At 60.1% G+C, this 56105-nt stretch carries 54 protein-coding genes and 1 pseudogene; 26 read left to right on the forward strand and 29 right to left on the reverse strand.

Features of this window, described 5'->3' with window-relative positions; all coding sequences use genetic code 11:
- A pseudogene (locus tag C934_RS35845) lies at positions 1–156 on the forward strand (IS110 family transposase); the annotation flags it as partial.
- A gap of 23 nt (positions 157–179) precedes the next feature.
- On the opposite strand, the gene C934_RS0124185 reads toward C934_RS35845, so the two are convergent.
- From C934_RS0124185 to C934_RS0124200, 4 genes are all read right to left on the reverse strand, one after another.
- Positions 180–1106: a Gfo/Idh/MocA family protein gene (locus tag C934_RS0124185; protein WP_018859159.1), complete on the reverse strand. Its 927-nt coding sequence runs from the start codon at positions 1104–1106 to the stop codon at positions 180–182.
- 95 nt (positions 1107–1201) lie between these two features.
- A complete protein-coding gene (locus C934_RS0124190) occupies positions 1202–2032 on the reverse strand; it encodes a polysaccharide deacetylase family protein (protein ID WP_018859160.1) in 831 nt (276 codons plus the stop codon).
- A 128-nt stretch (positions 2033–2160) separates the two neighbouring features.
- On the reverse strand, positions 2161–4044 hold the full coding sequence (locus C934_RS0124195) for an ABC-F family ATP-binding cassette domain-containing protein (RefSeq protein WP_018859161.1): 1884 nt from the start codon (positions 4042–4044) through the stop codon (positions 2161–2163).
- Between the two features lie 47 nt (positions 4045–4091).
- Entirely contained in the window at positions 4092–5144 is a 1053-nt protein-coding gene (locus tag C934_RS0124200; protein ID WP_026372043.1) for a GGDEF domain-containing protein, read from the reverse strand.
- 348 nt (positions 5145–5492) lie between these two features.
- On the opposite strand from C934_RS0124200, the gene ndk reads away from it, so the two are divergent.
- Positions 5493–5915, forward strand: coding sequence for a nucleoside-diphosphate kinase (gene ndk, locus C934_RS0124205; RefSeq protein WP_018116857.1), 423 nt, complete (start codon positions 5493–5495; stop codon positions 5913–5915).
- 68 nt (positions 5916–5983) lie between these two features.
- Here ndk and C934_RS0124210 read toward each other — a convergent pair whose 3' ends face one another.
- Positions 5984–6487, reverse strand: coding sequence for a hypothetical protein (locus tag C934_RS0124210; RefSeq protein ID WP_018859163.1), 504 nt, complete (start codon positions 6485–6487; stop codon positions 5984–5986).
- The gene (locus C934_RS0124215) at positions 6484–7035 is read right to left on the reverse strand and encodes a CGNR zinc finger domain-containing protein (protein ID WP_026372044.1); all 552 of its coding nucleotides are present in this window, start codon (positions 7033–7035) and stop codon (positions 6484–6486) included. The genes C934_RS0124210 and C934_RS0124215 overlap by 4 nt, the downstream gene beginning before the upstream one ends.
- 63 nt (positions 7036–7098) lie before the next feature.
- Here C934_RS0124215 and C934_RS0124220 point away from each other — a divergent pair, with 63 nt between their 5' ends.
- On the forward strand, positions 7099–7995 hold the full coding sequence (locus C934_RS0124220; RefSeq protein WP_018859165.1) for a branched-chain amino acid ABC transporter permease: 897 nt from the start codon (positions 7099–7101) through the stop codon (positions 7993–7995).
- Here the strand turns inward: C934_RS0124220 and C934_RS0124225 are convergent, their stop codons facing one another.
- From C934_RS0124225 to C934_RS0124245, 5 genes are all read right to left on the reverse strand, one after another.
- The gene (locus C934_RS0124225; RefSeq protein WP_018859166.1) at positions 7996–8463 is read right to left on the reverse strand and encodes a molybdenum cofactor biosynthesis protein MoaE; all 468 of its coding nucleotides are present in this window, start codon (positions 8461–8463) and stop codon (positions 7996–7998) included.
- Position 8464: 1 nt separating this feature from the next.
- Positions 8465–8719 carry a molybdopterin converting factor subunit 1 gene (moaD, locus tag C934_RS0124230; RefSeq protein ID WP_018116862.1) on the reverse strand — a complete coding sequence of 85 codons (255 nt, stop codon included), beginning with the start codon at positions 8717–8719 and terminating at the stop codon, positions 8465–8467.
- Complete coding sequence (gene pgsA, locus C934_RS0124235; protein ID WP_018116863.1) at positions 8716–9306, reverse strand: CDP-diacylglycerol--glycerol-3-phosphate 3-phosphatidyltransferase; 591 nt, start codon at positions 9304–9306, stop codon at positions 8716–8718. Before pgsA ends, moaD begins: the two co-directional genes overlap by 4 nt.
- A 110-nt stretch (positions 9307–9416) precedes the next feature.
- Entirely contained in the window at positions 9417–11456 is a 2040-nt protein-coding gene (uvrC, locus tag C934_RS0124240) for an excinuclease ABC subunit UvrC (RefSeq protein WP_018859167.1), read from the reverse strand.
- Positions 11453–12220 (reverse strand): SDR family oxidoreductase, encoded by a 768-nt coding sequence (locus C934_RS0124245; protein ID WP_026372045.1) that lies wholly within the window; start codon positions 12218–12220, stop codon positions 11453–11455. The genes uvrC and C934_RS0124245 overlap by 4 nt, the downstream gene beginning before the upstream one ends.
- A 362-nt stretch (positions 12221–12582) precedes the next feature.
- Between C934_RS0124245 and C934_RS0124250 the strand changes: the two genes are divergently transcribed.
- On the forward strand, positions 12583–13215 hold the full coding sequence (locus tag C934_RS0124250; protein ID WP_018116866.1) for an outer membrane protein: 633 nt from the start codon (positions 12583–12585) through the stop codon (positions 13213–13215).
- 72 nt (positions 13216–13287) lie between these two features.
- On the opposite strand, the gene C934_RS0124255 is transcribed toward C934_RS0124250, so the two are convergent.
- Positions 13288–14121, reverse strand: coding sequence for an oxidoreductase (locus tag C934_RS0124255; RefSeq protein ID WP_018859169.1), 834 nt, complete (start codon positions 14119–14121; stop codon positions 13288–13290).
- A 113-nt stretch (positions 14122–14234) separates the two neighbouring features.
- On the opposite strand from C934_RS0124255, the gene C934_RS0124260 reads away from it, so the two are divergent.
- A complete protein-coding gene (locus C934_RS0124260) occupies positions 14235–15158 on the forward strand; it encodes a LysR family transcriptional regulator (protein WP_018859170.1) in 924 nt (307 codons plus the stop codon).
- Here C934_RS0124260 and C934_RS0124265 read toward each other — a convergent pair.
- The gene (locus C934_RS0124265; RefSeq protein WP_018859171.1) at positions 15131–15727 is read right to left on the reverse strand and encodes a glutathione S-transferase; all 597 of its coding nucleotides are present in this window, start codon (positions 15725–15727) and stop codon (positions 15131–15133) included. The two genes, C934_RS0124260 and C934_RS0124265, sit on opposite strands and share 28 nt — an antisense overlap.
- 58 nt (positions 15728–15785) lie before the next feature.
- Positions 15786–16655, reverse strand: coding sequence for a 23S rRNA (adenine(2030)-N(6))-methyltransferase RlmJ (locus C934_RS0124270; RefSeq protein WP_018859172.1), 870 nt, complete (start codon positions 16653–16655; stop codon positions 15786–15788).
- A gap of 83 nt (positions 16656–16738) precedes the next feature.
- Here C934_RS0124270 and C934_RS0124275 point away from each other — a divergent pair, with 83 nt between their 5' ends.
- The 3 genes from C934_RS0124275 to C934_RS0124285 all read left to right on the forward strand — a co-directional run bounded on the left by C934_RS0124275 (position 16739) and on the right by C934_RS0124285 (position 20730).
- The gene (locus C934_RS0124275; protein WP_026372046.1) at positions 16739–18877 is read left to right on the forward strand and encodes a molybdopterin-containing oxidoreductase family protein; all 2139 of its coding nucleotides are present in this window, start codon (positions 16739–16741) and stop codon (positions 18875–18877) included.
- Entirely contained in the window at positions 18874–19467 is a 594-nt protein-coding gene (locus C934_RS0124280; protein WP_018859174.1) for an NUDIX domain-containing protein, read from the forward strand. The genes C934_RS0124275 and C934_RS0124280 overlap by 4 nt, the downstream gene beginning before the upstream one ends.
- 99 nt (positions 19468–19566) lie before the next feature.
- A complete protein-coding gene (locus C934_RS0124285; protein WP_018859175.1) occupies positions 19567–20730 on the forward strand; it encodes an alpha-D-ribose 1-methylphosphonate 5-triphosphate diphosphatase in 1164 nt (387 codons plus the stop codon).
- 106 nt (positions 20731–20836) lie between these two features.
- Here C934_RS0124285 and purN read toward each other — a convergent pair whose 3' ends face one another.
- Entirely contained in the window at positions 20837–21511 is a 675-nt protein-coding gene (gene purN, locus C934_RS0124290) for a phosphoribosylglycinamide formyltransferase (RefSeq protein WP_018859176.1), read from the reverse strand.
- Positions 21508–22581 carry a phosphoribosylformylglycinamidine cyclo-ligase gene (gene purM, locus C934_RS0124295; protein WP_018116875.1) on the reverse strand — a complete coding sequence of 358 codons (1074 nt, stop codon included), beginning with the start codon at positions 22579–22581 and terminating at the stop codon, positions 21508–21510. Before purM ends, purN begins: the two co-directional genes overlap by 4 nt.
- Before the next feature lie 246 nt (positions 22582–22827).
- Here purM and C934_RS0124300 point away from each other — a divergent pair, with 246 nt between their 5' ends.
- The 5 genes from C934_RS0124300 to C934_RS0124320 all read left to right on the forward strand — a co-directional run bounded on the left by C934_RS0124300 (position 22828) and on the right by C934_RS0124320 (position 29316).
- Positions 22828–23952 carry an AI-2E family transporter gene (locus tag C934_RS0124300; RefSeq protein WP_018859177.1) on the forward strand — a complete coding sequence of 375 codons (1125 nt, stop codon included), beginning with the start codon at positions 22828–22830 and terminating at the stop codon, positions 23950–23952.
- The gene (gene hdaA, locus C934_RS0124305; protein WP_018859178.1) at positions 23945–24658 is read left to right on the forward strand and encodes a DnaA regulatory inactivator HdaA; all 714 of its coding nucleotides are present in this window, start codon (positions 23945–23947) and stop codon (positions 24656–24658) included. The genes C934_RS0124300 and hdaA overlap by 8 nt, the downstream gene beginning before the upstream one ends.
- A 65-nt stretch (positions 24659–24723) precedes the next feature.
- Positions 24724–26928: an RNA degradosome polyphosphate kinase gene (locus C934_RS0124310; protein ID WP_026372047.1), complete on the forward strand. Its 2205-nt coding sequence runs from the start codon at positions 24724–24726 to the stop codon at positions 26926–26928.
- Between the two features lie 12 nt (positions 26929–26940).
- Positions 26941–28464: an exopolyphosphatase gene (ppx, locus tag C934_RS0124315; protein WP_018116879.1), complete on the forward strand. Its 1524-nt coding sequence runs from the start codon at positions 26941–26943 to the stop codon at positions 28462–28464.
- Between the two features lie 231 nt (positions 28465–28695).
- Entirely contained in the window at positions 28696–29316 is a 621-nt protein-coding gene (locus C934_RS0124320; RefSeq protein ID WP_018859180.1) for a YdeI/OmpD-associated family protein, read from the forward strand.
- Positions 29317–29403: 87 nt separating this feature from the next.
- On the opposite strand, the gene C934_RS0124325 is transcribed toward C934_RS0124320, so the two are convergent.
- From C934_RS0124325 to C934_RS0124340, 4 genes are all read right to left on the reverse strand, one after another.
- Positions 29404–30762: an esterase-like activity of phytase family protein gene (locus C934_RS0124325; protein ID WP_018859181.1), complete on the reverse strand. Its 1359-nt coding sequence runs from the start codon at positions 30760–30762 to the stop codon at positions 29404–29406.
- A 45-nt stretch (positions 30763–30807) separates the two neighbouring features.
- The gene (locus C934_RS0124330) at positions 30808–31875 is read right to left on the reverse strand and encodes an adenylate/guanylate cyclase domain-containing protein (protein ID WP_026372048.1); all 1068 of its coding nucleotides are present in this window, start codon (positions 31873–31875) and stop codon (positions 30808–30810) included.
- Positions 31876–32020: 145 nt separating this feature from the next.
- The gene (gene rnd, locus C934_RS0124335) at positions 32021–33166 is read right to left on the reverse strand and encodes a ribonuclease D (RefSeq protein WP_018859183.1); all 1146 of its coding nucleotides are present in this window, start codon (positions 33164–33166) and stop codon (positions 32021–32023) included.
- An 83-nt stretch (positions 33167–33249) separates the two neighbouring features.
- Entirely contained in the window at positions 33250–34641 is a 1392-nt protein-coding gene (locus C934_RS0124340) for a multicopper oxidase family protein (protein ID WP_018859184.1), read from the reverse strand.
- A gap of 268 nt (positions 34642–34909) precedes the next feature.
- On the opposite strand from C934_RS0124340, the gene aspS reads away from it, so the two are divergent.
- Positions 34910–36700 carry an aspartate--tRNA ligase gene (gene aspS, locus C934_RS0124345; RefSeq protein WP_018859185.1) on the forward strand — a complete coding sequence of 597 codons (1791 nt, stop codon included), beginning with the start codon at positions 34910–34912 and terminating at the stop codon, positions 36698–36700.
- Positions 36701–36759: 59 nt separating this feature from the next.
- Here the strand turns inward: aspS and C934_RS0124350 are convergent, their stop codons facing one another.
- Entirely contained in the window at positions 36760–37926 is a 1167-nt protein-coding gene (locus C934_RS0124350) for a serine hydrolase domain-containing protein (protein ID WP_018859186.1), read from the reverse strand.
- A gap of 66 nt (positions 37927–37992) precedes the next feature.
- Between C934_RS0124350 and C934_RS0124355 the strand changes: the two genes are divergently transcribed.
- Positions 37993–38637: a TetR/AcrR family transcriptional regulator gene (locus C934_RS0124355; RefSeq protein WP_018859187.1), complete on the forward strand. Its 645-nt coding sequence runs from the start codon at positions 37993–37995 to the stop codon at positions 38635–38637.
- A gap of 76 nt (positions 38638–38713) precedes the next feature.
- Here C934_RS0124355 and C934_RS0124360 read toward each other — a convergent pair whose 3' ends face one another.
- A complete protein-coding gene (locus tag C934_RS0124360; RefSeq protein WP_026372049.1) occupies positions 38714–39901 on the reverse strand; it encodes a membrane protein in 1188 nt (395 codons plus the stop codon).
- A gap of 236 nt (positions 39902–40137) precedes the next feature.
- Here C934_RS0124360 and parC point away from each other — a divergent pair, with 236 nt between their 5' ends.
- Together parC and C934_RS0124370 are read left to right on the forward strand one after the other, a co-directional pair.
- Entirely contained in the window at positions 40138–42393 is a 2256-nt protein-coding gene (parC, locus tag C934_RS0124365) for a DNA topoisomerase IV subunit A (protein ID WP_018859189.1), read from the forward strand.
- Between the two features lie 132 nt (positions 42394–42525).
- Positions 42526–43059, forward strand: coding sequence for an SRPBCC family protein (locus tag C934_RS0124370; protein ID WP_018859190.1), 534 nt, complete (start codon positions 42526–42528; stop codon positions 43057–43059).
- Here the strand turns inward: C934_RS0124370 and C934_RS0124375 are convergent.
- From C934_RS0124375 to hemB, 4 genes are all read right to left on the reverse strand, one after another.
- A complete protein-coding gene (locus tag C934_RS0124375) occupies positions 42998–43885 on the reverse strand; it encodes a DMT family transporter (protein WP_018859191.1) in 888 nt (295 codons plus the stop codon). The genes C934_RS0124370 and C934_RS0124375 overlap by 62 nt on opposite strands.
- Positions 43886–44662 (reverse strand): arginyltransferase, encoded by a 777-nt coding sequence (locus tag C934_RS0124380; RefSeq protein WP_018116892.1) that lies wholly within the window; start codon positions 44660–44662, stop codon positions 43886–43888.
- Between the two features lie 179 nt (positions 44663–44841).
- The gene (locus C934_RS0124385) at positions 44842–45300 is read right to left on the reverse strand and encodes an RDD family protein (protein ID WP_018116893.1); all 459 of its coding nucleotides are present in this window, start codon (positions 45298–45300) and stop codon (positions 44842–44844) included.
- Between the two features lie 75 nt (positions 45301–45375).
- Positions 45376–46389 carry a porphobilinogen synthase gene (gene hemB / locus C934_RS0124390; protein ID WP_018116894.1) on the reverse strand — a complete coding sequence of 338 codons (1014 nt, stop codon included), beginning with the start codon at positions 46387–46389 and terminating at the stop codon, positions 45376–45378.
- A 135-nt stretch (positions 46390–46524) separates the two neighbouring features.
- Here hemB and C934_RS0124395 point away from each other — a divergent pair, with 135 nt between their 5' ends.
- The 7 genes from C934_RS0124395 to C934_RS0124425 all read left to right on the forward strand — a co-directional run bounded on the left by C934_RS0124395 (position 46525) and on the right by C934_RS0124425 (position 53232).
- Positions 46525–46962, forward strand: coding sequence for a DUF6163 family protein (locus C934_RS0124395; protein ID WP_018116895.1), 438 nt, complete (start codon positions 46525–46527; stop codon positions 46960–46962).
- Positions 46963–47092: 130 nt separating this feature from the next.
- Positions 47093–47608 (forward strand): transcriptional regulator LdtR, encoded by a 516-nt coding sequence (gene ldtR, locus C934_RS0124400; protein ID WP_018116896.1) that lies wholly within the window; start codon positions 47093–47095, stop codon positions 47606–47608.
- 624 nt (positions 47609–48232) lie between these two features.
- A complete protein-coding gene (locus tag C934_RS0124405; RefSeq protein ID WP_018859192.1) occupies positions 48233–49537 on the forward strand; it encodes a L,D-transpeptidase family protein in 1305 nt (434 codons plus the stop codon).
- A gap of 177 nt (positions 49538–49714) precedes the next feature.
- A complete protein-coding gene (glyA, locus tag C934_RS0124410; RefSeq protein WP_018859193.1) occupies positions 49715–51013 on the forward strand; it encodes a serine hydroxymethyltransferase in 1299 nt (432 codons plus the stop codon).
- 9 nt (positions 51014–51022) lie between these two features.
- Positions 51023–51499, forward strand: coding sequence for a transcriptional regulator NrdR (nrdR, locus tag C934_RS0124415; protein WP_007531462.1), 477 nt, complete (start codon positions 51023–51025; stop codon positions 51497–51499).
- A gap of 3 nt (positions 51500–51502) precedes the next feature.
- Positions 51503–52612, forward strand: coding sequence for a bifunctional diaminohydroxyphosphoribosylaminopyrimidine deaminase/5-amino-6-(5-phosphoribosylamino)uracil reductase RibD (ribD, locus tag C934_RS0124420; protein ID WP_018859194.1), 1110 nt, complete (start codon positions 51503–51505; stop codon positions 52610–52612).
- The gene (locus tag C934_RS0124425; RefSeq protein ID WP_018859195.1) at positions 52612–53232 is read left to right on the forward strand and encodes a riboflavin synthase; all 621 of its coding nucleotides are present in this window, start codon (positions 52612–52614) and stop codon (positions 53230–53232) included. Before ribD ends, C934_RS0124425 begins: the two co-directional genes overlap by 1 nt.
- On the opposite strand, the gene C934_RS0124430 is transcribed toward C934_RS0124425, so the two are convergent.
- The 3 genes from C934_RS0124430 to C934_RS0124440 all read right to left on the reverse strand — a co-directional run bounded on the left by C934_RS0124430 (position 53195) and on the right by C934_RS0124440 (position 54710).
- Positions 53195–53731 (reverse strand): GNAT family N-acetyltransferase, encoded by a 537-nt coding sequence (locus tag C934_RS0124430; protein ID WP_026372050.1) that lies wholly within the window; start codon positions 53729–53731, stop codon positions 53195–53197. The two genes, C934_RS0124425 and C934_RS0124430, sit on opposite strands and share 38 nt — an antisense overlap.
- 25 nt (positions 53732–53756) lie before the next feature.
- The gene (locus C934_RS0124435) at positions 53757–54260 is read right to left on the reverse strand and encodes a cupin domain-containing protein (protein WP_018859197.1); all 504 of its coding nucleotides are present in this window, start codon (positions 54258–54260) and stop codon (positions 53757–53759) included.
- Positions 54261–54359: 99 nt separating this feature from the next.
- A complete protein-coding gene (locus C934_RS0124440) occupies positions 54360–54710 on the reverse strand; it encodes a hypothetical protein (RefSeq protein ID WP_018859198.1) in 351 nt (116 codons plus the stop codon).
- A gap of 332 nt (positions 54711–55042) precedes the next feature.
- Between C934_RS0124440 and C934_RS0124450 the strand changes: the two genes are divergently transcribed.
- Positions 55043–55498 carry a 6,7-dimethyl-8-ribityllumazine synthase gene (locus C934_RS0124450; RefSeq protein ID WP_016553506.1) on the forward strand — a complete coding sequence of 152 codons (456 nt, stop codon included), beginning with the start codon at positions 55043–55045 and terminating at the stop codon, positions 55496–55498.
- A 3-nt stretch (positions 55499–55501) separates the two neighbouring features.
- Positions 55502–55984 (forward strand): transcription antitermination factor NusB, encoded by a 483-nt coding sequence (gene nusB / locus C934_RS0124455; protein ID WP_018116902.1) that lies wholly within the window; start codon positions 55502–55504, stop codon positions 55982–55984.
- Positions 55985–56105: the final 121 nt, after the last annotated feature.

The following is a 56105-nucleotide window of genomic DNA, read 5'->3' on the forward strand; positions in this document are numbered from 1 at the left end:
GCCATCCGCTTCGATCCAGCCATGAAGGCCGTCTTCGAACGACTGAAAGCGAAAGGAAAGCCCGGAAAGGTCGCTCTCGTCGCGGTCATGCGAAGGATAATCATAATCCTCAATGCCAAAATGAGAGACTATCGAGCAACGGTGATTGACGCCTAACACCGTTGCTTTTTCATTTGAAATCAATCGTGGAAGGCGTCGACGAACTTGCGCCTGCCGAGCATGAAGGCATCGGCAACGTGGCGAAGCGGCGCCAGATCGACGTCGGATTTGCCGGCTTTGACAATTTCCGCAAAGCGCCGGTAAAGCGCGGGGTACTCTTCCTCGGGCGCCGAAAACTTCAGCTCGCCATTGATCGACAGCTTGGACCCGCCTTCCGCAAGCTCCACATGGCCGGCTTCGGTTTCCGCGAGGATGTCCCAGCTCTGCTTGCCGGTCTGACGCCAGTCGAATTCGGCATGAACCGGCACGCCGTCAGCGTTCTGGAAGTGCAGATCCGCGGCGATCGGCGCATCGCGATTTTCCGGGAATTCGAGCGTTGCGCCTGTCAGGAAGATCGCCTTTGGGAGGATGTGGGTAACGATCGAAAGGGCGTTGATGCCCGGGTCGAAGACGCCAAGGCCGCCGGCTTGCCAGATCCAGTCCTGGTTCGGATGCCAGTGGCGAACGTCTTCCTTCCAGATGACATGAACGCTCTTGATCGTCGTCGACGCGAGGAAGGACTTCGTGGCTTCGACAGCTGCTGCGTAGCGGGAATGCCAGCTCGCAAACAGCGAAACGCCCTTGCTGGCCGCCAGCTTTTCGAGATCGGCCACTTCGCTTAGAGTCGCGCCCGGAGGCTTTTCGAGGAACACATGCTTGGCGGCGGAAAGCGCCTTGTGCGCTGCCTCGTAGCGATACTGCGGCGGCATGCAGAGCGAAACGGCATCGATCGCCGGAACGGCGTCGAGCATTGCATCGATCGTCGTGAAGCTCTGGATGCCTTCGACGGTGCCGTGGCGACTCGCCGTTGCAACGAGCTTGAAGTCCGGATTCTTTGCAATCGAGGGGAGGTGCTGGTCGCGGACGATCTTGCCGACGCCAACGATGGCGAGGTTGATAGGTGACATGCTGGTGCTCGCGTTCGGTGTTTCGCTCAAAAGTATGATTTATTTTGCGCCTGTTTTAGCAGAAAGAAACCGGGGGGCAAGCGTCGATAGGCCCGTCAGATGGACGCCATTTCGGCCGGTGCCGTCGGCTTCTTGAACTGCAGCGTTACGACCTTATACCCCTCGGCCTCAAGGGTTGAAAGGAGCGTCGGCAGCATTGTCGCCGTGCGATTGTGGATGTCGTGCATGAGGATGATGCCGCGGCCCCGCTTGTGCAGCAGGTCCATCGTCCGCTTGGTGACGGCGGCTGGCGATGTATTGAAGTAGTCCTTGCTGTCGACGTCCACATCCATCACCACCATATCGCGCATTGCCACGGCGCCACGAAGCTTCTGGCTATCGGCAAGGTATGGAAAGCGAAAGAAGTTGACGTCGCCGCCGGTCGCCTTGGTCACGGCGGCCTCGCCGCGTGTGATTTCCTTCATGGCCATGTCGAAGGTCAGCGTCGCCAGGTTCTCGTGCTGGTAGGTGTGGCTGCCGATCGCGTTGCCTTCAGACGCGATCTTGCGGGCAAGCTCCGGATGTCGTTCCGCCATTTCGCCGACCATCATGAAGGCGCCCTTGACGCCGAAGTGGTCCAGTGTCGCGAGGACACGGTCCGTGCGGCCGGGGATCGGACCGTCATCGAAGCTGAGGATGACCTCCTTGTCCTGGAGGTGCAGGTCATGAATGGACGCGACGATGAGTGCTCGACCGGCGAGGTGATGCAGGCGGCTGTCGCTCGACATTTGGGGCAGGGCAGCATCGGTCCCCGTTGCCGGGCTGCCTTCAGGCGCGACGATGGAGGAGGTGGTCATTGTGGTGTCAGGCGCAGGATGCCTGGTGGATTGGCAGCCGGCCAGGGCCATGCTCAAGATGGCACCGGAAATGAGGGCAAAGCGATGCATAAAAGGGCTCAACAAATCAGTAATGAAAGTTGAGGCAACCTTGATGATTATGGTTAACGATCGGTTTCGATCGCCCCGGAACGCGTCGAATCGTGCTCAACCCGACAAGCTTCCAGCCATACTTGTGGCTATCCTGCCATCGCTTCTTCGTATTCGGAGTAAAGCTCCAGCCACTGCTCCTCGGCGGCGGTGAGCTTTGCTGCAGCCTCGCCACGTTGCTTGGCCTTTTCCGCAGCCTTCGCAGGCGCCTTTTCGTAAAGCAGCGGATCCGCAAGTTCTGCATCAAGCGCCTGAATCAATTTCTCCAGCTTGCCGGTCAAGGATTCGATTTCGTTGATCTTTTTCTTGAGCGGCGCCAGCGAAGCGCGCTTCTCGGCATTGAGCTTGCGCTGGTCGGCCCTCGAGGCGGGTTCTTCAGCAAGCTGTGGTTTCTCGTCCTTCTTCTTGCCCGATGCGACAACGAGATCGCGGTACTCGTCCATATCGCCTTCGAAGGTCGTGACGGTGCCCTTGTTGACGAGCCACAGCCGATCGACGGTTGCCTCGATAAGGTGGCGGTCGTGCGAAATGAGAATGACCGCGCCCTCGTAATCGTTCAGCGCCTCGATGAGCGCCCGACGGCTGTCGATGTCGAGGTGGTTGGTCGGTTCGTCGAGGATCAGGAGGTTGGGCGCGTGGAAAGCCGCGAGCCCCATCAGCAGGCGCGCCTTCTCCCCGCCGGAAAGATCCTTGGCCGCGGTGGACATCTTTTCGGTCGCAAGACCCATCTGAGCGACTCGGCCCCGCACCTTCGCTTCCGGCGCGTCGAGCATCAAACGGCGCACGTGATCAACCGGCGACTGGTCCGGAATTAGATCGTCGAGCTGGTGCTGCGCGAAAAAGCCGATCTTCAGGTTCGGCGCGAGCTTGACCTCGCCCGCCTCCGCCGACATGCGACCGGAAATGAATTTCGCGAAGGTGGATTTGCCGTTGCCATTGGAGCCGAGCAGCGCGATGCGATCGTCATTGTCGATCCGCAGATTAAGGCCCTTCAGGATAGGTTTGCCGGGCTCGTAGCCAACAGCGCCGCCGCTGATAGCCACGATCGGGGAGGCAGGTTGCTTTTCCGGCTCGGGGAAGGTGATCGGCTGTACGTGGTCTTCGATGACGGCAGCCACCGTTCCCATGCGCTCCAACGCCTTGACGCGGCTCTGCGCCTGGCGTGCCTTGGAGGCCTTTGCCTTGAAGCGGTCGATGAAGCTCTGCAGGTGTTTGCGCGCCGCCTCGTTCTTGGCTCGCGCCTTCGTCTGCAACTCGTCCGCTTCGGCCTTCTGCCGTTCAAACTGGTCGTATCCGCCGCGATAGAAGGTCAGCTTCTTCTGATCGAGATGGACGATCGAGTTGACGGCGTTGTTCAGCAGGTCGCGGTCGTGGCTGATGACGATGACGGTGTGCGGATATCGGCGCACGTAATCCTCGAGCCACAGTGTGCCTTCGAGGTCGAGGTAGTTGGTCGGCTCGTCGAGGAGCAGCAGGTCGGGCTCGGAAAACAGCACCGCGGCGAGGGCAACACGCATCCGCCAGCCGCCCGAGAAGGACGACGCCGGACGCGATTGCGCCTCCTGGTCGAACCCGAGGCCAGCGAGGATGCTGGCAGCACGCGCTTCCGCGGAATGGGCGTCGATATCCACCAGCCGCATCTGGATTTCAGCGATGCGATGCGGATCGGTGGCGCTTTCCGCCTCCGCCAGCAAGGCTGAGCGCTCCTTGTCGGCTGCCAGTACGATTTCGATCAGCGCGTCTTCCGTTCCCGGTGCTTCCTGAGCGACCTGTCCGATGCGTGCATTCTTCGGGATCGACACGGAACCGCTTTCCGCGGCTACATCGCCGGTGATCACTCGAAACAGTGTGGATTTGCCGGCGCCATTCCGACCGACAAGACCGGCCTTCGTGCCGGCTGGCAGCGAAACGCTGGCGTGATCGAGAAGCAGGCGGCCGGCAATACGTGCGGAGATATCGGAAATCGTGATCATGGCCGGCGTTTTGGCCGAAAGCCGCGATCAGCGCAAGAGCCTCCGGCTCAGCGACCGAAGGCTTGCACGGGCTGCCGTCGATTTGACTGAGCGGCGTGAAGGGCAACGCGTGCATTTGCCTGCAGCTGCGATGCCGTCGTTGCGTCGGCGCTTAGAGCAATGCCGAGCGAAATCGTAAGGCCCGAGGGGGCAGCGTTGTCGGATGCCGCGAATGTCATGTGATCTTCTACCGACGCTCGGAGGCGATCGGCAATCGCCAGAGCTTCCTGCATCCCGACATTGGCGAACAGGAAGGCGAACTCGTCACCATCGGTGCGCGCAACAAGATCGTTCTTCTTGATCGACTTGCGCAAGAGATCCGCGAGCTTCTTCAGGAGGCGCGTGCCGATCTGTGTGCCGTAGCGGCTGTTGAATGCCTTGAAGTCGTCGACGTCGACCATGATGAGGGCGCTGCCGGCAGCACCTTCCTCCCGGTCGTAGAGATCGGCGATCGCCTTATTGAGGGCGATGCGGTTGGGGATCCCTGTGAGCTTGTCGGTGACCGACGCGGAATGAGCAGCAGCGATACCAAGCTCGATTGCTTCAAGGCGTTCGACGTCGCTCTTCAGCCGGGCCTCGATCTCCTTTTCCGAAGCGAGCACGTTTGAGAGGGAGGTCGACAGATACTCCATCTCGCTCATGAAGGAGCCGAGGCTTTGGTCAGGTTTTCCTGCAATGGATTGCAATGCTGTTTCTGCAGCGCGCAGGAATGCCTGCTTCTGGCGCAAGCTGTCCGAAAGTCGGTCCGCCGCGTCGCGCAGCATCCTGCTTGTCTCTGCATGCGAGATTTCGCTTGAGAGACCGCAATGGCTGACGAGCCGATACTTCAGGCCGATTTCATCGAGCGAGGCTTGCCGCGGGCTTGGCCCGAGCGCCGCGATGTCCTGTGCTAGGGCAGCGTTCTGGCCGATGATCGCCTCGTACAGGAGTTCGTAGTTGCGCGGCAGGCCGGCAATCGCGAGCCGTGTCATATGCTGGGCGATCCGCTGAATATCGGTGGGGGCGGCGGCCGGGCGCGGTGCGGCTTCTCGTTGTACCTGTGAGTTTGGCGCAGTTCGCATGACGTTCCCCTCGTGCCGACTGTGGCGCCGGCGGTTGGCTTCTCTATGCAACTACCGCGCTAAAAATAGCTTAAATTCGGTCGTTTGTAGTTGAATTGTGGTGCTGAACAGTGAAACGCGGTTAATGGAGCGTATCCATCTGACATTTACTGTCCTGGCGGACGTTGGATGTTGGTTGTAGCGGAACCGGTATCGTGTGGCGAAGCGCGTGTTGGAGACGTCGCTATCAGTCGACGAGGGGCAATCGTTACATGACAGGCGCGTGAAATTGCCCATGCCCACTTGTTTTCAGGCTATCGGGCGGGTAAACACCGCCCACTTTTCCCACGAAATAAAGGAATTTGACCCATGGCGATTGAACGCACTTTCTCGATGATCAAGCCGGACGCAACGAAGCGCAACCTGACGGGCGCTATTACCAAGATGCTCGAAGATGCCGGCCTGCGTGTCGTCGCCTCCAAGCGCGTCTGGATGAGCAAGCGGGAAGCTGAAGGCTTCTACGCCGTTCACAAGGAACGCCCGTTCTTCGGCGAACTCGTTGAAACCATGACCTCCGGCCCGACCGTCGTTCAGGTTCTGGAAGGCGAAGGTGCCATCCTCAAGAACCGCGAAGTCATGGGTGCGACCAACCCGGCAAACGCTGACGAAGGCACGATCCGTAAGGTTCACGCCCTTTCGATCGGCGAAAACTCGGTTCACGGCTCGGACGCTCCGGAAACCGCTGCCCAGGAAATCAAGTACTGGTTCTCCGACACCGAAATCGTCGGCTGATTCAGGCTCTCAGCGAAACCGCTGAAGCTTTTGAATTGACTGAAAGCCGGGGCTTTGCTCCGGCTTTTCTACGTTGAAGGACAGGTTGCGGCAGTATCGTAGTCCACGGTGCCGTCAGGTTTGAAAACCTCGGGGTTCTTCGTATAGAGCGGCCCAACGACGAGGGGCTTGCCGGGCATGACCGACTGATCGAGGCTGGAGATCACCTCGGTCTTCAGGCTCTGCAAGGTTTCGCCCCTGGCATCGACGAGGCGAACGTTCACCGCGTAAGGCTTATCCTTCTTGACGCAATGAAGTGCGGGGCTCTGCAGCGTGATCTTGTCCCAGAACGGATAGATCTTTTCGTTTGTGACCAGCACGTCACCGCCCGCCGGGTTCTCGAACTCCGCGATGGCGACGGTGCCTTCCGGTATCGGCGCCTTCTTGTTCAGGGTCACGACATAGGTCGCGACCGCGATCCTGTAGTTGAAAACGAAGACGCGACCGCTGATCTCGACCAGCTTGTCGGTCTCTCGCTGGCATCCCGTCAGCATTGCGGCTGCAACGGAAACGGCCATCAACAGCGCTTTCATGGCGCTTCCTCCTCTTTCCTGCGGCGATAGTGGCGGCTCGCCTTGGCGCGATTGCCGCACACCGCCATGTCGCACCAGGCGCGACTTCTGTTCTTGCTCCGGTCGATGAAGAGCCAGCCGCAGTTGCGGCAGATCTTCATGCGCTCGGGATCCGGCATCGCGATCAGCCGCAACACCGAATGGGCTGTTGCCGCATCAAGGCCGTTTGCTCCATTGGCGCCACGCAACGTGCGCGCCAGCGCTTTCAGAAGATCGGCGAGCAGCCGGTCATCGGTTTCGCCTGAAACACGAGTCCGGAAATACCTGTCCGTCGCCTCGCGCAACTCCAGAAAGTTTCTTTTGTTCTGTGGGGCCGGAGCGGCCATGTCGCCGAAGAGCGCCCGCTCAGCGCAGAATTCCGCCGCTGCCTGCGGAAAGGCTTCCAGTTGAGCGGGTGCTTCGAAACGGTCGATCCGTCGCGCCCCGTCATGGCGAAGCACGACGCTGTTGGCGACATCCAGCGCCAATGCGCCTCCGGAAAAGCGGTGTGGGGTCCAGGCAAAGCTCATGATGAAAATATAACTGGTAAAATAAGTTTTGCTAGTTATGATTTAAGCAATCAGGAGCTTTTGATGGCCTATCTGCTGCAGCAATTGGCGAACGCGGTACCGCTGGCTGCGCTCTATGGTGCGCTTGCCTTTGGCTACGCCGTCGCCTTCGGGGTCACTAAGCGTGCGGACATCACCTATGGCGCGATCTTCGCGTTCTCGGGCCAGATTCTCCTGCTTTTCACGGATCTTGGCTACAACAGGCTCTGGTTGATCCTGCCGGCTGCGCTGGCGCTGGGGGCTCTGTTCTCGCTCATCTATTCGATGCTGGCCTCGGTCTGGATTGGCCGTTCCATCATGCTGCCGCTGGTTCGCCAGTCGTCGAACACCGTGATCGTCGCGGCGCTCGGCATCACCATCGTGCTGATGGAGACGGCGAGGCTCGCATCCGACACCAAGAGCCTATGGCTTTCGCCGTTCCTGAACAGCGTCGTCGTCTTCTGGAATGACGGGGCGTTTAAGGTGACGCTCACTGAGATCCAGCTGATCAATACCGCATTGATGTGCGCCATGATCGCGCTCGGCGTTGCCGTCATGAGGCTGACCTCCTGGGGCCGCGTCTGGCGGGCCGTGACCGACGATCCCCTGGCCGCAGAATTATGTGGCACCAGCGCCGATCGCGTCTTTCTCGTCGCCTACGCGGCGGCTGCCCTGATCGCCACGGCATGCGGCATTCTTGCGACCTTCTATTACGGCACGATGGATTTCGGTGCTGGCCTGATGTTCGGCCTCAAGGTGCTGATGGTGGCAGCCGTCGGCGGATATTCAGATCCGTTGAAGTCGGCCGGCGGTGCCGCCGGTCTCGGTGTCGCGGAGACGATGTGGAGCGCTTACGGCCCTTATCTCTGGCGTGACCTTGTGGTGTTCTCGCTGCTCGTGCTTCTTCTCGTCCTCAGCCGGAGGGAGCGGGCGATACCCTGACTATTTCCATTTGTCGCGGGCAGCGTCATCCGCATCCTTGGCCGCGACCCATCCGCCCGTCGAACCATCCTTGCCGTGCTCCTTCTTCCAGAAGGGAGCGGCTGTCTTCAGATAGTCCATCACGAAGTTCGCGCCATCGAACGCGGCCTGCCGATGCGGCGCCGCGGCGATGACAAGCACGATATTCTCCCGTGCGGCGATCTTGCCGTAACGGTGGATGGCGGTCAGCCCGAGGAGCCCGAAGCGCTCGATCGCAAGGTTGGCGATCCGGCTCATCTCGGCCTCGGCCATGCCCGGATAGTGTTCGAGTTCGAGTGCTGCAAGCTTGCCGCCTTCGTCACGGCACAGGCCCGAGAATGTGACGATCGCGCCGATGCCGCTGGTTTGCGTACTGAGCCGATCGACTTCCGCCTGAAGGTCGAAGTCCTCGCGTTGGACGCGAATATAAGGCTCGACCTTGCTGCTCACTTCAGCCTCCGGTCATCGGCGGGAAGATGCCGATCTCCCTGGCGTTGCCGATCGGTTCGTCATGCTCGACGTGCTCCTGGTCGACCGCGACGCGGATGACGTCTGGAAACTGAAGCGCGGTCTCATATTCTTCGCCCATCGTCTTCAAATGATTCAGAAGGTCGGCAACGGAAACGACGGAAGAGGGCAAGGTCATTTCTTCTTCGGCCTTGCCGATCCGTTCGCGCACCCAGGCGAAATAGACGAGCTTTGTCATTCTTCATCATCCACGATGTGCTTGAGGCCCGCCCGGAAATAGTCATAGCCGGTATAGATCGTCAGCAGTGCTGCGATCCAGAGAAGGCCGATGCCGGTCTTCGTTGTGTAAGGGAAGATTTCGTCGCCAGCAGGGCCAGCGAGCAGGAACGCGATCGCAACCAGCTGCACCGTCGTCTTCCACTTGGCAATCCGTGTCACGGGCACGCTGACCTTCAGGGCCGCCAGATATTCGCGCAGACCGGAGACCAGGATCTCGCGGCAGAGAATGGTGATTGCAGCCCAGATCGACCAACCGGCAATCGTCTGGTCGGCCGCTACCAGGAGAAGAATGGAGGCGACCAGCAGCTTGTCGGCGATCGGATCGAGCATTCGGCCGATGTTCGACGTCTGGTTCCATATGCGGGCGAGATAGCCGTCGAGAAAGTCGGTGATCGACGCGATGATGAAGATCCACAGCGCCACCCATCGTGCCGTATTGCTGATCGCCAGCTTTCCTTCGAGGAAAAAGCACAGCACGATCAACGGTACTGCCAGAATGCGGCCATAGGTCAGCAGGTTCGGTATATTATATGCGCGCGATGCCATGAAACATGTCTCTGAAGTTATGTGCTCGTAGATGACGGCTTTGAGCGTAAAGCGTCAACATTCTTTCTATTTTTTCGCTGCCTTTGCGTGGAATTTGCGACTGACGCCACCTATTTCGCGGCGTCATCATGAAAATGATTATAAACCTGCTTGGCGACGGTCTCCGAAATGCCTTCGACGGTCATCAGATCGGACAAAGCGGCGCGGGAGACCGCTTTCGCGGTTCCGAAGTGCTGCAACAGGGCGCGCTTGCGCGACGGTCCGATCCCGCCGATCTCATCAAGCGGGTTCTTGACCATCTCCTTCTTGCGCCGGGCGCGATGCGAGCCGATGGCGAAGCGGTGCGCTTCGTCGCGCATGCGCTGGATAAAATAGAGTACGGGATCGCGCGGCGGCAGCGTGAAGCTCTCGCGTCCCGGTGGGAAGAAGCGCTCGCGCCCGGCGTCGCGGTCGACGCCCTTGGCAACGCCGATGGCGATCACACTGTCGGTGATCCCCAATTCCTCAAGGATCGCACGCACGGCCGTCATCTGTCCCTGGCCGCCGTCGATCAGGATGACGTCGGGCCAAGCGGGGAAGGGCATGTCGGCGGCATCCGCCGGCGATGCCGGTTGGCTGCGATCGGGAATGCCTTCTTCTTTCAGCAGACGCGAGAAGCGTCGTGTCATCACCTCGCGCATCATGCCGAAGTCGTCGCCCGGCGTGATGTCGGTCGATTTGATGTTGAACTTCCGGTACTGGCTCTTCACGAAGCCTTCCTGTCCCGCGACGACCATGCCGCCGACCGCATTGGTGCCCATGATGTGCGAGTTGTCGTAGATCTCGACGCGCTGTGGCACATAGGGAAGCTTGAAGGTCTCCTTGAACTCCTCGAGCAACCGCGATTGCGACGCGGTTTCAGCGAGTTTGCGGCCATGCGCCTCGCGGGCATTGGCAATCACGTGCTCCACGAGGTCACGTTTCTCTCCGCGCTGCGGAATGAGGATCGATACTTTGTGTCCGGCCTTTTCGCCGAGCGCGGCAGCGAGCAGTTCGAGTTCCTCGACGGTCTCCGACAGCAGGATTTGCTTCGGTACCGGCTTGTCGTCGTAGAACTGCGCGAGGAAGGCGTTCAACACCTCGGCAGCCGAGAGCTGCGGGTCAGCCTTCGGGAAATAGGCGCGGTTGCCCCAGTTCTGCCCAGTGCGGAAGAAGAACACCTGGATACAGGAGATCCCGCCCTCATGATGGATCGCAAAGACATCCGCCTCTTCCACGCCCGCGGGGTTGATGCCTTGGTGACTGGAAACATGCGACAGCGAAGCCAGGCGGTCGCGGTAGACGGCGGCGCGTTCGAAGTCGAGATCCTCGGCAGCGACATTCATCGCCTCGGCCATATGCTCCTTGATTTTCTGGCTCTTGCCGGAGAGGAAATCCTTGGCCTCCTGCACGAGCTCGGCGTAGCCCTCGTCACTGATCTCATGCGTGCATGGCGCCGAACAGCGCTTGATCTGGTAGAGAAGGCAGGGGCGGGTGCGCGTCTCGAAGACGCTGTCGGTACAAGTCCTGATGAGGAAGGCGCGCTGCAGCGAGTTGATCGTCCGACCGACGGCGCCGGCTGACGCGAAGGGACCGAAATAGTCGCCCTTGCGAGCGCGGGCGCCGCGGTGCTTGAAGATGGCCGGGGCGCGGTGGTCCCCCGTGATCAGAATGTAGGGAAACGACTTATCGTCACGTAAGAGCACATTAAAACGAGGCCGCAAGCGCTTGATAAGATTCGCTTCAAGCAGCAGCGCTTCCGTCTCGGTGCGGGTCGTCACGAACTCCATGTTCGCCGTCAGCCGTACCATCTGGGCGATCCGGTTGGAGTGCACGCGCCCGAGCGCGTAGTTGCTGACGCGCTTCTTCAGGCTGCGGGCCTTGCCGACGTAAAGCACGTCGCCTGCTTCGTTGAACATGCGGTAGACGCCAGGGCTGTTGGGCAGTCGCTTGACGAATTCGGCGATCAGGTCGGCGCCGACGAGGCCGGTTTCGTTCACCCCGCCTTCGTTCCAATCGATCGCAGTCGTGGTGGGCGCAGCGGAGACGTCGCTCTCCACTTCGATTTCGTCGTCTGCGTCGTCCGTTTCGTCGTAAAGAACGCCGCCATCTGGCAGCTTTCTTGAATTCATTCCGTAATCTCCGCCACATCGGGCGTCTGCCAGGCAAGATGCTGGCCGCCATCCAGGGCAATCATTTGACCGGTGATCGAGGGCGTTTCGTAGAGGAAGCGAATCGTTTTGCCGAATTCCCCGAGCTGCGGCCCTCGTTTGAGGATAAGCGCTGAAACCTGCGCTTGGAAGTCTTCTTGCGACTGTCGCTCGCTCGGCATCGAGGGGCCGGGACCGATCGCATTGACACGGATACGCGGCGCGAGCGCCTGCGCCATGGTCTGCGTCGCCGTCCACAGGGCGGACTTAGACAGTGTGTAGGAATAGAAGCTCGGCCGCAGCGCCCAAACGCGCTGGTCGATGATGTTGACGACGAGACCATCCGTCTCGTCGGGCAATTGCGCCGCAAAGCCGGCCGACAGAATCGAGGGGGCGCGAACATGGACCGCGAAGTGCTCGTCCCAGGCGTCGGCATCGATGTGGCGGACGGAGTCCTCGTGGAAAACAGAGGCGTTGTTGACGAGGAGATCGATTGGCCCGATCGCTTCCGATGCCCTTTTTATCAGGTCGCTCGTCTCGCCAACTTCCGTAAGGTCTGCCCTTACGGCAATCGCCCGGGAACCGTTTTGCCGCAATTCCGCCGCGAAATTCTCGGCCTCCTCAATCGAGCGGCTGGCATGGATTGCGACCGCAAAGCCATTCGCAGCCAAATCCAAAGCGATTGCCCGGCCTATTCTTTTCGCCGCCCCCGTCACCAGCGCCGTTCGAAGTCTTTTCTTGTTCAAAATAATGCCTTTTCGCCGCGCAACTCTGTTCGCTGCTTATATAGGCGCGGGAGAAGATGAGATAAATAGCCGTTTTCATTGCGATGTTGCCGGAATTATTGTATGTATTATTTAAGAATATAATTCCGTAAAATAAGTATTCATGATTTAACCATTCATTATGGTTAACAAATAGTCTGTTGCGGCAAAGCAACATCGAATTTCAGCCGCCCCCGCGCCACAATCAAATCACAATTTGGCTCTTTCAAATCCTCAATTGGGCATCAATTTCCCTTCCGAACCGCAAGGGACATTTGTAATAACCCGCGAATGCTTCGCTGTAGGACAGTTGACGAAGGGCGCGGGTCTGAAAGGAGACGAGTATGCGTACGTTTATTGCTAGCCTGTTGGTTTCGACCGTTGCCCTTGGTGGGTTTTCCGCCGCTTATGCAGCCGATGCCGTTGATCAGATCCCGGAAGCTCCGGTTGCACAGAATGAGCCGGCTCCCGCTGCCAACTGGCAGGGCTTCTACCTCGGTGGTGCCGGCACCTACAACATGGGCGGCTTTGGCAACAAGTACAACGCGCGTGCGCTCGGCGGCCAAGTCTACACCGGCTACAACTGGCAGGCTGGCCAGATCGTTTACGGTGCCGAAGCCGACATCGGCTATTCCGGTGCTGACGGCGCTGCTGGCGGCGGCGAAGGCAAGAACGAAGTCAACGGCTCGATCCGCGGCCGTATCGGCTACGACCTGAATCCGTTCCTGCTGTACGGCACGGCCGGTCTCGCTGCGACCAAGAACAAGTTCAGCAACGCCGCTGGCTCCGACACTGACACGTCGCTCGGCTACACGGTTGGTGCAGGAGCGGAAACCTTCGTCACCAACAACATCACGGCCCGTGTCGAGTACCGCTACACCAACTACGCTGACAGCGACTTCCACGTCGGCGGCGCGAACATTTCGCGTGGCTACGACGAGCACAGCGTCAAGGTCGGTATCGGCGTCAAGTTCTAAGCCGAACATCGAATGCGGAAAAGCCGGGTTCCCAGCCCGGCTTTTTTGTTTCTGCGATGAACTGCTTGCGGCCTATTTGGGAAAGTCAGTCGAGACGGCAAGCTCACGCCATGCAGCGAGTTCTTTGGCGACATGGGCGTTCTTGGCTTCGATCACCGCCACGGTATCGCTCCCGAAGGGCATGCGCAGCGGAGGATTGTCCGAATGCGCCAGCGTGACCATCGCCTTGGCAAATCGAGCAGGGTCGCCGGGCTGCTGGTGGTTATGGCCGGCTGCGAATTCGCGCATCGCGCCGACCGGCGTCTCCTTGTAGTCGGCAATCGAGCTGGGACTAACGGCCAGTGAGCTCTCGTCGAGGAAGTCGGTGCGGAAGAAGCCGGGCTCGACGACCGTCACCTTGATGCCGAGTGGGGCCACTTCAGCAGCGAGAGCCTCGGAGATACCTTCGACCGCGAACTTGGTCGAGCAATAGATACCCCAGCCGGCATGCGACTCGTAGCCGCCGATGGACGAGATATTCAGCACCTGCCCCGAGCGCTGGCGACGCATGTGCGGCAGGACCGCGCGGGTGACCTTCAGCAGGCCGAAGACGTTTGTTGCGTAGAGCTTTTCGATCTCCTCAGTGGTTGCTTCTTCCACGGCGCCGAGCAGGCCGAAACCGGCATTGTTGAGCAGGATGTCGATCTTGCCGAAGCGCTTGACGGCTGCTTCAGTTGCCTTGTGCGCCGAGGCTTCGTCCGTCACGTCAAGCGACACGGCGAGCAGATTGGGATGATTGCCGAATTTCTCTTCAAGACCCTTCGGGTTACGCGCCGTAGCGACAACGGCGTCGCCGGCATTGAGAGCTTCCTGGGCGATGAGGGCGCCGAAACCACGCGATGCCCCTGTAATGAACCAAACACGCATGACGATCTCCTTTGTCCGTTGCGCTGCGATTTGCTTACGGAGTGAAGGTAGCGTATTGGCATAATTGAGAGAATTTACGTTGTGTTTCATAGGGTGCTGAGAAAAATTCATCAATGAAACGTGTCCGTTCGACCGATCTTGCGATTTTCCTGGCGATCGCCAACCACCGAAGCTTCAGGAAGGCATCGGTCGAACTGGGTGTCACGGCGTCTGCCCTCAGTCACGCGCTGCGGGCAATCGAGGAACGGTTGGCAGTCCGCCTTGTCAACCGGACGACCCGTGGCGTAGCTCTGACCGAGGCCGGCGAGCGACTGTACGACCGCATCCGACCGGCATTCCTCGACATCGATGCAGCCCTCGACGATCTCAACAGCTTCCGCGGCCAACCGCATGGCAAGCTGCGCATCAATGCGGCGCGGGTCTCCACCAAGCTTGTGCTGTTGCCGATCGTCTCTCGTTTCCTGAAGGCCTATCCATCCGTCGAGGTCGAGATTGTCATCGATGACGGACTGATCGATATGGTGTCATCGGGCTTCGATGCCGGTGTGCGCTTTGGCGAAAGCATCGAGGCCGATATGATTGCGGTGCCGATCGGTCCGCGCCACCGTTTTGCGGTAGTTGCCGCGCCGAGCTACTTCGAGAGCCGGAACCGTCCGTTGACGCCGCACGATCTGCGTGACCACGAATGCGTGCGCTACCGCTTTGCCGGTGGCGCCTTCTATCGATGGGAGTTCGAGCGCGGCGGCATCGAACTGGAGATCGAAGTCAGTGGTCCCCTGACATTGGGCGATCAGGACATTATCCAGGATGCCGTGCTGCGCGGTTGCGGTCTCGGATACCTTTTCGAAGAGCAGGCGCAAGCGGCGATCGCAGAGGGCAGGCTGATACGCGTGCTGGAAGATTGGTGCCCTTTCTATCCGGGCTTCTTCCTCTATTATCCGAGCCGCCGGCAATTGCCGACGGCGCTCCGGGCCTTCATCGATTTCGTCAGGGCCGACAAGGGAACGTCTCAGGTCTGGGGTTTCAGTTCGCCGTAGGCGGCAAACTTCTTTTCGAATTCGCGGCCCCAGCCGATCAGTTCGGCATTATCGGCTTCCCATTGTTCCTTGAAGCGCAGATCGAGATACCCGAGCGTGGCGGCAAGCGCGAAGTGGCCGCCGTGCAGCCGCTTGCCGATCTTTGGCAGGTGCACACTGAGATGGTTCAAGCCGCTGACGGCCTTCTTCCACTGCCGGTCGATCCACGGCTGGTGGACCTTTTCCTCGTCGCGGAAGCGCCGCTCATAAACGATCGCCAGCAGGCAATCGCAGATACCGTCGCATAGTGCCTCGAGGATTTCCGCCTCGGTCCGCTTGCCGTTCTTGGCAGGGTAGAGCTTCTTGCCTTTCAGCCGGTCGAAATAGTGCATGATCGCGACGCTGTCGAAGATTGACAGCCCATCGTCGGTTAGCAGTGTCGGGATTTTGCCGAGCGGATTGTTATCGACCAGGATCGCCGGGCCGGCATTGGTATCCACTCGGATTTCGATGGCGTCGAGCTCCAGATAGCGCGCCGCCATGCGCACCTTGCTGGAATAGGGAGACGTCGGTGCGCAAAGGATCTTCATGGTCATTCTTCCATACGGTCATGTCTTGGCGCGACTATTTCGCGCCAGCTAGAGTCGGTCAATCGTCCTTTGCCGCCTTGGTTTCGCCGCGCAGCCAAAACGCTCGATGCGACGCGTAGCGATCCTGTGCAAGATGGTCCTTGAGCGCGGGTAGAAGCGCATGCAACTCGTCCTTCAGCGTGAAGGGCGGATTGACGATGATCAGGCCGGAGCCGGTCAATCCGTTGATCCCCCGGTCGCTGCGGACGATGAGCTCGGCGCAGAGAATCTTCGTAATGTCGAGGGCCTGCAGCGCCTCGTGGAATTCCTTGATCGGCGCCCCCTTCTTCAGCGGATACCACAGGCAATAGGTGCCGCCGGGGAAGCGGCGATAGGCTTTCGCCAAACCATCCACAAGGCGTTCGTATTCGCCATCTTCCTCGAACGGCGGATCGACCAGGACGATGCCGCGTTTCTCCTTCGGCGGCAGGTGTGCGCCGAGCGAGAGCCAGCCGTTGAGCTCGGTGATCCGCACCTGATGATCGCCCTCGAAAAGCCGATGCAGCCGGGCAAAGTCCTCCGGATGCAATTCCATCGCGGAGAGCCGGTCCTGCGGTCGAAACAGCATGCGGGCGAGCTTTGGAGAGCCGGGATAAAGGCGGATGCCGCCCTCCGCGTTTAGCTCACGCACGGCGGATAGATAGGGCTCCAGCAACTCGGCGACCTGTGGAGCAAGCTCTGTGTCCAGGAGCTTGCCGATGCCCTCGCTCCATTCACCGGTCTTTTGAGCCTCCTCGGAGGAGAGGTCGTAAAGCCCGATGCCGGCATGCGTGTCGAGCACGCGAAAGGCCGCATCCTTCTTCTGCATGTAGCGGATCAGTCGCGCCAGGACGGCGTGCTTGAGCACATCGGCAAAATTGCCCGCGTGGTAGATATGGCGGTAGTTCATTTTCGCTGATGCCCGTGATGAATTCACCTGATCGACGACATTTGTGGCTTTTGGCCGGTTTCCGGTTCGAATATAGAAAAGCCATGAACATTGCGACCCCCATTCACGCCAAATCCGCCAAGTCGAATGTTAGGCTCGGTCACACCGCCTGTCCGCACGACTGTCCCTCCACTTGCGCGCTGGAGGTGGAGATCGGCGACGATGGCCGCATGGGCCGTGTGCGCGGAGCAAACAATCACAGCTACACCTCGGGAGTGATCTGCGCGAAGGTCGCGCGCTACGCCGAGCGCCTCTATCATCCGGACCGGCTGATGCACCCGCTGCGCCGAACAGGCGCCAAGGGGGCAGGGCAGTGGCAGCAGATTTCCTGGGACGATGCGCTGGATGAAATCGCCGAAGCCTTCGTCAAGGCGGAAGCCAGGGACGGCTGCGAAGCGATCTGGCCCTATTTCTACGCCGGAACGATGGGCTGGGTTCAGCGCGACTCGATCGAGCGCCTGCGCCACGCCAAGCGCTATTCCGGCTTCTTCTCGTCGATCTGCACCAACCCGGCCTGGACCGGTTTCACCATGGCGACGGGAACGCTGCGCGGACCCGACCCGCGTGAGATGGGCGGCACCGATTGCGTCGTGATCTGGGGCACGAATGCGGTGTCCACCCAGGTCAACGTGATGACCCACGCGATCAAGTCACGCAAGGAGCGCGGCGCCAAGATCGTCGTGGTCGACATCTACGACAATCCGACGATGAAGCAGGCCGACATGGCGCTGATCGTCAAGCCGGGTACGGATGCCGCGCTGGCATGCGCCGTCATGCACATCGCCTTCCGCGACGGCTATGCCGATCGCGAGTACATGGCAAAGTATGCCGACGATCCTGCCGGCCTTGAAGCGCATCTGAGGACGAAGACGCCCGAGTGGGCCGCCGCCATCACCGGCCTTTCCGTCGATGAGATCGAAGCCTTCGCGCGCCTCGTCGGCATAACGAAGAAGACCTATTTCCGCCTCGGCTACGGCTTTACCCGCCAGCGCAATGGCGCGGTTGCCATGCATGCGGCGGCCTCGATCGCGACGGTGCTCGGCTCCTGGCAATACGAAGGCGGCGGTGCCTTCCATTCCAACAGCGATATCTTCCGCATGAACAATGCGGAACTGACCGGCAAGGCGATGAAGGATGCGGATATCCGCATGATCGACCAGTCGCAGATCGGCCGCGCGTTGACTGGCGATGCCGTGGCGCTCCGCCATCGCGGCCCGGTGACAGCAATGCTGATCCAGAACACCAATCCGGTGAACATCGCCCCCGAACAACGGCTGGTGAAACGCGGCTTCGCTCGCGAGGACCTCTTCGTCGCGGTGCACGAGCAGTTCATGACGGAGACGGCCGAGATGGCCGACATCGTCATTCCAGCAACGATGTTCGTCGAGCATGACGATATCTATCGCGCCGGGGGCCAGAACCACATTTTGCTCGGCCCTAAGCTGGTTGAGCCGCCGGAGACCGTCCGGACGAACCTGTTCGTGATCGAAGAGCTGGCAAAGCGTCTCGGTGTCGCCGATCGCCCCGGTTTCGGTTTCACGGCCCGCGAAATGATCGATCGGCTTCTCGAAGCCAGCAACCTGCCGGGATACGACCATTTCCTCGAACACAAATGGTTCGACCGTCAGCCGGATTTCGAGGATGCGCATTTCCTCAAGGGCTTCGCGCATCCTGACCGCAAGTTCCATTTCCGCCCGGACTGGGTCGACGGCCCTGCGCCGAACAAGCCGCCGGCCGCTGTCGGTGCTCTCGGACCATACAAGCAGCTGCCGGCGTTTCCGGATCAGGTCGATGTTATCGAGCTTGCCGATAGCGAGCATCCGTTCCGCTTGGCAACGTCGCCGGCGCGCAACTTCCTGAATTCCAGCTTCTCCGAGACGAAGACCTCGCGCCAGAAGGAAGGGCGGCCGGAACTGATGATGAACCCCGCCGATGCGACGGCAGGCGGCATCGAGCATGGCGACCTCGTGCGGATCGGAAACAACCGTGGCGACCTTCGGATCCATGTGCGCGTCACCGAGGAGATCAAGCCGGGCGTGTTGATTGCCGAAGGCCTCTGGCCGAACAAGGCGCATATCGACGGTGAAGGGATCAACGTGCTGACCGGCGCCGATCCGGTCGCGCCCTATGGCGGCGCGGCGGTCCACGACAACAAGGTCTGGCTTCGCAGGGATGTTGCATGACGAAATTTGACAAGGCAAAAGCCGAGATCGTTGATGAAAAGACGCTCTCGAACGGCTGGACGCGCCTGAGCGACTTCCAGATCGACTATACGGATTCCGACGGCGAGACGCATCGGCTGCAGCGCGAGGTTTACCATCGCACGCCGGCGGCGACGATCCTGCTATACGATCCGAAGCGAGACACCGTTGTCCTCGTGCGGCAGTTCCGGCTGCCGGTCTTCCTGCATGGTGAGCCGGCCTGGGTCATCGAAGCCCCGGCAGGGCTGTTGGATGGTGATGCCCCGGAAGTGGCGATCCGCCGCGAAGCTGAAGAAGAAACCGGCTTTCGCGTCCGCGATGTGCGCTTCCTTTTCAAGGCCTACAGTTCGCCGGGCTCGAGCATGGAACTGCTGCATTTCTTCGCCGCGACGTTCGACACCACCGATCGGGTATCGGATGGCGGCGGCCTTGCTCACGAGCACGAAGATATCGAAGTTCTGGAAGTGCAGCTCGACAAGGCGATGGCGATGATCGAGCGTGGGGAACTTGTTGATCTGAAGACGATTGCGTTGCTGCAATGGGCCACATTGAACCGCGGGTCGCTGCGATAGCCGCAGGTTCAATCATGCGCGGTTCGTCGTTCATACCGATGTCATGAATCAGCGCTATGCGCTCCGCCTTGTCATAAATACGCGCTTGGAGAAAAACCGATGTGGCTCAGCAATTTTACTCTCGTCCTTCCAGATGAGATCGTGAGCCGCGGCTCGGTGCGCGTCGAGGACGGCGTAATCGCTGAAATCAGGCCGAAACCGGTCGCCAACGCCGCAATCGATGGTGGTGGGCGCCTGCTGATGCCGGGCTTCGTGGACCTTCACGGCGACATGGTGGAGCGCGAGATCGCGCCGCGCCCGAATGCGCCGATGCCGATCGATTTCAGCATCCATGAACTGGATAAGAAGCTGGCCGCTGCAGGCGTCACGACGGCGTTTGCCGCCGTCTCCTTCGCAACGGAAAGCGTCTACGGCCATGTCCGCTCGCTTGAGACCACCTCGGCCGTCATCGAGGGTATCAACCGACTCCAGGATGATTTGCTTATCGATCACCGCGTCCATGCGCGCTATGAGATCACCAACCTCGGTGCCGCGCCGGCGCTCGAGAAGCTGCTTGAAGCCGGCCACGTCGACATGGTCTCGCTGACCGACCATACACCGGGGCAGGGGCAGTATAACAACATCCAGAGCTACATCCTGAGCATTGCCGAGCGCCGGGCCATTTCCGAGGAGATGGCCGCCGAGATGGTCGCCAAGCGCATCGAGATGCGCAACAATCCGGAGATCGAGATCAAGCTGAAACAGGTCGTCGATCTCGCCCTGAAACACAAGCTGTCGCTCGCCTCCCACGATGACGATAGCGCCGAGAAGGTCGCGCAAATGCACGATCTCGGTGTCACGATCAGCGAATTTCCGGTGACGCTTCCGGCGGCGGAAGAAGCGCGGCATCGCGGTCTCTGGACGCTGATGGGGGCTCCGAACGCCCTGCGCGGCCAGTCCATGTCCGGCAATCTCAGTGCGATCGATGCAGCGGCCGCTGGCCTGCTGACCGTCATCGCTGCCGATTATCATCCCGCGGCCTTCGTGCCCGGCATCTTCAAGATTGCCGACCGCACGAGCCTGCCTTACGCCGTTGCCATGGCGACCCGTAATGCGGCGCGTTCCGCAGGTCTTCTGGATCGCGGCGAGATCGCCGTTGGGCAGCAGGCGGATCTCGTGGTTGTTGAAGCCGGCGACGTGCACCGCATCCGCGCGACGTTCCGCAAAGGCCGTTTCGTTTACAGCGACGGCACCCTGCACCAGCCTCGGGCGCTTGCCGCCTGAGGCCAAGAGCATGTCTCCGAAAGTGGGAACCGCTTTCAGGACAAACACATGCGTGAAAGCATAAAACTAAAGTAGGGCAAGCGAAACCAAAAGATCGCGCCGTGCTTTAGGCCGCTTCGCCGATCAGCGAGATAACGCTGCTACGTTCCGCCGGCGCTGCCGCAGCGCCGGTGCTGACGGCCTTGCCGCCCTCCATCTTCACCTTGCCGTGGGCAAGGAGCCGCAGCGCTTGCGGGTAGAGTTGATGCTCCACGGTGAGCACACGGGCGGCCAAGCTTTCTGCACTGTCGTTGGAGAGGATCGGAACGGCGGCCTGGCCGATAACCGGGCCCTCGTCCATGCCTTCGGTCACGAAGTGCACGGTGCAGCCGGCGATCCGCATGCCGGCGTCGATCGCTCGCTGGTGGGTATGCAGACCCGTGAACAGCGGCAGCAGGGAAGGGTGGATATTTATCATCCGGCCCTCGTAGCGCTGGATGAAGGTGCCGCTCAGAAGCCGCATATATCCCGCAAGGCAGAGGATGTCAGGCGATAGCTCATCGAGCGCGGCAAAGATCGCTCCTTCGTGGGCTTCCTTGCTGGCATAATCCTTGCGAACGAAGGCAAAGCTCGGAATGCCCTCGGCTGCCGCCTTGGCAAGCCCTCCGGCATCGGCCCTGTCGGAGATCACCCCGACGATTTCCGCCGGATAGTCGGCAGCCTTGGCAGCGGTGACCAGCGCCATCATGTTGGAACCGCCGCCGGAGATGAAGACGACGGCGCGTTTGCGTGACGTCGTCATATGGCGAGCGTACCCTTGTAGAGCGTGCCGGCCGCGCCCTCGGCGCGGGCAATCATCCGGCCGAGCGTTACGACCGTCTCGCCTTCAGCTTCAAGAGCGGCAGTGACGGTTGCGACGTTCTCAGCCGAAACGACTGCGATCATGCCGACGCCGCAGTTGAAGGTACGCAGCATTTCATTGGCTTCAACGCCGCCGGTCTTCGACAGCCAGGAGAAGACGGCCGGAACTTTCACGGCCGTAAGGTCGATCTCGGCTGCAAGGTGCTTCGGCAGGACGCGCGGAATATTCTCCGGGAAGCCGCCGCCGGTGATGTGCGCCAGTGCCTTGATGGCCTTGGTTTCGCGGATCGCCTTCAGCAGCGGCTTTACATAGATGCGGGTCGGCGTCAGCAGCGCTTCGCCGAGGCTCTTGTCTTCCGCGAACGGAGCCGGGGCATCCCAGGCGAGGCCCGAAATCCCGACGATCTTGCGCACCAGCGAAAAGCCGTTGGAGTGAACGCCTGAGGAGGCAAGGCCGAGGATCACATCGCCTTCGGCGATGTCGCCTGACGGCAGCAGCTGGCCACGCTCGGCAGCGCCGACGGCAAAGCCTGCAAGGTCGTAGTCGCCGGAGGAGTACATGCCCGGCATTTCGGCAGTCTCGCCGCCGATCAACGCGCAACCCGCGTCGCGGCAGCCGGCAGCAATGCCCTCGACGATCGCCGCACCCTGGTCGGGATCGAGCTTGCCTGTCGCAAAGTAGTCGAGGAAGAACAGCGGCTCTGCGCCCTGGACCACAAGATCGTTGACGCACATGGCGACAAGATCGATGCCGACGGTATCATGATAATCGGCGTCGATGGCGATCTTCAGCTTGGTGCCGACGCCGTCATTGGCGGCAACGAGAACCGGATCCGTGAAGCCGGCAGCCTTGAGGTCGAACAAACCGCCGAAGCCGCCGATCTCGCCGTCCGCGCCCGGACGGCGCGTCGAGCGCACAGCCGGCTTGATCTTCTCCACCAGAAGGTTTCCGGCATCGATGTCGACGCCTGCGTCGCTATAGGTCAGGCCGTTTTTTCCAGACTGGCTCATACTGCTCTCCGATGGCTGCGCGGGGGCGGGAAATGTCACCGCCTCAATATTTGGGTCGCCATTGCATGACACGGGCCTACATGCAAGGGATTGCATGGAAAAAGCCCCAATTTCCCGCTCTTTTGACGCAGGCCCTCTGGATTTTTAGCGCCGGGGTTGACCATTCTCTCGGCCACATCCTATGTGCTCGAAAGGTTGCATCTGTATGATGCGAAAGATCGAGACAGTCGATCAGCGGGGAATGTGATGCCACAGCAGGTTAGCGGGGCAGGTCTGAAGCGCCAGGTGATCTTCTGGCTGATCGTTCTTGCCTTCTTCATCGGCTTCCTTTTCATCTTCAGCTCGATCTTGTTGCCGTTCCTGGCCGGGATGGCACTGGCCTATTTCCTCGATCCGGTCGCGGACCGGTTGGAACGCCTTGGGCTGAGCCGCCTCATGTCGACGATCGTCATACTGATCGCCTTCATCATCATGATCGTGCTGGCCCTGATGATTTTGATACCGGTCTTGGCGAGCCAGTTCAGCGACTTTGCCGGTCGCCTGCCGGGCTACATCGAGCAGTTGCAGACATTTATCACGAACTCGCAGAACTCCCTCATGCCGGATTGGGTGAGGAACCAGCTCGGGACGATCAAGAACAACTTCTCCGAAATCCTGTCGCAGGGATTTGGATTGCTCACCGGTCTCTTCGGCCAGGTCTGGAGTTCCGGCCTTGCCGTCGTCAACGTGATCTCGCTGATGATCGTTACGCCCGTCGTGGCCTTCTACATGCTGCTTGATTGGGACCGCATGATCGCCAAGGTCGATCAGTACATTCCCCGCGACTACGTGGCGAACGTCCACCAGATCATGCGTGAAATCGATCAGGCGATCGCCGGGTTCATCCGCGGGCAGGGCTCGCTCTGCCTGATCCTGGGCGTCTGGTATGCGGTTGGCCTGTCGTTGGTCGGTTTGAACTTCGGCCTGTTGATCGGCCTGTTTGCGGGCATGATCAGCTTCATTCCCTATGTGGGCTCCTTGGTGGGGCTTGTTCTTGCCGTCGGCGTTGCCATCGTTCAGTTCTGGCCGGACTACATCTGGGTCGGCGCGGTGCTCGCGGTCTTCTTCAGTGGCCAATTCATGGAAGGCAACATCCTGCAGCCGAAGCTGGTAGGCCACAGTGTCGGGCTGCATCCGGTGTGGCTGATGTTCGCCCTGTTTGCCTTTGGTGCGCTGTTCGGCTTTGTCGGTCTGCTGGTTGCCGTACCGGCGGCAGCGGCCGTTGGCGTGCTTGTCCGCTTTGCCCTTTCGCGCTACCTTCAGAGCGATCTTTATGCCGGCCACTCGAAAGAGGGCCAGGTCGGCAAGACAAAAGCTGATCCCAATGACTGATGTGAAAAACGCTGGTCCAAGGCGCACCGCCGTCGAGCAGCTTCCCTTGGCTTTTTCGCACGATGCTGCGACCGGGCGCGATGATCTCTTGATCTCGGAACGGCTTGCCGCTGCGGTCTCCATCGTTGATGCCTGGCCGAATTGGCCTTCTCCCGTGGTGATCCTCGCCGGTCCGGTGGGCTCGGGAAAATCGCATCTCGCGAATATCTGGAAGGACCATAGCGGCGCCGTAGAGATCCATCCGAAGGCCGGCGCCAACGCGGCTATTGATGCGGCGAACGGTCCCGTGCTTTTCGAGGATGTCGATCGGGTAGGGTTCGATGACAACGAACTCTTCCATGTCATCAACAGCGTGCGGGAGAACGGCCACAGCCTTCTGATGACAAGCCGCCTCTGGCCCATGTCGTGGCCGGTGGAGCTGCCGGATTTGCGCTCGCGCCTCAAGGCCGCGACCGTCGTCGAGATTGGCGAGCCGGACGAGGAACTGCTGTCGCAGGTCATGGTAAAGTTGTTTGCAGACCGCCAGCTTTATATTGATGACAAACTGGTCCTCTATATCGTTGTCAGGATGGAACGATCGCTGAATACGGCTCAGACGATCGTCGACAGGCTGGACCGGCTCGCCCTCTCTCGCGGCACAAAGATTACCCGAGCTCTGGCCGCTGAAGTGTTGAATGAATTGGGTAATTCGGAACCGTCGGATTGACTGTCACAGTTCCGTCGTGAAACTGATATAATTCGCTTGGCCGAATGAAACGGGACAATCAGACCATGGACAGCGCAGTCACGGAGCATCACGAACCCACTCCGGAAACCGATGAGACTGCGCCTTCGCTAGAAGAACTGCTGGCTAGCCCCGAGCGCTTCATCAACCGCGAGTTCTCATGGTTGCAGTTCAATCGCCGTGTTCTCGAGGAAACGCTGAACACTGAGCATCCCCTGCTCGAGCGGGTCCGCTTCCTGTCGATCTCGGCCGCAAACCTCGACGAATTCTTCATGGTGCGCGTTGCCGGTCTGGAAGGGCAGGTACGTCAGAATATTATGATGCGCTCGCCGGACGGCAAGACGCCGGCCGAACAGCTCGATGCTATCCTCCAGGAGATCGACAATCTGCAGATGGAGCAGCAGGCATCGCTTGCCGTGCTCCAGCAGTACCTCGCCAAGGAAGACATCCTGATCGTGCGTCCGGGAGCTCTCAGCGAATCCGATCGCGCGTGGCTCGCGACAGAATTCGAGCAGGCGATCTTCCCGGTGTTGACGCCGCTGTCCATCGACCCGGCGCATCCGTTCCCCTTCATCCCGAACCTCGGCTTCTCGATCGGCCTGCAGCTTGTCAGCAAGAGCGGCCGCGAACCGATGACAGCGCTGCTGCGCCTGCCTCCGGCTCTCGACCGCTTCGTTCGCCTGCCGGATGATCGCAATACGATCCGCTACGTCACGCTTGAGGACGTGACGAACGTCTTCATTCACCGGCTCTATCCCGGCTACGAAGTGCAGGGCTCGGGTACGTTCCGGATCATCCGCGACAGCGATATCGAAGTCGAGGAAGAGGCCGAAGACCTCGTGCGCTTCTTCGAAACCGCGCTGAAGCGCCGCCGCCGTGGATCGGTGATCCGCATCGAGACCGATTCCGAAATGCCGGCGTCGTTGCGCCAGTTCGTCGTGCAGGCGCTGAACGTTCCCGACAATCGCGTCGCGGTTTTGCCGGGCCTCCTTGCGTTGAACACTCTCTCCGAGATCACCAAGGCACCGCGCGACGACCTTCGATTTCCCCCCTACAATGCGCGATTTCCCGAACGCGTCCGCGAGCACGCCGGCGACTGCTTCGCTGCCATCCGTGAAAAGGACATGGTGGTTCACCATCCCTACGAGTCTTTCGACGTGGTGGTCCAGTTCCTGCTCCAGGCTGCGCGCGATCCTGACGTCCTGGCGATAAAGCAGACGCTCTACCGCACGTCGAACGACAGCCCGATTGTGCGTGCGCTGATCGACGCGGCCGAATCCGGGAAGTCTGTCACCGCTCTGGTGGAGCTGAAGGCACGGTTCGACGAAGAGGCAAATATTCGCTGGGCCCGCGATCTGGAGCGCGCCGGCGTACAGGTCGTTTTCGGTTTCATCGAGCTCAAGACCCACGCCAAGATGTCGCTGATCGTCCGGCGGGAAGAGGGCAAGCTGCGCAGCTACTGCCATCTCGGCACCGGTAACTATCATCCGGTCACCGCGAAGATCTATACCGACCTGTCGTTCTTCACGTGCAATCCGGTGGTCGCCCACGACATGGCGAACATCTTCAACTTCATTACCGGCTATGGCGAACCGGAAGAAAGCATGAAGCTTGCGGTCTCGCCTTACACGCTACGCACCCGAATCCTTCGTCACATCGACGAGGAGATCAAACACGCCAAGGGTGGTGCGCCGGCGGCGATCTGGATGAAGATGAATTCGCTTGTCGACCCGGAGATCATCGACGCGCTCTACACGGCAAGCCGCGCCGGCGTTGAGATCGATCTCGTGATCCGCGGCATCTGCTGCCTGCGTCCACAAGTTGCCGGTCTCTCTGAAAATATCCGCGTGAAATCGATCGTAGGCCGTTTCCTGGAGCATAGCCGCATCTTCTGCTTCGGCAATGGTCACGGGCTGCCGTCGGACAAGGCGCTGGTCTATATCGGCTCGGCCGACATGATGCCGCGTAACCTCGATCGCCGGGTCGAAACGCTGGTACCCTTGAAGAATCCGACGGTTCACGAGCAGGTCCTGTCACAGATTATGCTCGGCAATATCATTGACAACCAGCAAAGCTACGAGATATTGCCCGACGGAACGTCAAGGCGCATGGAAGTGCGCAAGGGCGAAGAGCCGTTCAATGCGCAGCAGTATTTCATGACCAACCCCAGCCTGTCCGGCCGTGGCGAAGCCTTGAAATCCAGTGCACCCAAGCTGATCGCCGGTCTGCTTTCTGGCCGAAACAACAAGTAATATTGGACCTGCATGGTTGAATCAGAAGCCCAGGGGCGCCTTCCCGGTATTGCCCCGGTCTCCGTCGTCGACATCGGGTCGAACTCGATCCGTGTGGTCATCTATGAAGGCATGTCCCGATCGCCGACGATCCTTTTCAACGAAAAGGTGTTGTGCGGCCTCGGACGGGGCATCGCGCTGACCGGAAAGATGGACGAGGCAAGCGTCGAGCGCGCTCTGGCGGCTTTGCACCGGTTCAAGGCTTTGTCCGATCAGGCGCGCGCTGCCACCATGTACGTTCTCGCGACCGCGGCTGCCCGCGAAGCATCGAACGGCCCCGACTTCATCCATCAGGCCGAGACCATTCTTCAGCGCAAGGTCCGCGTTCTCTCCGGCGAGGAAGAGGCGAAATTCTCCGCCCTCGGCATTGTCAGCGGCTTCTATGCGCCAGACGGTATTGCCGGTGACCTCGGCGGCGGTTCGTTGGAATTGATTGACATCAAGGGCAAGGAAGTCGGCAAGGGGGTTACCTTGCCGCTCGGTGGGCTTCGTCTGTCCGAATATGCCGGCGGCTCGATGGAGAAGGCCAGGACGTTTGCTCGCAAGCATGTGAAAACAAGTTCCAAGCTGCTGGCGAAGGGGGCTGGGCGCACTTTCTATGCCGTTGGCGGTACCTGGCGAAACATCGCGAAGCTGCACATGGAAATGACGGAATATCCGCTGCACATGATGCAGGGTTATGAGGTTCCGTTCGATGCGATGATGCAATTCCTCGATCAGGTGGAGATTGCCAAGGACTCGAAGGATCCTGCGTGGATGGCCGTTTCGAAGCATCGCCGCGCGCTGCTTCCCTTCGGCGCGGTTGCCATGAAGGAAGTCCTGAGCGCGATGAAACCCTCTGTCATCTCGTTCTCGGGGCAGGGCGTGCGCGAAGGCTACCTCTATTCATTGCTCTCCGAGAGCGAGCGCCGCAGCGATCCACTGCTTGCGGCCGCTGGCGAACTCGCCATTCTGCGCGCCCGTTCGCCGGAACACGCCAGGGAGCTGGCGGACTGGACAGGCCGCATGATGCCCTATTTCGGCATCACGGAGACGGAAGAGGAGGCGCGCTATCGCCAGGCTGCGTGTCTGCTTGCCGACATCAGCTGGCGCGCGCATCCCGATTACCGCGGCCTGCAGGCGCTGAACATTATCGCTCACTCATCCTTTGTCGGCATCAGCCATCCTGGCCGCGCCTTCATTGCGCTGACGAACTACTACAGGTTCGAAGGGCCTTATGACGACGGCGCCACGGGGCCTCTTGGTACGATTGCAACGCCGCGATTTATCGAGCGCGCCAAGCTCCTCGGCGGCCTGCTGCGTGTCGTCTATCTCTTTTCGGCATCGATGCCCGGCGTCGTGCGCAATCTCACCTTCCAGAAATCGTCCAAGCCCGATCTCGACCTGGAGTTCGTAGTGCCGGCGGAATATCACGACTTTGCAGGTGAGCGTCTCGATGGCCGGCTGCAGCAGCTTGCCAAGCTGGCGGACAAGCGTCTGGCTTTCCGCTTCGAATAGCACTCGGCGCGGAACTGACGTTCCGCGAAAGCCGACCAACGGATGGCCCATCGACGTCCGGTGATCCGAAGGCTCGCTGCGGATAGCGGGAGACCGCATGCCCCGATGCCTGGCCCGCCAATATTGCCGATGCATGCAGCGTAGCGCAGTCCGGCGGCTATCGGCGAGGTTGACGTATCTGTTTGACATGCTTCAACTGGCCAATGACACAAACGAAATGCGGGCAGAGACATGATCACAGATATCGAGGACTTCTTCACGAAGGGATGCGGACGCTGCGAGCGCTTTGCGACTCCGGACTGTTCGACGCGGCAATGGATCGACGGCCTGAACGACCTTCGCCGAATTTGCCTCGAGGCCGGGCTCGTCGAGACGGTGAAATGGGCGCATCCCTGCTACATGCACGAAGGCCGCAATATCGTGATCCTCGGTGCCTTTCGCAGCGACTTTCGCGCCACGTTCTTCAACGCAGCGCTCATGAAGGATTCCGAAGGCGTTCTCGAGAAGCAGGGGCCGAATACCCGGCATCCCGACATGATCCGCTTTGTGGACAACGCCCTAGTGGCAAAGATGGAGCCTGTCATCCTGTCCTACCTTAAGGAGGCGATGGGATATGCAGAGGCAGGCATTAAACCGCCAAAGGAAGAAAGCGAACTCGAATTGCCTGACGAGTTGGTCGAGGCATTGGATTCCGACCCTGAACTTGCAGAAGCCTTTCACGAATTGACGCCCGGGCGACAGAAGAGCTACGTGATCAATCTCAACGGGGCGAAGACGTCCGTTACGCGCACGTCACGCATTGTGAAGTTTCGCGATCACATTATCGCCGGAAAGGGCGCGACCGAGCGCTGAGCCGAACTTTCGAACGTCCGTAGATCGAGCATTCCGGTCAAAGAAGCCCCGCCCTTCCGAGCGGGGCTTCTTGGCGAAGCCCGAGACTTACTTCGCGTTCAGAAGTTCGCCGACTTCAAGCAGGCTGAACTCGTTGTTGTCGGCCTTATCGACGGCGCGGCCGGCCGAGAAGGGCAGGTTGTTGTCGTTGCCGACGATGATGTGCGTGGCATCGACGCGATCGACGTTCTCAATCGTCACGAACGGCATGTCGTAGACGCCATCCTTGCTGCCAGCTTTCTTCTTGTTGTCGGAGTCCTTGATGTTCAGGAGGTCGATGTAGCCGATCTTGCGAACAGCCTTGCCGACGTTGGCGTCGTTGAATTCGATCTTGTAGATGCGCTTGAGTTCGGCTGGGGCTTCAAAGCAATCCGGCTTCGGCTGCTTGGAATCGGCGCAGGCTTTGTCCTTGGTGCCGGCGCCGTTGTCGCGCTCGATCACGAGTGCGGTCGAGCCATCGAGCATGTTGAAGTCGCCGATCGAAACGCCCTTGTCTTCGAAGGGGTAGAACCACGTACGACCGGTCCAGCTTTTGGAAGCAGTGTCAAATTCGATGACGCGGATGGCGGTGTGGCCGTCAACCGATTCCATCTTGCCGTCGTCCTGATAAAGCGCGCCTTCCAGCAGGCCATAGAGCTTGCTGCCGTCCTTGGACATAGCAAGACCTTCAAAGCCGCCCGAGCGCTTCAGGTTGAAGATCGGCGTCTTCGCGGTCGGGTTTGCCTGGATGGAAAGCACCGGATTGTCGGGCGACATGACCGGCTTACCATCGACCGTGGTCGCAGTAACGTCGGTCAGGCGGCCATCGGTGTCGAACTTGAGAAGGTACGGTCCGAATTCTTCGCCGATCCAGAAGCCGTCTGCGACGGGCTGCACGGATTCGATGTCGAAGTCCGCACCCGTAAGATAGCGGTTTTCGGCGCCTTCGAGCACGATCGGGAAGGGGGCCTTCTTGTCCGGATCGGAGAGGAAGAGGTTCTTGACGACATCGACCTTGCCGGCCTGCCAGTCGAACTTGACCTGATGCAGGGAGAGCATCGCGTCGCTGGAGTTGGCCTTGGCGCCGAAGCCGTTATCCGAGAGCGTCCAGAACGTGCCGTCCGGCATGCTCTTGATGCCGGAGAAGCCCTGGATCGGCTGCCCATCGAAGGGCAGTTTCAGATCGGTGACGCGTGCGCCGTCCTTGCCGGGAACGCTGTTGAGCGCTTCGGTGCGCTTGCGGTCAGCAGTGGTGAATTTGCCGGAATGCTTGAGGAACTCTGGCGCATCGGCGGGAGCCGCCACGAGCGTGTTGGCGGGCAGAATGGCTTGGCTTGCAAGCTTTGCCGGAAATTCCTGCTGGTCAGCGGCGGCTGAACCGGCGATCAAAAAAAGAAATGAAACAGAAGCAAGAAGAGTATTTTTCATCGAAACCCCCAGGGATTGGAATGCGGGTCTCGAATAGCAAGGCTTTCATGTCGGTGCGTTGACGCTTGCATGAAGCTTTGGTGACGTCTTGTGGTTGTCCGCTTTGGCGAGCGCGATGACACCGAGGCTCTGGCCCCGGCCCTTGACGGCGTGGCTTCCAAGGTCCTCGACCGAGACGGTCTCCGGCATCTTGATCCGCTGGGCAAGGTCGCTCGAGATCAGGACTGATCGGTTCAGCGTCTTGGAGAGCGACTCAAGTCGGGAGGCGGTGTTTACGGTGTCGCCGAAATAGGTGATCTTATGGTGGTCGACCCCGATTTCGGCCGTGATCACCGTACCGCCGTGGAGAGCGGCGCGCAGGCGAGGGACTTGGCCGTATGTCTTCAGCCAGTTCTCGGCATCCGCCTCTATCGATCCGATGATGTCGAAGATGCAGTTCACGCATCGCGCGAACTTGATCCCGCGCTCCAATGGCCAGCTGATGATGGCGGCGTCGCCCACGTAGTCGTCGATGGTGCCCCTGTACTTTCTCACCGGCTCCGCAAAGGTGGCAAACAGCGAGCTCAGCATCTGTTGCGCGCGGAGATCGCCATGCTTCTCGGCGAAGGACGTCGAATCCACCAGGTCGATGAACAGGAAAACCCGCTCCTCACTGATTGGCTTCCTGTAGCGGCTGAAAAGCATGCTCGTGAAGATGTCTCGGCCCAGCAATTCGCGGATGCGCAGCACGAAGATGATAAGCGCACACACCGCAAGTGCATAGAGGAAGGCATCGAAAGGCAGGACAACGGCATTGACCCATGATGCCGGACTAAAGACGCCGAGCCACCACATGGAGAGGCCGGCGATCGCGAACCCGATGCTCATCAGGATTTCGTAGGCGAAGATCTTGGCGAGGAAGAACGTCACCGTCGGCAACGCCTGCATGCGCCGGTAAAGACCACGCAGGATCACCTTGCGCTCAAAGGCCATGATCGGCATGCCGATGAACAGCGCAAAGGTTGCGCCCACGAAGGGATGGCCGCCATAGAAGCGCATGTCGTAGAGAACGCCGCTCGCAGCGATAACAAGCGCGATCAACAACCAGTTCTGAACTGGAGATATTTCCCTCATGTCGTCCTTTTCGCGGTCGCTTCGCCAGCGGTGCTCAAGCCATATAGGAACACTACTGCGCTTCCGAAAGGCGCGCCAAGCCGGCGTTCTTGGATCAAATCGATCTGGCGATGACTATGCGCGAAAAAAGTCCGCTTGATGGCGCTTAGAGCGCCACCGTCTCCACCTTCTTGCCGACGAAGCGAAGAGCGACCTGGCCCTGGATAAGCTGCAGCGCCGGCTCGCCGAAAAGCTCCCGGCGCCAGCCGTGCAGCGCCGCGACTTCTGCCATTTCGCCTTCCGCTGCGATCCTGTCGAGATCCTCGCTGTTGGCAATGACCTTCGGCGCGACGCCATGTTTTTCCGAGATCAGCTTCAAAAGGACCTTCAGAAGTTCGGCGGCAGCGGCAGCACCTTCCGGCTGCTGCGTCTGCCGCGGGGCGTGCGGCATGTCGGCCTTTGGCAAGGCAAGGGCCGCATTGACGGCGTCGATGACAGCTACGCCGGCAGCCGATCGCTCCCAACCCTTGGGGATCGTTCGCAAGCGACCGAGCCCTTCGGCGTCCTTCGGCTGCTGCTGGGCGATCTCGTAAATCGCGTCATCCTTCAATACGCGTGAGCGCGGCACGTTGCGGGAGCGGGCCTCGCGCTCGCGCCAGGCGGCGACATATTTCAGGATGGCAAGCTCCTGCGGCTTGCGCAGGCGCATTTTCAGGCGCTGCCACGCATCATCAGGATGCATGTCATAGGTCTCGCGGGCCTCAAGGATATCCATCTCCTCCCGCAGCCAGGAGGAGCGGCCTTCGCGTTCCAGCTCGGCTTTGAGATAGCGGTAGACGTCGCGCAGATGCGTCACGTCGGCAAGCGCATAGTCCAGCTGCTTTTCAGAAAGCGGCCGGCGGCTCCAGTCGGTGAAGCGCGAAGACTTGTCGATCTGAACGCCCTTGGTGCGGCTGACCAGCTGATCATAGGAGACCGAGTCGCCGAAGCCACATACCATCGCGGCAACCTGCGTATCGAAGATCGGATGCGGGATCAGTCCGCCGCGGTTGTAGATGATTTCGATATCCTGGCGCGCGGCATGGAAGACCTTTAGGACGGCCGGATTGGCCATCAACTCGAAGAACGGTCGGAGGTCGAGACCGTTGGCGAGCGGGTCGACCAGCACCTCGGTCGTCGGGCTTGCCATCTGGATCAGGCAGAGTTCCGGCCAGAACGTCGTCTCTCGGAGAAACTCGGTGTCGATGGTAATGAATTCTGACTTGGCCAGCTCTTTGCAGGCCGCCTCCAAATCGGCGGTAGTTTCGATCATCTCAATTCATTCGCAGGATAGACATAGTTGAACCTTCCTTCTCCTTTCGGCCGGATATGTCAACTAGAACCCGCAAAGACCTATCAAACAACTCTAACATAACTGGTCATACCGGTCTTTTGATGTTCGATGATGTGGCAATGCAGCACCCAGTCGCCGAGATTGTCGGCCACGAAGGCGAGCTGCACCTTTTCGTCAGGCTGGACGAGATAAGTGTCGCTGACAAGGGGCGTGACATCCCGCGTCGATGACGACAGAACCGTAAAACTCATGCCGTGCAGGTGGATGGGGTGCGTGTGCGGCGTCACGTTTTCGAGCTGCAGGATGTAGCTTTTGCCAAGTTTCAGTTCTGCCAGGGGCGCAGTCGGGTCTGGCCCGTCACCTGGCCACGGCACTTTGTTGATGGCCCAGAAGTTGTAGCCCAGCGTGCCACAGATGCTGTCGGCCGCTCCGCTTTCTGCCGTGGCGCTGAGGACGAGCGGGATCTTCTCTGCGGAAGACAGGTCGGCTTTGGCCACAGGGTTCTCGCCGAGCGCGGCGAGATCGCCGACATTGCGCTTCAGCGATGTTCCGACGGCTCGAAGCTTGGCGATCGTCTTCGGTGTTGTACCGCGGATGTCTTCAAGCGCGGCAATGGCGCCTTCGCTATCCGGCATCCGCACGACGAGATCGAGACGCTGGCCGGGGCCGATCAGCAGCAGATCGAGCGAGAAACGTTTTGGCACCGGATTGCCGTCGATCGCGATGATCGTCGCCTCGGCCCCTTGCATCCTCAACGAAAAGATGCGGGTGACGTCGGTCGCGGCGATCCGCAGCCGAACGAGGCCGCCGGCGGGCGCATCATACTGGGGCTCCTGACGCCAATTGGCTGTCCTGACAGTGCCGTAGGTGCCGCTCTTTGCCGCGTCGCGCGGGCGGAAAGCCGCAATGAACTGGCCATCGCCGCCGAGGCGCCAGTCGCGCAAGTTGAGCAAGACCTCTTCGTCGAATTTGGGGTCATCAGGATCCTCCACCACGAGAAGGCCTGTCATGCCGTGACCCATTTGCGTCAGCGTGTTGCAATGCGGGTGGTACCAGAAGGTGCCGGCATCCGGCGGGGTGAAGGCGTAGTCGAAGCTGTCGCCGGTATAGACGTAGGGCTGTGTCAGGAAGGGCACCCCGTCCATCTTGTTGGCGATTCTCAGACCGTGCCAGTGGATCGTCGTCGGCTCGTCGAGCGTATTCGTGAGCCTGGCAGCAAAAGGCTTCCCCTTCGTCATTCGCAAGATGGGCGGCATGCCGCCATCGCCCCAGGTCATGATGTCCTTCGTGATGCCTGCGTCGGTGATACCAGCGGTCGTCTTCACGGCCTTCAGCACCTGCGGCGCGGGTGCAGCCTCCGCCAGCCCGAACTTGTCCGCGATCCCGATCCCTACGCCGTAGGCACCTGCGACTGCAGACGTTTTCAGCAGATTGCGGCGAGTGAGAAGAGGCATTTCGAGGCTCCACACGAACGATATCGCTCCTCTTTAAAGTTGACCGAGAGTTTCAGCAATATGGTGCGAGGCTGCTAAACTGCCGCACGGCTGTTCACCAGCACGGGGTTGCAGCACGCTATAACCGCTCGCAAAGCGCAGGCTCGGTGCGCCAACCCTTGACAAATCAGACCGTCCATGCGCTTTTCCGCCCGATTTTCTTGTCGGTACGGGAGAGCCATCAGAGCCCCTTGCTGCCGTCTTAAGCCAAATACCGGGAATTGAGATTATGCATCGCTATCGCAGCCACACATGTGCAGCCCTCCGCAAGTCGGATGTCGGCGCGAACGTCCGGATTTCCGGCTGGGTCCATCGTGTTCGCGACCATGGCGGCGTTCTCTTCATCGATCTTCGAGACCACTACGGCATTACACAGGTCGTCGCCGATCCGGACTCTCCGGCCTTCAGGCAGGCTGAACTGGTTCGTGGCGAGTGGGTCATCCGCATCGACGGTCTCGTGAAGGCGCGCACCGAAGACACCGTCAACAAGAACATGGCAACCGGTGAGATCGAACTCTATGCGCAGGAGATCGAAGTTCTCTCCGCCGCCAAGGAACTGCCGCTGCCCGTTTTCGGCGAGCCTGATTATCCCGAAGACGTGCGCCTGAAGTACCGTTTCCTCGACCTGCGCCGCGAAACGCTGCACAAGAACATCGTCAAGCGCACGCAGGTGATCTCTGCCATGCGTCGCGAGATGGGCAATATCGGCTTCACCGAATACGCGACGCCGATCCTGACGGCCTCCTCGCCGGAAGGTGCGCGCGACTTCTTGGTGCCATCACGCATTCATCCCGGCACCTTCTATGCCCTGCCGCAGGCGCCGCAGCAGTACAAGCAGCTGCTGATGGTTGCCGGCTTCGACCGCTACTTCCAGATCGCGCCGTGCTTCCGTGACGAAGACCCGCGCGCCGACCGCCTGCCGGGCGAGTTCTACCAGCTCGACCTCGAAATGAGCTTCGTCGAGCAGGAAGACATCTGGAACACCATGGGTCCGATGATGACCTCGATCTTCGAGGAATTTGCCGAAGGCAAGCCAGTCACCAAGGAATGGCCGCGTATTCCTTACGACGAAGCGATCCGCAAGTACGGTTCCGACAAGCCCGATCTGCGCAACCCGATCGTCATGGAAGCCGTCACCGATCACTTCGCCGGCTCTGGCTTCAAGGTCTTCGCGGGCATGATCGCCTCGAACCCGAAGGTCGAGATCTGGGCGATCCCGGCAAAAACCGGCGGCTCGCGCGCATTCTGCGACCGCATGAACGCCTGGGCGCAGAGCCAGGGCCAGCCCGGCCTTGGCTACATCTTCTGGAAGGAAGAAGACGGTAAGATCGGCGGCTCCGGCCCGCTCGCCAAGAACATCGGCGAGGAACGCACCGAAGCGATCCGCACGCAGCTTGGCCTTGATGCCGGCGACGCCTGCTTCTTCGTCGCCGGCGAGCCGTCCAAGTTCTACAAGTTTGCAGGCGAAGCCCGTACCCGCGCCGCCGACGAGCTGAACCTCATCGACCGCGACCGCTTCGAGCTGTGCTGGATCGTCGACTTCCCGTTCTTCGAATACAACGAGGAAGAAAAGAAGATCGACTTCGCCCACAACCCGTTCTCGATGCCGCAGGGCGGCCTCGACGCGCTGATGAACCAGGATCCGCTTGGCATCAAGGCCTATCAGTACGACGCGGTCTGCAACGGCTTCGAAATCGCTTCGGGCTCGATCCGTAACCAGTCGCCGGAAACTATGGTCGCCGCCTTCGAAAAGATCGGCCTCAGCCAGCAGGACGTGGAAGATCGTTTCGGCGGCCTCTACCGCGCCTTCCAGTACGGTGCGCCTCCGCACGGTGGTGCCGCTTTCGGCATCGATCGCATCGTCATGCTGCTCGTCGGCGCCAAGAACCTGCGCGAGATCTCGCTGTTCCCGATGAACCAGCAGGCGCAGGACCTTCTGATGGGCGCGCCGACCCCGGCAACGCCGACGCAGCTGCGCGAACTTGCGATCCGCCCGATCCCGCCGGTCAAGAAGGACTGAGGCAGAGTACATGATTGAAAAGAAGCCCGGCGCGCGTCGGGCTTCTTTTGTTTCTGGCTTCAGAGCGCTGTGTAGATCGCGTCGCGCAGATCCACCGTAAACTGCCCCCACATCCCCTCCAGTGCCGTATTCGTCAGCGCCACGACACTCAGGTTCTTTGTGGGATCGACAAACCAGCTGTGGCCGTAGGCGCCGCCCCAGCGGATCGTCCCCTTCGACCACGGCACCTGTGCGGCGACCGGATCGGTCACCACCGCCCAGCCGAAGCCGAAGCCGACGCCCGGATCGAGAGGCTGGCGCACGCCGTTCGCCTGATCCGCCATCATGGTCTTGACCGTCTCGGACGAGAGAAGCGGCGCGCCACCCTTGCGGATCGTCTCCAGAACCGCCAACACCTCGCCTGCCGTTCCCGCCATGCCGGCGCCGCCGGAATGATAGGAGTTCGGATCGAAGATGCGGTCCGGCGCGAAACGCACGAAACCGGTCAGCGCCCGCACGGACGCTTCCTTGCCCATCCGCTCCGGCTGCGGCGAGGCACTCATATAGGCGGCGGCCAGCCGATCCCGGTCGCGCACCGCAAAGGCGGTGTCAGCCAGGCCGAGTGGCTCGGTCACCAGTCTTGCCACCGCCTCGCCGAGCGAACTGCCGGTCTCTTTCTCGATGACGCCGCCGATGACATCGATGGCGAGCGAATATTGCCAGTTCGAACCGGGCGCGAAGAGAAGAGGGGCGCTCGCAAGCCGCTTCAGGTTTTCGGCAATCGGCAGGCCGGGCTGATCGAGGCCGTCGGAAATGCCGGCCCGGGCATAGGGGCCGTCTTCCTCGGTGAAGCGATAGCTGAGGCCGGATGTATGGGTGAGCAGATGCTGGATGACAATGACCGATTCCGTGCCGTCGGCAAGACGCGGGCGGAAATCCGGCAGCCATTTCGTCACTGGGTCGTCGAGGCCGATGCGGCCTTCCTCGACAAGCCGCATGGCGGCGATCGTGACGATCGGCTTGGTGATCGAGGCGAGCCGGAAGATCGTGTCCTCGGCCATGGCCTGTCCCCTTTCGCGGTCGGCCAGGCCGGCGGTGCGGCTATAGACGATATCACCGTCTTGGGCGATCAGGACCACCGCACCGACGAGGCGCTTTGCGGCGATGGTGCGGTCGATCACCGCATCGAGCGCGTTCGCGAAGCCGACTGTCTGCTGTGCATCCTGGGGTTCAAGGGGAAGACTCATCGGATCGAACCTCCTATAATCACAATGACCGTTCCTGAATAAACCGGATCGAGAAATATTTCTAGAGTGACCATTGTGAAAAATAATGACGGCACACAAGATAGCGGACAAAGAAAGCGCGGCCGCCCGCCCGCCTTCGATCGCGAAACGGTTCTTTCGGCCGCGCGCGACGTCTTCTGGGAGCACGGCTATGACGGCAGCTCGATTGCCGATCTGACCGCCTCGATGGGGATCACCCCGCAAAGCCTCTATGCGGCGTTCCGCTCGAAGGCGGAACTCTATCGCGAGGCGTTGAATCAGTACCGGCGCATGCCGCGGCCGAATCCCGGCAATCCGTTTGAAGAAAAGATCGATACGGTGTCGACGTTCAGGCGCTTCCTCGAGACATCGGCCGCCCTATTCACCGCCCCGGAACATCCCAAGGGGTGCATGATCTCCACTGCAGTTCTGAATTGTGCTTCCGAGAGCGGGGACATTGCGCACCACGTCTCGTCGTTGCGATTGCAGACGCTTGGCCTGTTCACCGCTCGCATCGAGCGCGGCATGAAGGAAGGGGATATCAGGCAGGATGCGAACGCCGGATCGCTTGCGCGCTTCCTCGGTGCGATCGTCCAGGGCATGTCGGTACAGGCGCGTGACGGTGCCACGACTGCAGAACTGCTGGAGATGGTCGGGCACGCTATGAACGAGCTACGCCGCTACGCCGCCTAACCGGCAGCGACCACCTTGCAAAAACAAAGAAACCCGGCGGGCAACTGCACGCCGGGTTTCAAAAACTCGCGGCGCATCAGTCGTTCGCCGAAACCTTGACCCCAAGCACCTGCGGCAGCGTGTTCGGTGCGCCCATGGCAGCGCCCATGATCATCGGGAACGGAACGGGCTTCGCCGGTGCGGCGGCAAGCGTCAGGCTCTTCGGGTTGTCGAGGAAGGTGTTGACGGCTGCCGATATGGCGTTCTGCAACTCCGGAATGTTGAGCTGTGCCAGCATGATCGGCGTCATTGCCTTCAGCGAGTCCGCCATCTGCTGGCCGGAAATGTTCTGCTGGCCACCGGCGTAGTCGAGCGCACGCTTGGTGATGGAAGCGTCGTCGAAGCGGATCTGGGCGCTCTCGAACGACAGCTGCTGCATTAGCCCGAGCATCGAGAGACCGAGGGCCTGCTGCGCCTCTTCCTTGTTCTGGTTCGCTTCGGCCTGCTTGGCGGCTTCCTGCAGAGACTTCACGAAGGGCATCGTATAGCCGGAGATCTTGAAGGCCAGGTTCAGCTTGCCGACGTTGTTGAAGTCGAAGGCGAACTCGGAAACGTCGATCGTGCCGGGCGTCAGGTCCCAGGCGCCCTTCATTGTGATGTCGCCCTGGATATGCTGGAGGGCAAGCTTCTCGATTGCTTCCTTGCTCTGTGCGTCGCTTGCCTTGCTGAGATCGGCCTTCAAGCCCTTGAAGGCACCATCGAAATCGAAGCCGGACTCATCTTCGCGAAGCGTCAGATTGAGGTCGCTTTCGGCGAGAGAGAACAATTCCTCTCCATTCTGGACAACCTTCACGGGGCCGCTGTGGGCATTTTCGTAGAGGAGCATTGCGTCGAGGCCTTCGCCCTTCGGATCCGCGGGGATCGAAATGCCGCTCAGGGTCAGGTCGGATGCCGTGAAGGTGGAGCCTTCACTCGTGGCGCTGACGTTCGGGAAGGATGCTTCCTCGACATAGTAGCTGCCATCCTCGTCTGCTTCTACGCCGGTCATGGTGATGTCGCCGATGGACACCGCTTCGCCGCTGTTTGGTTTGAAGCTTGCCTTCTTCAGCGTCACGGTGGTTCCGTTGACATCGACGCCGTCGGCAACGATCGTACCGCCCTGCTGGCTATAGGCTGCGTTGATCTTCTTCAGCAGATCCTGGCCGTCGAGCGCGAAAGCCGAGCCGGCGAGAGAAAGAAAGGCGACGCTCGAAAGCATCAGCCGTGTCGTCCGGTAAAAAGTCATTTGGGTCCTCTGGTGGCGGCGTTGTGCGGCGAGCGAGAATTCGCCGTCGGTCTATTGTGGTTCGGTCGTGGTTTATATTTGCGGATTTCTAAATTTGTGTTGAAGGGAAAACGAAACAACGACGAAATTCAGGCAAAGCGTCTCGGGTCATTCTTTTCTCGTACGCCAAGACTTCATCCACAGCCGGAATGCCCGGATTCCTTGCTCAAAACAACCATCTCGGCTAGTCAGGACATATGGGACAAGAGATTTTGCCGCCCTCTGGCGGAGACGACGACAGTATCCTTCCGGTCGATTTGAAGGCGGCGCTTGAAGAGCGTTACTTGGCCTATGCGCTATCGACGATCATGCATCGTGCGCTCCCTGACGTGCGCGACGGCCTGAAGCCGGTGCATCGCCGCATCATTCACGCCATGAGCGAAATGGGCATTCGGCCCAATTCCGCGTTCAAGAAATGTGCTCGTATCGTCGGCGATGTCATCGGTAAGTTCCATCCGCATGGCGACCAGTCTGTCTACGATGCGCTCGTGCGTCTCGCGCAGGATTTCTCACAGCGTTACCCTGTCGTCGACGGGCAGGGAAATTTCGGCAATATCGACGGCGACAGCGCTGCCGCCTATCGATACACCGAAGCGCGCATGACGGATGTGGCCGGCCTCTTGCTTGAGGGTATCGATCAGGACGCGGTCGATTTCCGCCCGACCTACAACGAGGAAGACGAAGAACCGGTCGTCCTGCCGGGCGCCTTTCCGAACCTGCTGGCGAATGGCTCGTCGGGCATTGCAGTCGGCATGGCGACGTCCATTCCGTCGCACAATGTCCACGAACTCTGCGACGCGGCCCTCTATCTCATCAAGCATCCCGATGCTACGGTCGAGAAGCTGGTCGAGTTTATTCCCGGTCCGGATTTCCCGACCGGCGGCATCATCATCGATGGCCGTGAAAGCATCATCGAGGCCTATAAGACTGGCCGTGGCGGTTTCCGTACACGCGCCAAGTGGGAGACCGAGGATCTTGGCCGCGGCGGTTATCAGATCGTCGTCACCGAAATCCCGTTCCAGGTACAGAAGTCCCGCCTGATCGAAAAGATCGCCGAACTTCTCTTGGCGCGCAAGCTGCCCTTGCTCGAGGACATTCGCGACGAGTCCGCCGAAGATGTCCGCGTCGTGCTGGTGCCGAAGAACCGGACGGTCGATCCGACGATCCTCATGGAATCGATGTTCAAGCTGACGGAACTGGAAAGCCGCTTCCCGCTGAACATGAACGTTCTCTCCATGGGCCGCATCCCGCGCGTCATGGCGTTGAACGAGGTCCTGAAGGAGTGGCTCGACCATCTCCGCGAAGTGCTGCAGCGCCGCTCGCGCTTCCGCCTGGCGGCCATTGACCGCCGCTTGGAAATCCTCGGCGGCTTGCTGATCGCCTACCTCAACATCGATGAGGTCATTCGCATCATCCGCGAAGAGGACGAGCCGAAGCCGGTGATGATCGCGCGCTGGTCCCTGACCGACAATCAGGTGGAAGCGATCCTCAACATGCGGCTGCGGTCGTTGCGCAAGCTCGAGGAGTTCGAGATTCGCACCGAGTTCGACGAACTCACCAAGGAGAAGGGCGAGATCGAGGCACTGCTGGCATCGGAAGAAAAGCAGTGGCAGACCGTCGCCTGGGAAATCGGCGAAGTGAAGAAGAAGTTCGCCAAGGCGACCGAGCTCGGCCGTCGCCGCACCCAGTTCGCCGACGCGCCGGAAGCCGACGAGCAGGCTATCCAGCAGGCGATGATCGAGAAGGAGCCGATCACCGTCGTCGTCTCCGAAAAGGGCTGGATACGCGCTCTGAAGGGGCACATCTCCGACACCGCGACCCTGACCTTCAAGGAAGGCGACGCGCTGAAGGTTGCCTTCCCTGCGCAGACGACCGACAAGATCCTGATCATCACCACCGGTGGCAAGGCCTACACACTTGGCGGCGACAAGCTGCCCGGCGGTCGAGGTCATGGCGAACCGCTGCGCATCATGATCGATATGGACAACGATCAGGACGTCTTGACCGCCTTCGTTCACGATCCTGCCCGCAAGCAGATGATCGTCTCGACGGCGGGCAACGGCTTCGTTGTTGCCGAGACCGACATGGTCGCCAATACCCGCAAGGGCAAGCAGATCATGAATGTCTCCATGCCTGATGAGACGAAGCTGATCGTTCCCGTCAGTGGCGACTATGTCGCTGTTGTCGGCGACAATCGCAAACTGCTCGTCTTCCCGCTGTCGCAGGTCCCGGAAATGGGTCGCGGCAAGGGCGTCCGCCTGCAGCGCTACAAGGATGGCGGCATTTCCGACGTACGCTGTTTCGCAATATCAGACGGCCTCGTCTGGGAAGACAGCGCGGGCCGCACCTTCACGAAGAACAAGGACGAGCTTGCCGAATGGCTTGGCGATCGCGCCACCGCTGGTCGGACCGTTCCGAAAGGCTTCCCGCGCAGCGGCAAGTTTGCCGGCTAAGCGAAAATAATTCTGCGCCTCGCTCTTGGCGAGCGGAGCAACTCCTCTACTTCTGGCCTGTAATCACAACATGGACAGACGTCATTCCGCAGGCGGACGGAATGATCGAGTGTGGTGCTCCTGGAGAGTGCCATGTCCGATCACGGAGGATTGTTGATGAGTGCTTGCAATACCATCACCTTGAACGTTGCGCATACATTCAATGCCTCGCCCTGCGCCGTCTACGACGCATGGCTGAACCCTCTGATCGCCAAACGCTTCCTTTTCGCAAGCGACGAAGGACGCGTTATCCGAGCCGACATCGATCCAAAGGTCGGCGGACATTTTCTCGTCATCGACCGACGTCCGACAGGCGATGCGGTGCATTACGGCGTATTTCTCGAATTGCGCCGACCGCGGCGGATGGTCTTCTGCTTCTCGGCAGCCGAGCATGATCACAATGCGGATCGAATACAGATCGACATCGAACCGCTCGCCGAAGGCACGCGGTTGACGCTCTCGCACGAAATGTGCGCCCAATGGGGCCAGTTCGAAGAAGAGACGCGGAAGGGCTGGGTCCACGTCATGCAGGGGCTCGAGCGCGAACTCGATGCGATGCAGGTGGTCAGTGTGCCAGAGATTGTCGCGCAGGCTTCCGCCGAACCATCCAAAGCGAGTGCAGCATAATCGCGCAGACCAGGATCGTGCCGCCGACGAGCGTCATCGTCGGTGGGGCTTCCGCGAAGATCAGCCATATCCAGATCGGAGCCAGGATGGTTTCGAGCAGATAGAACATGCCGACTTCGGGCGCGGAGAGATAGCGTGGTCCGGTAGCTAGGCACCAAAAGGCGACCGGCATCAGAAGCGTACCGTTGAGGATGATCCAGGCTGGATGCTCTATGGCTAGCCCGACCGGCAGGGCCTTTGCAAAGCCGAGGGCCGCCGGCAGGGCGGCGGCAAGCAAGGGCACGAAGCCCATTTCCCGACGCGACGCCCGGGCAATGGTTATCGCCGATGCGAGGATAAAGGCGCTGAGAAGTGCCATGGCATCGCCGAAGAGATGGCCGCCGGCCAATCCATCATGCACGATCAGGCCAACACCGAACACCATGACCGCCATGGTGACGAGCGTGGATGCCGTGGGACGTTCCTTGAGAAAAATCCATGACAAGAGAGCGCCGAACATCGGATTGAACGCGACGATAAAAACCACATTGGCCGTCGCCGTGTTGAAGACGGCAAGCAGGAAGGTCAGCGTCGAGCAGCCGTAGAGCAGTCCCGTCGCAAGGCCGTGCCTGCCGGGCACGAGCACGGGCCATGCTCCCTTGGCGTATCTGATAAGACAGATCACCAGCAGCGCGGCGGCGACCGTCGTGATGCTGCGCATGCCCAGGATCGACCACATGTCGCCGTGAGCAAGCCGCACCAGTGGAATGTCCATGGAAAGAGCCAAGCCGCCGATTGCCGTCAGCAGCAGGCCTTTCCGATGATCGGAAAGGGAGGGGAGGAGCATTTAGTAGCGCGGGCTTTCGGGCAATACGGAGGGATCGAAGCGTTCCCAGCCGCGCGAAGTCAGATGCTCCTGCGGCTGGAAGCGAGTCTTGTAGTCCATTTTCCTCGACCCTTGAACCCAGTAGCCGAGGTAGACGTGTGGAAGACCCAAGGCCTTTGTGCGCCTGATGTGATCAAGGATCATGAACGTGCCAAGGGAGCGGCGATCCATGTCAGGGTTGAAGTAGGAATAAACCATGGACAGGCCATCGCTCATGGTATCGGTCAGGGCGGCGGCCAAGAGCTCGCCGGTCGGGCGCTCTTCCAGGCCCGTCCCTTCCTTTCGAAGCCGATACTCGATGATTTTGGTGTTCACATGGGTGTCTTCGACCATGATGGCATAGTCGAGCACCGTCATGTCGGACATTCCGCCCTGCTGGTGGCGAAAATCGAGATAGCGTCGGAACAGCGAATATTGTTCGCTGGAAGGTTGGGCAGGGAATTCCGTGGAGATGATGTCGGCGTTCGTTGCCAGCACGCGCTTCATCGACTTCGTCGGCAGGAATTCCTGTGCGAGGATGCGCACGGAAATGCAGGCGCGGCAGGCCTCGCAGGCCGGACGATAGGCGATGTTCTGCGACCGGCGAAAGCCGCCCTGTGTCAGGATATCGTTCATCTCCGCTGCGCGGGGACCGACGAGATGCGTGAAGACCTTACGTTCCATCTCGTTGGCCAGATAGGGGCACGCAGCCGGAGCAGTCAGGTAGAACTGCGGTGATGGCGTCGTCTGCGTATTCATCTGTTGCGGAGATTTCCTTTGGTTCGCTGCTTATCTGACAGGATGACTTAAGAATAAAAAACGTCAACAGCGGGGCCGTTCTCCTGCCCGATGTCGCGCGTCATACTTTTGGATATGGCGTCGAGAGGCTCCCGGCAAAGGTCGGGAGCAGCGTTTATTTTAGCTTGTGGCGAGCCTGATCAGGCGGTGCGTACCGTGACGGTGCCAACCAGAAAATCGTGGATCAACCGGCTGCGTTCGGTGAACAGGCCAACCAGCAGAATCAGCGGCGTCAGGACTGAGTTCAGGATCCAGAAAAGCGCCAGGTGAACGATGGCCGTCAGGAAGTCCATCGGCTGCCCGTCGACGCGGATAATGGCAATGCCCATTGCGCGCATGCCGAATGAGGCCTGCTGGGAACCGCCCACCGTAAAGCCGAAATACAGGCCTGCAACGATCACGAACAGCGCCGGATAGAGAAAGAATCCGAGCCCCAGTGTGACGATCGACAGGAAGAAAAGAATGACCGCCGCCGGTATGCAGAGCAGCAGAATGATCACGTAGTCGAGGATGAATGCGAAGACACGACGGCTCAGCGTGCCGCTATAGGCGCGCCAGTCGTCCGGTGCAGCATAGAGCGGATTGGGCGTGAGCGTCATCGTTACGGTCTCCTTTCGAGAAAGCGATGCCGCTGATATGGTATAGCTTCCCTCAAATGCAATATTGGCGCGCAATCAGCGCCTGGCTAGGATTCTTGCCACCTCGACTGCAAAGTAGGTGAGGACTCCGTCGCAGCCCGCACGCTTGAACGAGAGCAGGGTTTCCAGCATGGCGCGCTCGCCGTCGATCCAGCCGTTCATCGCGGCCGCCTTGATCTGCGTGTACTCCCCCGAAACCTGATAGGCGAAGGTCGGCAGACCGAAGGCTTCCTTCATGCGCCAGCAGATGTCGAGATAGGGCAGGCCCGGCTTGACCATCAGCATGTCGGCACCTTCCTCCACGTCAAGCGCGGCGTCGCGGATTGCTTCGGTGCCGTTTGCCGGATCAATGTAGTAAGTCTTCTTGTCACCCTTGAGCAGACCGCCGGTGGAGATCGCCTCGCGGTAGGGGCCATAGAATGCCGAGGCGAATTTGGTGGCGTAGCTCATAATACCAACATTCTGGTGCCCGGCAGCGTCAAGGGCGCGGCGGATGGCGCCGATTCTGCCGTCCATCATCTCCGACGGCGAAATGATGTCAGAGCCGGCATCGGCCTGCATGACGGCCGCGCGCGCAACCTGATCGACCGTCTCGTCGTTGACGATCTCGCCCTGTCGCAGGATCCCGTCGTGGCCATGGCTCGTGAAGGGGTCAAGCGCGACGTCGGTGATGACACCGATATTGGGCACCGCCTTCTTGATTGCGATTGTCGCTTGGTTGATCAGATTGTTGGTTTCAAGACTGTTCGAGCCTGTTTCGTCGCGCAGTTCCATTTCGATGTTCGGGAAGGTCGCGATCGCAGGGATGCCGAGATCGGCCGCTTCCTTGGTGGCTTCGACCAGCCTATCCACGCTCATACGGTTGACGCCGGGCATCGCCGGGATCGCTTCGACGATGCCCGTGCCGGGAACGACGAAAACCGGCCAGATCAGGTCGTCGACCGTCAGGCGGTTCTCCTGCACGAGGCGCCGCGTCCAATCGGCCTTGCGATTGCGGCGCATGCGCCGATGGCCGGTAATCTCGTCGACGAGATGGGTCTTGTCCTGCATGGTGGTTTCCAGCTTTCTGCCATTCCAATTGTCGAAGCGCTCATTATCATGGCGTGGCCGAAATCCAAACCGGACGATTGGCCGCAATGGAGGAGGCGCTGGCGAAGTCGCAACGGCAACCCTATTGTTTGAGACATGGACGCTGATTCTCCGACGATACCTAAGCGGACGCTGACCAGCGTTCTCTTCATCCTGTTCCTGCGGCTTGTCGCCGTTTCCTGCTTCTGGTTCGGATTGCAGTATTGGGCGATGCTCGTCGGCTATTCGCTGGTCGGGGCAGGGCGCTTCGATCTGCTCAGCCTTCCGTGGAAGGTCGCAAGCACCAGCCTCGCCGTTCTCTTCCCCGTCGCCTCTCTCGGTCTATGGCTGGCCGTCTCCTGGGGGCCGGTGATCTGGGTGCTCGCGGCAGGCGGACAGATCATCATGTACGGCTTCATGCCGGAGGTTTTCGGGTCCAACCGGCTGATCGTTTTGCTGCATGCCGCGGTCGTCCTGGTCTACCTGGGATTCCGTGTTGCGCTCTGGTACGAAAAGCGCAAGCGGCGCCAGCAGGTAAGCGTTGATTTACCCTGATACATCTAGGGTTTCCGGTAAGGCACTGTTAAGCCTGCGGTTTAAGTAGAATTTTATTTGTATTCGATAGGGTCTGTCTCAAGGCGGGAAGAGAACCAACACCGCCAAACAAAACAGTGAGGCAGTCATCATGAACACGAAAATCAAGCCGCAGGCGGTATCGAACTTCCGTGACCAGCAGGAACAAGGCATCCGTGATCTCTACATGGAATCCCTTCATCTTGTTGAACGCCTTCACCGCCGTCTCCTCGACGTCATCAAGGACGAGTTCGACCGCCAGGGTCGCAGCGACGTCAATGCCGTCCAGGCACTTCTTCTCTTCAACATTGGCAACTCCGAGCTCACCGCCGGCGAACTTCGCTCCCGCGGTTACTACCTGGGTTCCAACGTTTCCTACAACGTCAAGAAGCTTGTCGATCTCGGCTTCATCAACCATCAGCGCTCGCGCATCGACCGTCGCTCGGTCCGCATCAGCCTGACGGAAGCGGGTCAGGACATCGCTGAAACCGTCGCCAAGCTCTATGAACGTCACGTCGGCTCGATCGACAAGGTTGGCGGCATCGGCTCCGACGAATTCACGCAGATGAACAAGCTGCTTACCCGTCTGGACCGCTTCTGGAACGACCAGATCCTCTATCGCCTGTAATCTCGTAAGCCAACTTCCCTGCTGGCTTATCGGACCTCCAAGGCACGAAAGGGCGCAACGGTATTCCGTAGCGCCTTTTCGCCGTTAGCAGCGTCTCGCTGCCGGGCTGCGTACTCGGTCGCCGACTTGGACAATGACCTCCGCGACGAGCTTGGGGTTTCCCGGGAATCACGCGACGCGGTCGCGACGTCAGCTCTATTTGTTGCAGGCAGTGGGCGGACCGGACGCGCGTAATCCGCGCCTTGTCTGCGAGGTCGTGACATCTTTGCAACGCATGGCAGGCAAGCATAATCGACTGTATTCAAGCCGTTTTTTAGCCGCTATTAACCGCCACATTTCTGTGGATGGATATGGTTCTTTGCGCATCGCCCGCGACCGACGGTTGAGCGTGGTGCAGGGCGACACGAATTGGCCATATTAGCATGTCAGCGGAAATACACGGCAAAGGGCGCTTCCCAAATTGAGGTCTGACAACCTCGCGCTCCCTGCTCGCAATCATGTGATCGCCGGCAGAGAGATTGTGCGATGCGCCGTAGCGACGGGTTGATAGAGAGATCTGCGTTCTCGCAGGGATAGCGAAGGCTGCCGGTCTCTCAAGCGGCGGCAATTTAGTGGTTGGGATGAATGTCGAAGAAAATCGGTACTGAAGCTTTCTCTCGTCGGGCGTTTCTGACGTCTGCGGCAATGGTTGGCGCGGGCGCATTGGCGGCCCCCGCACTCGCGCAATCGGCGATCGACTCGCTCATTAATGCTCCACAACGCGGCGATTGGGACGATCAGTTCGATGCGAAGGCTGCGTCCCGCACCGCAACGGCTGTCGTTTCCAACACGCCGATTCTCGGGCCGCAGTCGGTGCCGAGCATCCAGCAGGCAATCGCCCAGTATCAGCAGATCGCTTCGGCTGGCGGTTGGCCCGAAGTCAGCCCAAGCCAGCAGCGCTTGCAGATCGGCGTGACCGACCCGGCCGTCCAGAGCCTTCGCCAGCGTCTTGCCATCACAGGCGACCTACCGCGCGAGGCTGGCATGTCTTCGGCGTTTGATTCCTATGTCGACGGCGCCGTCAAGCGCTTCCAGGCGCGCCACGGCCTTCCGGCCGACGGCGTCATCGGCGAGTTCACCTTGAAGGCCATGAACATTCCGGCCGATGTTCGTCTGCAGCAGCTGAACACCAACCTCATCCGCATCCAGACCTTCCCGGAAGAGCTCGGACGCCGCCACGTGATGGTTAACATTCCGGCCGCCTACGTCGAGGCCGTGGAAGACGGCAGCGTTGCGACGCGCCACGCTGCGGTCGTTGGCCGTCTCAGCCGTCCGACGCATCTCGTCAACTCGAAGATCTACGAAGTTATCCTCAATCCTTATTGGACGGCACCGCGCTCGATCGTCGAAAAAGACATCGTACCGCTGATGCGCAAGGACCCGACCTATCTCGAGAAGAATGCCATTCGCCTGATCGACGGAAAGGGCAACGAGGTGGCGCCGGAAACGGTGGACTGGAATGCGGAGAAGGCTCCGAATTTCATGTTCCGTCAGGACCCGGGCAAGATCAACGCCATGGCGTCCACGAAGATCAACTTCTACAACAAGAACGGCGAGTATATGCATGACACGCCGCAGCAGGGTCTCTTCAACAAGCTGATGCGCTTTGAGTCCTCGGGCTGTGTTCGTGTCCAGAACGTTCGCGATCTGACGACGTGGCTGCTGCGCGAGACCCCGCCGTGGTCGCGTCAGCAGATGGAGCAGGTCATCACGACCCGCGTCAACACGCCGATCAAGCTCGCCGAAGAAGTGCCGGTTTACTTCGTCTACATTTCCGCCTGGGGCATGCCGGATGGCGTCGTGCAGTTCCGCGACGATATCTATCAGCTCGACGGCAACGCCGAGCTTGCGCTCGACACGACCGCAACCACGGAGCAGCCGGTTCAATAAGTCAATTGGATCGCGTTTGATTTTGAAGAAACCGCGCCTCTCTGGCGCGGTTTTTTGTTGTCCTGTCGGGCATAGAACGCGCGGCGCGTAGATTGCCTAGCAAATGTCGTTCTCCGTATTGCCCTTGAAAGGGCGGGGCGCTAATACCTTCGCGCATTCCAGTTGAGGAGCCCGCTCATGACCAATGCCTCCACCCAGACCTTCTTCAATCGCTCGCTTGCCGATACCGATCCGGAAATCTTCAGCGCGATTGGCAAGGAACTCGGCCGCCAGCGGCACGAGATCGAACTCATCGCCTCGGAAAACATCGTTTCCCGCGCGGTGCTGGAAGCCCAGGGCTCAATCATGACGAACAAGTATGCCGAAGGCTATCCGGGCAAGCGCTACTATGGCGGCTGCCAGTTCGTCGATATCGCTGAAGAACTGGCGATCGAACGCGCCAAGAAGCTCTTCGGTGTCAACTTCGCCAACGTTCAGCCGAACTCCGGTTCGCAGATGAACCAGGCCGTGTTCCTTGCACTGCTGCAGCCGGGGGACACCTTCATGGGCCTCGACCTCAACTCGGGCGGTCACCTGACGCACGGTTCCCCGGTCAACATGTCCGGCAAGTGGTTCAACGTCGTGTCCTATGGCGTGCGCGAAGGCGACAACCTGCTCGACATGGACGAAGTTGCCCGCAAGGCCGAAGAGCATAAGCCGAAGCTGATCATCGCCGGCGGCACTGCTTACTCCCGCATCTGGGACTGGAAGCGCTTCCGCGAGATCGCTGACTCGGTCGGCGCCTACCTGATGGTCGACATGGCGCACATCGCCGGTCTCGTCGCCGGTGGCCAGCATCCGTCGCCGTTCCCGCACTGCCACGTTGCCACGACGACGACCCACAAATCGCTGCGTGGTCCCCGCGGTGGCGTGATCCTGACGAACGACGAAGATCTGGCGAAGAAGTTCAACTCGGCCGTCTTCCCCGGTCTGCAGGGTGGTCCGCTGATGCACATCATCGCCGCCAAGGCCGTCGCCTTCGGTGAAGCGCTGGAGCCGGAGTTCAAGGACTACGCCGCGCAGGTCGTCAAGAACGCCAAGGCGCTTGCGGAAACCCTGATCGCCGGCGGCCTCGATGTCGTCTCCGGCGGCACCGACAACCACCTGATGCTCGTCGATCTTCGCAAGAAGAACGCGACCGGCAAGCGTGCCGAAGCAGCCCTCGGCCGCGCCTACATCACCTGCAACAAGAACGGCATCCCGTTCGACCCTGAGAAGCCATTCGTAACTTCGGGTGTGCGCCTCGGCGCGCCAGCCGGCACGACGCGTGGCTTCAAGGAAGCGGAATTCAAGGAAATCGGCAACCTCATCGTTGAGGTTCTCGACGGCTTGAAGGTCGCCAACTCCGACGAGGGGAACGCAGCCGTGGAAGCAGCCGTTCGCGGCAAGGTGGTCGAGCTGACCAACCGCTTCCCAATGTATGATTACATGGGCTAAGGATAGCGCATGCGTTGCCCATTCTGCGGATCGGAAGACACACAGGTCAAGGATTCACGCCCGGCGGAGGACAATACGTCCATCCGCCGCAGGCGTATTTGTCCCGATTGCGGCGGTCGTTTCACGACCTTCGAGCGCGTGCAGCTGCGCGAGCTGATGGTGTCGAAGAAGACCGGCCGCAAGGTACCGTTCGACCGCGACAAGTTGGTGCGATCTTTCGAGATCGCACTGCGCAAGCGTCCCGTCGACCGCGACCGCATCGAACGTGCGGTATCCGGCATCGTTCGACGGCTTGAAAGCTCCGGCGAAGTCGAGATCAGCTCCGAGCAGATCGGCCTTCAGGTGTTGGAAGCATTGAAGAGCCTGGATGATGTTGGCTTCGTTCGCTATGCCTCTGTCTATCGGGATTTTTCGCATGCCGAGGATTTCGAGAAAGTCATTTCCGAGATCAACGCCAAGATCGCCCGCGATCCCCTGGACAACTAGCTCATGAGCGCTTCGGAATACGACGCGCGTTTCATGGAAGAGGCGATCCGCCTGGGTCTCCTGCATCTCGGCCAGACATCTACCAATCCTTCCGTCGGCTGCGTGATCGTGCGTGACGGTCAGATCGTCGGCCGTGCAGTGACGGCAGTCGGCGGGCGTCCCCATGCCGAACCGCAGGCCCTGGCCGAAGCCGGCGAACTGGCGCGCGGCGCCACCGCCTATGTCACGCTCGAACCCTGCTCGCATTACGGCAAGACACCACCCTGCGCGGAGGCGCTGATTGCCTACGGCATTGGTCGTGTGGTGATAAGCGTCACCGATCCGGATCCGCGTGTCTCGGGCAGGGGCATTGCCATGCTGCGCGATGCGGGGATCAAGGTCGAGTCAGGAATTCTCGAAAAGGAAGGCAAGCGTTCGCTTGCTGCTTACCTCACACGGCAGACGAAGAACCGGCCCTATGTGACTCTCAAGCTTGCGGTTTCCGCTGACGGCATGATCGGAAAAAAGGGCGAGGGGCAGATTGCGATCACTGGGCCTGCGGCACGGGTAGAGGTGCAGAAGCTGCGCGCCGAAACCGATGCGATTCTGGTTGGGATCGGGACTGCGATCGCCGATGATCCCTTGCTCACCGTTCGCACGCCTGGACTTGAGGCCCGCTCACCGGTTCGTGTCGTGCTCGATGAAGATCTCTCTTTGCCCTTGGACAGCAAGCTGGTCGCTACGGCCAAGCAGGTGCCATTGATCGTCGTCGCGGCCGAACCGCCCCGCTTCGACAATAGCGAGGACGAGGCCTTTCTCGCACGACGAGACGCTTTGGATCAGGCTGGCGTCGAAGTGGTCCAATGCAGTCCCTACCGGCCCGACCAACTGCTGCCTGCACTAGCATCGCGCGGAATTTCTTCGCTTGTCATCGAAGGCGGCGCGCGGACGGCGAAGCTTTTCCTGGATGCCGGTTACATCGACCGCATCCTCCTCTATCAAGGCCCTGCGGTGATCGGGCAGGACGGTATTGAATCGCCGGTCCAGAAGACCGATATGCCATCGGGCTTCCTGCACAGGGGCACCTTCATGTTTGGCGACGATCGCCTGGACGAATACGAAAGAGAGCTTTGATGTTTACCGGAATTGTCACCGACGTCGGCAAGATCGAATCTGTTTCCCCATTGAAGGAAGGCATCAAGCTGCGTGTCGCCACTGCCTATGATCCGGCGACCATCGACATGGGCGCCTCGATCTCGCACTCCGGTATCTGCCTGACGGTGACCGGCCTGCCCGGCGAGGGCAGCAACGGCCGCTGGTTCGAGGTCGAAGCTTGGGAAGAGGCTCTGCGCCTGACGACGATCGGGACGTGGAAGGAAGGTACCCGCATCAATCTCGAGCGCTCGCTGAAGATCGGCGACGAACTCGGCGGCCACATCGTTTCCGGTCATGTTGATGGCAAGGCCGAGATCCTCTCGGTGACGGAAGAGGGCGATGCGACGCGCTTTCGCCTGCGTGCGCCTGAACATCTCGCCAAGTTCGTTGCACCTAAGGGCTCCATCGCTCTGGATGGCACGTCGCTCACCGTCAACGCGGTGGACGGTACCGATTTCGACGTCCTGCTGATCCGTCACACGCTTGAGGTCACGACCTGGGGCGAACGCAAGGCAGGCGACTTCGTCAATTTCGAAGTCGATACCATGGCGCGCTATGCCGCTAGGCTGGCGGAGTTCCCGACCGCGAAAGCAGAATAACCTCTCCATTATAGTTGCATCGCTGGACTTCGCGAAAGCCGAGCTTGTGCGCCAGGCGCAGCGAGGGATCGTTCCCCGGGTCGATAATGCAGGTCATTGGCTTGGAGGGGAACCGCTCTTCCGCCCAGGCGATCAGCGCCGTGAGCGCTTCGCTGGCGTAGCCGTGCCCTTGCGCGAAGGGCATCAGTCCCCAACCGGTCTCCAGAGTGCCTTCCGTGGAAACGGGGTGCATATCCCGTTTCATGTCGAGGAAGCCTGCTTCCCCGATGAAACGCCCTGACTGCTTTTCCTCGATCGCCAGAAATCCGAAACCCATGTGATGCCACATGCCGGCGACACGCAGCATGCGTGCCCAGGCCTGTTCGCGGGTGGAGGGGACACCTACGATGAAGCGCACCACCGCTTCGTCGCTCCACATCGTCATATAGTCAGAAAAATCGTCAACGGTGTGCGGACGTAGCAGCAGTCGCGCTGTCTCGATGGTAGGAATGCTGGTCATCTTGAAGTGTTCCCTCGGATGGAGGTCAAGCACCCGGCTCGCCGTCCCAGTAGTCCAGCTTGCCATGCTCGCTGCCGATAAAGCGAAAGCGGTTCGCTTGTCCCTCGTCGCGATTGGTCTTGGCGAGAAACTTTCCGGAATCGGGATATTCGACAATCTCGGTTTTCGCCATTGTCGAAATGCCGAGGTAGATCAGAGGCGTCGAACCAGTGTTGATGATCTGGTGGGCGGTCTCTTGTCCCCCGGCTGGAGCGCCGAGCGTGTCACCCTTCCGGATCGGATAGCGATCAGGACCGAAACGATATTCGCCGGTGCCTTCGATGACGAAAAACAGCTCATCCTCCACGTGATGGTTGTGGAATGGACAGCTGGATTTGCCGGGCGGGACCTCGTTGTAGCTTATGCCGAGACCTGCAAGGCCGAGAAGCGAGCCGAATGAGACATCCGTCCCTTCGTACAGATCCCCTTGCTTCCAGTGCTCAAGCTTCAAATCAGCGACGTTGATGACGGGCTTCGATACGCCGGACATTGTCTTCTCCTGTTTCCGGAGAAAAGGCATCATCCTGCGAGAAAATACAACCCGCAAAGCATCGTGACGGGCGACAGTCTTCCGCTGTCGCCCTTGACCTTATCGATAGTAGACCGTGATACCTCCGTCCGCGGCCTGATCAGCGTTGACGATGTTCCCGAGCAGCACACCTCTGGCGTTGAGCTGATGCATAAGGGGTTTGTTGACGGCAATGGCCGCACGGATCACTTGGATGTCGTGGACACTGTGTGCGGCAAATGAATTGGGCGCTCCGATATTTTTCGAACTGCCGTGGTCGGCCACCTGCCGAATATCGAGATTTGCGCCGCTGAAGCTGCGGAGCGTTCGTTCGATGCCCGACGGGGTCGTCATGTCGAGACTTTCGGCACGGCTGGCATCTGCAAAGGCAAGGGTAGCGACTGCAGAGGCGATGGCTGCAACGCGATTCATGGGGTATCCTTTCATCTGCTCTGACGATCGACCGTCGGCAGTGGATCGTCAGCGTTACGCAGATGAAATTGGTAATCGGATCATCCGCCTTCAATTCATAAGTATCTGGAATTTAGTCACATATTGTTCATGCGAATTGCCCTTCATTTGCCATCTTCGAGGCGCCGGTCCGACGCCGGCACAAAATGACGCAAGAATTGCCCGCTCCGCCGTTGCCGGGATTCCGGATTCGGCATCCAACCATGGTCGGAATTTGCTTGCCATTCGGGTCGCGGCGTGTTTTGACCGCGGCCTGCCGAATGGTGAAGTCCTCTAGCAACTGAAGGTGAAGCATGGCGCGAGAAACCGCTCCCCACATTTTGATCGTCGAAGCACGCTTCTACGACGACATGGCCGATGCCCTGCTTGAAGGCGCGACCTTCGCCTTGAAAGAGGCGGGCGCGACCTATGAGGTCGTCACCGTTCCGGGCGCTCTCGAGATTCCGGCGGCGATTGCCATGGCGCTCGACGGAGCAGATAATGAGGGCACGCAGTATGATGGGTACGTCGCCCTCGGTATGGTCATCCGCGGCGAGACCTACCATTTCGATATCGTGTCGAACGAATCCTCTCGCGCGCTGATGGATCTGGCCGTGAGCGAATCCCTTGCCATTGGTAATGGCATTCTGACTGTTGAGAATGACGATCAGGCCTGGGCTCGCGCCCGCCGTTCGGACAAGGACAAGGGCGGATTTGCCGCCCGCGCAGCTCTTACGATGATAGAGCTGAAGAAGAAGTTGGGTGCATAACGAATGAACAACGAGAACTCGGAGCGTCCGGTCAAGGCTGCAAACCAGCGAGGTGCTGCGCGCCTTGCTGCCGTTCAGGCGCTCTACCAGATGGATATTGGCGGCACCGGCGTGCTGGAGATCGTGGCTGAATACGAGGCGCATCGCCTGGGCCAGGAACTTGACGGTGAGACCTATTTGAAGGCCGACCCCTCCTGGTTCCGCTCGATCGTATCAGGCGTCGTGCGGGAGCAGCGTCGCCTTGACCCAATGATTGCGTCCGCCTTGCAGGACGACTGGGCGCTGTCGCGTCTCGATAGCACGGTCCGCGCGATCCTCCGTGCCGGCGTCTTCGAGATTCTCGAACGCAAGGATGTTCCCGTTGCGGTCATCGTGACGGAATACGTCGAAATCGCTCAGGCCTTCTTCAGCGACGATGAGCCGAAGCTCGTCAACGCCGTGCTTGACCGCATCGCAAAGCAGGTGCGCGGCGAAGCCAAGAAGTAGCGTTCTGCCGGGTCGGCAGGCCCGACCTCCAAGAATCCTCCGTTCCCATTGTGCTGCAAGGGCTTTTGGCTCTTACGGGCTTGACGCGCCGTTTTCCTCCACGCAATCTCCGCTCGGCGTT

Origin of the sequence: Rhizobium sp. 42MFCr.1 (genome assembly GCF_000377185.1) — a bacterium.
In the GTDB taxonomy this organism is placed as follows: Bacteria; Pseudomonadota; Alphaproteobacteria; order Rhizobiales; family Rhizobiaceae; genus Rhizobium; species Rhizobium altiplani.

What these genes read in the sequence shown, in the direction of transcription:
- C934_RS0124185 (WP_018859159.1), bottom strand. Translation starts at nt 1,106, where the DNA reads ATGTCACCTATCAACCTCGCCATCGTTGGCGTCGGCAAGATCGTCCGC.
- C934_RS0124190 (WP_018859160.1), bottom strand. Translation starts at nt 2,032, where the DNA reads ATGCATCGCTTTGCCCTCATTTCCGGTGCCATCTTGAGCATGGCCCTG.
- C934_RS0124195 (WP_018859161.1), bottom strand. Translation starts at nt 4,044, where the DNA reads ATGATCACGATTTCCGATATCTCCGCACGTATTGCCGGCCGCCTGCTT.
- C934_RS0124200 (WP_026372043.1), bottom strand. Translation starts at nt 5,144, where the DNA reads ATGCGAACTGCGCCAAACTCACAGGTACAACGAGAAGCCGCACCGCGC.
- ndk (WP_018116857.1), top strand. Translation starts at nt 5,493, where the DNA reads ATGGCGATTGAACGCACTTTCTCGATGATCAAGCCGGACGCAACGAAG.
- C934_RS0124210 (WP_018859163.1), bottom strand. Translation starts at nt 6,487, where the DNA reads ATGAAAGCGCTGTTGATGGCCGTTTCCGTTGCAGCCGCAATGCTGACG.
- C934_RS0124215 (WP_026372044.1), bottom strand. Translation starts at nt 7,035, where the DNA reads ATGAGCTTTGCCTGGACCCCACACCGCTTTTCCGGAGGCGCATTGGCG.
- C934_RS0124220 (WP_018859165.1), top strand. Translation starts at nt 7,099, where the DNA reads ATGGCCTATCTGCTGCAGCAATTGGCGAACGCGGTACCGCTGGCTGCG.
- moaD (WP_018116862.1), bottom strand. Translation starts at nt 8,719, where the DNA reads ATGACAAAGCTCGTCTATTTCGCCTGGGTGCGCGAACGGATCGGCAAG.
- pgsA (WP_018116863.1), bottom strand. Translation starts at nt 9,306, where the DNA reads ATGGCATCGCGCGCATATAATATACCGAACCTGCTGACCTATGGCCGC.
- uvrC (WP_018859167.1), bottom strand. Translation starts at nt 11,456, where the DNA reads ATGAATTCAAGAAAGCTGCCAGATGGCGGCGTTCTTTACGACGAAACG.
- C934_RS0124250 (WP_018116866.1), top strand. Translation starts at nt 12,583, where the DNA reads ATGCGTACGTTTATTGCTAGCCTGTTGGTTTCGACCGTTGCCCTTGGT.
- C934_RS0124255 (WP_018859169.1), bottom strand. Translation starts at nt 14,121, where the DNA reads ATGCGTGTTTGGTTCATTACAGGGGCATCGCGTGGTTTCGGCGCCCTC.
- C934_RS0124260 (WP_018859170.1), top strand. Translation starts at nt 14,235, where the DNA reads ATGAAACGTGTCCGTTCGACCGATCTTGCGATTTTCCTGGCGATCGCC.
- C934_RS0124265 (WP_018859171.1), bottom strand. Translation starts at nt 15,727, where the DNA reads ATGAAGATCCTTTGCGCACCGACGTCTCCCTATTCCAGCAAGGTGCGC.
- C934_RS0124270 (WP_018859172.1), bottom strand. Translation starts at nt 16,655, where the DNA reads ATGAACTACCGCCATATCTACCACGCGGGCAATTTTGCCGATGTGCTC.
- C934_RS0124275 (WP_026372046.1), top strand. Translation starts at nt 16,739, where the DNA reads ATGAACATTGCGACCCCCATTCACGCCAAATCCGCCAAGTCGAATGTT.
- C934_RS0124280 (WP_018859174.1), top strand. Translation starts at nt 18,874, where the DNA reads ATGACGAAATTTGACAAGGCAAAAGCCGAGATCGTTGATGAAAAGACG.
- C934_RS0124285 (WP_018859175.1), top strand. Translation starts at nt 19,567, where the DNA reads ATGTGGCTCAGCAATTTTACTCTCGTCCTTCCAGATGAGATCGTGAGC.
- purN (WP_018859176.1), bottom strand. Translation starts at nt 21,511, where the DNA reads ATGACGACGTCACGCAAACGCGCCGTCGTCTTCATCTCCGGCGGCGGT.
- purM (WP_018116875.1), bottom strand. Translation starts at nt 22,581, where the DNA reads ATGAGCCAGTCTGGAAAAAACGGCCTGACCTATAGCGACGCAGGCGTC.
- C934_RS0124300 (WP_018859177.1), top strand. Translation starts at nt 22,828, where the DNA reads ATGCCACAGCAGGTTAGCGGGGCAGGTCTGAAGCGCCAGGTGATCTTC.
- hdaA (WP_018859178.1), top strand. Translation starts at nt 23,945, where the DNA reads ATGACTGATGTGAAAAACGCTGGTCCAAGGCGCACCGCCGTCGAGCAG.
- C934_RS0124310 (WP_026372047.1), top strand. Translation starts at nt 24,724, where the DNA reads ATGGACAGCGCAGTCACGGAGCATCACGAACCCACTCCGGAAACCGAT.
- ppx (WP_018116879.1), top strand. Translation starts at nt 26,941, where the DNA reads ATGGTTGAATCAGAAGCCCAGGGGCGCCTTCCCGGTATTGCCCCGGTC.
- C934_RS0124320 (WP_018859180.1), top strand. Translation starts at nt 28,696, where the DNA reads ATGATCACAGATATCGAGGACTTCTTCACGAAGGGATGCGGACGCTGC.
- C934_RS0124325 (WP_018859181.1), bottom strand. Translation starts at nt 30,762, where the DNA reads ATGAAAAATACTCTTCTTGCTTCTGTTTCATTTCTTTTTTTGATCGCC.
- C934_RS0124330 (WP_026372048.1), bottom strand. Translation starts at nt 31,875, where the DNA reads ATGAGGGAAATATCTCCAGTTCAGAACTGGTTGTTGATCGCGCTTGTT.
- rnd (WP_018859183.1), bottom strand. Translation starts at nt 33,166, where the DNA reads ATGATCGAAACTACCGCCGATTTGGAGGCGGCCTGCAAAGAGCTGGCC.
- C934_RS0124340 (WP_018859184.1), bottom strand. Translation starts at nt 34,641, where the DNA reads ATGCCTCTTCTCACTCGCCGCAATCTGCTGAAAACGTCTGCAGTCGCA.
- aspS (WP_018859185.1), top strand. Translation starts at nt 34,910, where the DNA reads ATGCATCGCTATCGCAGCCACACATGTGCAGCCCTCCGCAAGTCGGAT.
- C934_RS0124350 (WP_018859186.1), bottom strand. Translation starts at nt 37,926, where the DNA reads ATGAGTCTTCCCCTTGAACCCCAGGATGCACAGCAGACAGTCGGCTTC.
- C934_RS0124360 (WP_026372049.1), bottom strand. Translation starts at nt 39,901, where the DNA reads ATGACTTTTTACCGGACGACACGGCTGATGCTTTCGAGCGTCGCCTTT.
- parC (WP_018859189.1), top strand. Translation starts at nt 40,138, where the DNA reads ATGGGACAAGAGATTTTGCCGCCCTCTGGCGGAGACGACGACAGTATC.
- C934_RS0124370 (WP_018859190.1), top strand. Translation starts at nt 42,526, where the DNA reads ATGTCCGATCACGGAGGATTGTTGATGAGTGCTTGCAATACCATCACC.
- C934_RS0124375 (WP_018859191.1), bottom strand. Translation starts at nt 43,885, where the DNA reads ATGCTCCTCCCCTCCCTTTCCGATCATCGGAAAGGCCTGCTGCTGACG.
- C934_RS0124380 (WP_018116892.1), bottom strand. Translation starts at nt 44,662, where the DNA reads ATGAATACGCAGACGACGCCATCACCGCAGTTCTACCTGACTGCTCCG.
- C934_RS0124385 (WP_018116893.1), bottom strand. Translation starts at nt 45,300, where the DNA reads ATGACGCTCACGCCCAATCCGCTCTATGCTGCACCGGACGACTGGCGC.
- hemB (WP_018116894.1), bottom strand. Translation starts at nt 46,389, where the DNA reads ATGCAGGACAAGACCCATCTCGTCGACGAGATTACCGGCCATCGGCGC.
- C934_RS0124395 (WP_018116895.1), top strand. Translation starts at nt 46,525, where the DNA reads ATGGACGCTGATTCTCCGACGATACCTAAGCGGACGCTGACCAGCGTT.
- ldtR (WP_018116896.1), top strand. Translation starts at nt 47,093, where the DNA reads ATGAACACGAAAATCAAGCCGCAGGCGGTATCGAACTTCCGTGACCAG.
- C934_RS0124405 (WP_018859192.1), top strand. Translation starts at nt 48,233, where the DNA reads ATGTCGAAGAAAATCGGTACTGAAGCTTTCTCTCGTCGGGCGTTTCTG.
- glyA (WP_018859193.1), top strand. Translation starts at nt 49,715, where the DNA reads ATGACCAATGCCTCCACCCAGACCTTCTTCAATCGCTCGCTTGCCGAT.
- nrdR (WP_007531462.1), top strand. Translation starts at nt 51,023, where the DNA reads ATGCGTTGCCCATTCTGCGGATCGGAAGACACACAGGTCAAGGATTCA.
- ribD (WP_018859194.1), top strand. Translation starts at nt 51,503, where the DNA reads ATGAGCGCTTCGGAATACGACGCGCGTTTCATGGAAGAGGCGATCCGC.
- C934_RS0124425 (WP_018859195.1), top strand. Translation starts at nt 52,612, where the DNA reads ATGTTTACCGGAATTGTCACCGACGTCGGCAAGATCGAATCTGTTTCC.
- C934_RS0124430 (WP_026372050.1), bottom strand. Translation starts at nt 53,731, where the DNA reads ATGACCAGCATTCCTACCATCGAGACAGCGCGACTGCTGCTACGTCCG.
- C934_RS0124435 (WP_018859197.1), bottom strand. Translation starts at nt 54,260, where the DNA reads ATGTCCGGCGTATCGAAGCCCGTCATCAACGTCGCTGATTTGAAGCTT.
- C934_RS0124440 (WP_018859198.1), bottom strand. Translation starts at nt 54,710, where the DNA reads ATGAATCGCGTTGCAGCCATCGCCTCTGCAGTCGCTACCCTTGCCTTT.
- C934_RS0124450 (WP_016553506.1), top strand. Translation starts at nt 55,043, where the DNA reads ATGGCGCGAGAAACCGCTCCCCACATTTTGATCGTCGAAGCACGCTTC.
- nusB (WP_018116902.1), top strand. Translation starts at nt 55,502, where the DNA reads ATGAACAACGAGAACTCGGAGCGTCCGGTCAAGGCTGCAAACCAGCGA.